This window comes from Streptomyces sp. NPDC014861 (assembly GCF_043081625.1).
Taxonomy (GTDB): Bacteria; Actinomycetota; Actinomycetes; order Streptomycetales; family Streptomycetaceae; genus Streptomyces.
This window is the reverse complement of the sequence record NZ_JBIBWV010000029.1, coordinates 55825-96759: the sequence shown is the minus strand read 5'-3', so window position 1 is coordinate 96759 and position 40935 is coordinate 55825. Positions and strand designations below refer to the sequence as shown.

The 40935-nt window shown below is 72.9% G+C and carries 37 protein-coding genes (1 of these 37 only partly in view); 13 read left to right on the top strand and 24 right to left on the bottom strand.

Features of this window, described 5'->3' with window-relative positions:
• Window positions 1-505 precede the first annotated feature (505 nt).
• Window positions 506-1504 carry a tryptophan--tRNA ligase gene (trpS, locus tag ACF1BN_RS34220; RefSeq protein ID WP_392335478.1) on the top strand — a complete coding sequence of 333 codons (999 nt, stop codon included), beginning with the start codon at window positions 506-508 and terminating at the stop codon, window positions 1502-1504.
• 3 nt (window positions 1505-1507) lie between these two features.
• Here trpS and proC read toward each other — a convergent pair whose 3' ends face one another.
• From proC to ACF1BN_RS34195, 5 genes are all read right to left on the bottom strand, one after another.
• Window positions 1508-2317: a pyrroline-5-carboxylate reductase gene (gene proC, locus ACF1BN_RS34215; RefSeq protein ID WP_392335477.1), complete on the bottom strand. Its 810-nt coding sequence runs from the start codon at window positions 2315-2317 to the stop codon at window positions 1508-1510.
• A gap of 86 nt (window positions 2318-2403) precedes the next feature.
• Window positions 2404-3141, bottom strand: coding sequence for an ABC transporter permease (locus tag ACF1BN_RS34210; RefSeq protein ID WP_392335476.1), 738 nt, complete (start codon window positions 3139-3141; stop codon window positions 2404-2406).
• Complete coding sequence (locus ACF1BN_RS34205; RefSeq protein ID WP_392335475.1) at window positions 3138-4013, bottom strand: ABC transporter ATP-binding protein; 876 nt, start codon at window positions 4011-4013, stop codon at window positions 3138-3140. Before ACF1BN_RS34205 ends, ACF1BN_RS34210 begins: the two co-directional genes overlap by 4 nt.
• A 91-nt stretch (window positions 4014-4104) precedes the next feature.
• Window positions 4105-4611: a hypothetical protein gene (locus ACF1BN_RS34200; protein WP_392335474.1), complete on the bottom strand. Its 507-nt coding sequence runs from the start codon at window positions 4609-4611 to the stop codon at window positions 4105-4107.
• A gap of 49 nt (window positions 4612-4660) precedes the next feature.
• Window positions 4661-4915: an SH3 domain-containing protein gene (locus ACF1BN_RS34195; RefSeq protein WP_392335473.1), complete on the bottom strand. Its 255-nt coding sequence runs from the start codon at window positions 4913-4915 to the stop codon at window positions 4661-4663.
• Window positions 4916-5055: 140 nt separating this feature from the next.
• On the opposite strand from ACF1BN_RS34195, the gene ACF1BN_RS34190 reads away from it, so the two are divergent.
• Window positions 5056-7287, top strand: coding sequence for a protein kinase (locus ACF1BN_RS34190; protein ID WP_392335472.1), 2232 nt, complete (start codon window positions 5056-5058; stop codon window positions 7285-7287).
• A gap of 177 nt (window positions 7288-7464) precedes the next feature.
• Here ACF1BN_RS34190 and ilvD read toward each other — a convergent pair whose 3' ends face one another.
• From ilvD to ACF1BN_RS34170, 4 genes are all read right to left on the bottom strand, one after another.
• Entirely contained in the window at window positions 7465-9318 is a 1854-nt protein-coding gene (gene ilvD, locus ACF1BN_RS34185; RefSeq protein ID WP_392335471.1) for a dihydroxy-acid dehydratase, read from the bottom strand.
• A gap of 264 nt (window positions 9319-9582) precedes the next feature.
• Window positions 9583-10197 (bottom strand): TetR family transcriptional regulator, encoded by a 615-nt coding sequence (locus tag ACF1BN_RS34180; protein WP_392335470.1) that lies wholly within the window; start codon window positions 10195-10197, stop codon window positions 9583-9585.
• Window positions 10194-11018 (bottom strand): sugar phosphate isomerase/epimerase family protein, encoded by an 825-nt coding sequence (locus ACF1BN_RS34175; protein ID WP_392335469.1) that lies wholly within the window; start codon window positions 11016-11018, stop codon window positions 10194-10196. The genes ACF1BN_RS34180 and ACF1BN_RS34175 overlap by 4 nt, the downstream gene beginning before the upstream one ends.
• Before the next feature lie 328 nt (window positions 11019-11346).
• Window positions 11347-12291: a Ppx/GppA family phosphatase gene (locus ACF1BN_RS34170; RefSeq protein WP_392335468.1), complete on the bottom strand. Its 945-nt coding sequence runs from the start codon at window positions 12289-12291 to the stop codon at window positions 11347-11349.
• A 41-nt stretch (window positions 12292-12332) separates the two neighbouring features.
• On the opposite strand from ACF1BN_RS34170, the gene ACF1BN_RS34165 reads away from it, so the two are divergent.
• Window positions 12333-13259 carry a hypothetical protein gene (locus ACF1BN_RS34165; RefSeq protein ID WP_392335467.1) on the top strand — a complete coding sequence of 309 codons (927 nt, stop codon included), beginning with the start codon at window positions 12333-12335 and terminating at the stop codon, window positions 13257-13259.
• Window positions 13260-13375: 116 nt separating this feature from the next.
• Here the strand turns inward: ACF1BN_RS34165 and ACF1BN_RS34160 are convergent, their stop codons facing one another.
• Window positions 13376-15217: a hypothetical protein gene (locus tag ACF1BN_RS34160; RefSeq protein WP_392335466.1), complete on the bottom strand. Its 1842-nt coding sequence runs from the start codon at window positions 15215-15217 to the stop codon at window positions 13376-13378.
• 216 nt (window positions 15218-15433) lie between these two features.
• Here ACF1BN_RS34160 and radA point away from each other — a divergent pair, with 216 nt between their 5' ends.
• A complete protein-coding gene (gene radA / locus ACF1BN_RS34155) occupies window positions 15434-16840 on the top strand; it encodes a DNA repair protein RadA (RefSeq protein WP_392335465.1) in 1407 nt (468 codons plus the stop codon).
• A 466-nt stretch (window positions 16841-17306) separates the two neighbouring features.
• The gene (disA, locus tag ACF1BN_RS34150; protein ID WP_376598680.1) at window positions 17307-18431 is read left to right on the top strand and encodes a DNA integrity scanning diadenylate cyclase DisA; all 1125 of its coding nucleotides are present in this window, start codon (window positions 17307-17309) and stop codon (window positions 18429-18431) included.
• 205 nt (window positions 18432-18636) lie between these two features.
• Here disA and ACF1BN_RS34145 read toward each other — a convergent pair whose 3' ends face one another.
• On the bottom strand, window positions 18637-19545 hold the full coding sequence (locus ACF1BN_RS34145) for a hypothetical protein (RefSeq protein WP_392335464.1): 909 nt from the start codon (window positions 19543-19545) through the stop codon (window positions 18637-18639).
• A gap of 215 nt (window positions 19546-19760) precedes the next feature.
• Here ACF1BN_RS34145 and ACF1BN_RS34140 point away from each other — a divergent pair, with 215 nt between their 5' ends.
• The 6 genes from ACF1BN_RS34140 to cseC all read left to right on the top strand — a co-directional run bounded on the left by ACF1BN_RS34140 (window position 19761) and on the right by cseC (window position 25420).
• Window positions 19761-20438: a phosphatase PAP2 family protein gene (locus tag ACF1BN_RS34140; protein WP_392335463.1), complete on the top strand. Its 678-nt coding sequence runs from the start codon at window positions 19761-19763 to the stop codon at window positions 20436-20438.
• Window positions 20439-20471: 33 nt separating this feature from the next.
• Entirely contained in the window at window positions 20472-21446 is a 975-nt protein-coding gene (locus tag ACF1BN_RS34135; protein ID WP_392335462.1) for an A/G-specific adenine glycosylase, read from the top strand.
• A gap of 293 nt (window positions 21447-21739) precedes the next feature.
• Window positions 21740-22336: a SigE family RNA polymerase sigma factor gene (locus ACF1BN_RS34130; protein WP_392335461.1), complete on the top strand. Its 597-nt coding sequence runs from the start codon at window positions 21740-21742 to the stop codon at window positions 22334-22336.
• 134 nt (window positions 22337-22470) lie between these two features.
• Window positions 22471-23256, top strand: coding sequence for a hypothetical protein (locus ACF1BN_RS34125; protein ID WP_392335481.1), 786 nt, complete (start codon window positions 22471-22473; stop codon window positions 23254-23256).
• Window positions 23257-23392: 136 nt separating this feature from the next.
• Window positions 23393-24100, top strand: a complete 708-nt coding sequence (cseB, locus tag ACF1BN_RS34120; protein ID WP_392335460.1) for a two-component system response regulator CseB — start codon at window positions 23393-23395, stop codon at window positions 24098-24100.
• A 3-nt stretch (window positions 24101-24103) separates the two neighbouring features.
• Window positions 24104-25420, top strand: a complete 1317-nt coding sequence (gene cseC / locus ACF1BN_RS34115) for a two-component system sensor histidine kinase CseC (protein WP_392335459.1) — start codon at window positions 24104-24106, stop codon at window positions 25418-25420.
• Between the two features lie 70 nt (window positions 25421-25490).
• Here cseC and ACF1BN_RS34110 read toward each other — a convergent pair whose 3' ends face one another.
• Complete coding sequence (locus ACF1BN_RS34110) at window positions 25491-27149, bottom strand: MDR family MFS transporter (protein WP_392335458.1); 1659 nt, start codon at window positions 27147-27149, stop codon at window positions 25491-25493.
• A gap of 104 nt (window positions 27150-27253) precedes the next feature.
• On the opposite strand from ACF1BN_RS34110, the gene ACF1BN_RS34105 reads away from it, so the two are divergent.
• Entirely contained in the window at window positions 27254-27811 is a 558-nt protein-coding gene (locus tag ACF1BN_RS34105) for a TetR/AcrR family transcriptional regulator (RefSeq protein ID WP_392335457.1), read from the top strand.
• An 8-nt stretch (window positions 27812-27819) separates the two neighbouring features.
• Here ACF1BN_RS34105 and ACF1BN_RS34100 read toward each other — a convergent pair whose 3' ends face one another.
• Both ACF1BN_RS34100 and ACF1BN_RS34095 read right to left on the bottom strand, forming a co-directional pair.
• Window positions 27820-28539, bottom strand: a complete 720-nt coding sequence (locus ACF1BN_RS34100; RefSeq protein WP_392335456.1) for a M23 family metallopeptidase — start codon at window positions 28537-28539, stop codon at window positions 27820-27822.
• Between the two features lie 763 nt (window positions 28540-29302).
• On the bottom strand, window positions 29303-31822 hold the full coding sequence (locus ACF1BN_RS34095) for an ATP-dependent Clp protease ATP-binding subunit (RefSeq protein ID WP_392335455.1): 2520 nt from the start codon (window positions 31820-31822) through the stop codon (window positions 29303-29305).
• 473 nt (window positions 31823-32295) lie between these two features.
• Here ACF1BN_RS34095 and ACF1BN_RS34090 point away from each other — a divergent pair, with 473 nt between their 5' ends.
• Window positions 32296-32892, top strand: a complete 597-nt coding sequence (locus ACF1BN_RS34090; protein WP_392335454.1) for an SCO3374 family protein — start codon at window positions 32296-32298, stop codon at window positions 32890-32892.
• Here the strand turns inward: ACF1BN_RS34090 and ACF1BN_RS34085 are convergent.
• The 10 genes from ACF1BN_RS34085 to ACF1BN_RS34040 all read right to left on the bottom strand — a co-directional run.
• Window positions 32871-33206: an Lsr2 family protein gene (locus tag ACF1BN_RS34085; protein WP_392335453.1), complete on the bottom strand. Its 336-nt coding sequence runs from the start codon at window positions 33204-33206 to the stop codon at window positions 32871-32873. The genes ACF1BN_RS34090 and ACF1BN_RS34085 overlap by 22 nt on opposite strands.
• A 222-nt stretch (window positions 33207-33428) precedes the next feature.
• Complete coding sequence (locus ACF1BN_RS34080) at window positions 33429-33938, bottom strand: amino-acid N-acetyltransferase (protein ID WP_392335452.1); 510 nt, start codon at window positions 33936-33938, stop codon at window positions 33429-33431.
• A gap of 15 nt (window positions 33939-33953) precedes the next feature.
• Complete coding sequence (locus tag ACF1BN_RS34075) at window positions 33954-34364, bottom strand: BlaI/MecI/CopY family transcriptional regulator (protein ID WP_392335451.1); 411 nt, start codon at window positions 34362-34364, stop codon at window positions 33954-33956.
• A gap of 123 nt (window positions 34365-34487) precedes the next feature.
• Window positions 34488-34664, bottom strand: coding sequence for a hypothetical protein (locus ACF1BN_RS34070; protein ID WP_392335450.1), 177 nt, complete (start codon window positions 34662-34664; stop codon window positions 34488-34490).
• 13 nt (window positions 34665-34677) lie between these two features.
• Window positions 34678-35250: a hypothetical protein gene (locus tag ACF1BN_RS34065; RefSeq protein WP_392335480.1), complete on the bottom strand. Its 573-nt coding sequence runs from the start codon at window positions 35248-35250 to the stop codon at window positions 34678-34680.
• Window positions 35251-35413: 163 nt separating this feature from the next.
• Entirely contained in the window at window positions 35414-36220 is an 807-nt protein-coding gene (locus ACF1BN_RS34060; protein ID WP_360602356.1) for a type III pantothenate kinase, read from the bottom strand.
• The gene (gene nadC / locus ACF1BN_RS34055; RefSeq protein ID WP_392335449.1) at window positions 36220-37233 is read right to left on the bottom strand and encodes a carboxylating nicotinate-nucleotide diphosphorylase; all 1014 of its coding nucleotides are present in this window, start codon (window positions 37231-37233) and stop codon (window positions 36220-36222) included. Before nadC ends, ACF1BN_RS34060 begins: the two co-directional genes overlap by 1 nt.
• Window positions 37230-38921, bottom strand: a complete 1692-nt coding sequence (locus ACF1BN_RS34050; protein WP_392335448.1) for an L-aspartate oxidase — start codon at window positions 38919-38921, stop codon at window positions 37230-37232. Before ACF1BN_RS34050 ends, nadC begins: the two co-directional genes overlap by 4 nt.
• Window positions 38918-39988 carry a pantoate--beta-alanine ligase gene (panC, locus tag ACF1BN_RS34045; RefSeq protein WP_392335447.1) on the bottom strand — a complete coding sequence of 357 codons (1071 nt, stop codon included), beginning with the start codon at window positions 39986-39988 and terminating at the stop codon, window positions 38918-38920. Before panC ends, ACF1BN_RS34050 begins: the two co-directional genes overlap by 4 nt.
• Window positions 39985-40935, bottom strand: partial view of a Rossmann-like and DUF2520 domain-containing protein gene (locus tag ACF1BN_RS34040; protein WP_392335446.1) — the 3' portion only. 9 nt of this gene lie beyond the right edge of the window; the window shows 951 of its 960 coding nt (coding positions 10-960); its start codon lies off the right edge, out of view; the stop codon is at window positions 39985-39987. Before ACF1BN_RS34040 ends, panC begins: the two co-directional genes overlap by 4 nt.

Below are 40935 nucleotides of genomic sequence, written 5' to 3'. Positions count from 1 at the left end.
GGGCCCTTCCGGCGTTTCCGACTCTATCAGATCCTTTCGGCGTCTGATTCCCGGTCAGCGGGAGTTGTCTTTCCGGCTGTTGGGCCGTTCCGACGAGTGAGACTTTAGCGGATTCCCCGGCCCCGAAGCGAATCGGGGCCCTCGTCCGAACTTCGAACGTGGATTCCTCATTCCGCAAATACGAACGTAAAGCAGAACGGCGCGACGAATCGCAGCCGTCAGGCTCAGTGGTTCTTGCGGAATCGCTGTCCGGGGCCGACCGGAGTCGGTGCTCACGTCGGACAACTCGGAGAACACTACGGACCGGTCAATCCCGTGTCAACCCTCGGCCTGAGGCGTACGCTCTCCCTATGACTACGCGTGCGCACACCACCCAGTGGTGGGCCGCCTGACGGCGGCCCGTACTGACGCATGCACACGGCCGCCGCCTCGGCGGCCGTTCGCGTATCCCCCTCCGGGAGCCGGGCCGTCGGGCCGGCGCAGGACGGAGAGGAAGCGGAACGCGATGACGAGGATCTTCAGCGGGGTCAAGCCGACCGGGCATCTGACGCTGGGCAACTACCTCGGGGCCGTACGACGGTGGGCCGAGGTGGACCAGCACCGGGGCGAGGCGCTGTTCAGCGTGGTGGATCTGCACGCGCTGACCGTGGAGCACGATCCCGCGCGGGTACGCAGGCTGAGCCGGCAGGCGGCGACGCTGCTGCTGGCGTCGGGGCTGGATCCGGAACTCTGCGTGTTGTTCGTGCAGAGCCACGTGGACGAGCACGCCCGGCTGTCGTACCTCCTGGAGTGCACGGCCACCGACGGCGAGCTGCGGCGGATGATCCAGTACAAGGAGAAGAGCGTGCGGGCGCGGGAGTCCGGGCAGAGCGTGCGGCTGTCGCTCCTCACCTATCCCGTGCTGATGGCCGCGGACATCCTGGCCTACGGGGCCGACGAGGTGCCGGTGGGCGAGGACCAGACACAGCACGTGGAGCTGACGCGGGATCTCGCGGTGCGCTTCAACCAGCGGTACGGGCACACGTTCACCGTGCCGAGGGCGACCCGGCCGGCGGTGGCCGCCCGGGTGATGGACCTCCAGGACCCCGGTTCGAAGATGGGGAAGTCGCACGAGAACGGGGCCGGGATCGTCTATCTGCTGGACGACGCGGACACCGTGCGGCGGAAGGTCGTGCGGGCCGTGACGGACAGCGGGCGGGAGGTCGTCTACGACCGGGACGTCAAGCCGGGTCTCGCAAATCTGCTCGATCTGATGGCGGCGGCGACGGGTGGGAACCCGGAGGAGCTGGCCGGTGTATACGAGTCGTACGGAGCATTGAAGAAGGACACGGCGGACGCCGTCGTCGAACTGCTCCGGCCGGTGCGGGAGCGGCATGCCGAGCTCGCGGCGGATCCGGGGTACGTGGACGCGGTCCTGCGGAAGGGGGCGGAGCGGGCCCGGGGGATGGCCCGGCCACTGGTGGACCGGGCCTACCGGGCGATCGGGCTGCTGCCCGCCGCGTGACGGTCAGCCGTTGCCGGAGGCGAGCTCGCGGCTGCGGTCGCGGGCCGCCTCCAGGGCGGCGATGAGGGCGGCGCGGACCCCGTGGTTCTCCAGCTCCCGGATGGCGCTGATGGTGGTGCCGGCGGGAGAGGTCACGGCCTCGCGGAGCTTCACGGGGTGCTCGCCGCTGTCGCGGAGCATCACGGCGGCACCGATGGCGGCCTGGACGATGAGGTCGTGGGCCTGGGCGCGGGGCAGGCCGAGGAGGATGCCGGCGTCCGTCATGGCCTCGACGAGGAAGTAGAAGTACGCGGGGCCGGAGCCGGAGAGGGCGGTGGCCGCGTCCTGCTGGGACTCGGGGACGCGGAGGGTCTTGCCGACGCCGCCGAAGATCTCCTCGGTGTGGGCGAGGTGCTCGGAGGTGGCGTGGCCGCCGCCGGAGATCACGGACATGCCCTCGTCGACGAGGACGGGGGTGTTGGGCATGACGCGGACGACGGGGGTGCCCGGGGTGAGGCGCTCCTCGATGAAGGAGGTGGGGATGCCGGCCGCCGCGCTGATCACCAGGCGGTCGGGGGCGACGTGGGGGGCGAGCTCGTCGAGGAGGCGGCCCATGTCCTGGGGCTTGACCGCCAGGATCAGGGTGTCGGCGCGCTTGGCGGCCTCGGCGTTGGTGACGGTCTCGACGCCGTAGCGGTCGCGGAGCTCGGTGGCGCGTTCGGCGCGGCGGGTGGTGACGAGGAGGTGCGCGGGGCGCCAGCCGGCTCGGATCATGCCGCTGAGGAGGGCTTCACCGATCTTGCCTGTGCCGAGGACTGCGACGGTCTGGGTCATGGCTCTGTTCACCTCGCCGGAGGGGGGTACGTGCCGTCATCCTCGCACCGGCGGGCCGGCGGGTGCGCGGGGTGTCCGAGGGCCGGTCACGCGGTGCGACGGCGGAGGGTGGCCGCGCCCAGGGCGAGGACGAGGACGGCGCAGCCCGCCACGACGAGGACGTCGCGGACGAAGGCGCTGGTGACGTCGGGGTTGTGGAGGACCTCGTTCATGCCGTCGACGGCGTAGGACATGGGGAGGACGTTCGAGATCGCTTCGAGGGCGGGGGCCATCTTGTCGCGCGGAGTGAAGAGGCCGCAGAGGAGGAGCTGGGGGAAGATCACGGCCGGCATGAACTGGACGGCCTGGAACTCGGAGGCGGCGAAGGCGGAGACGAAGAGGCCGAGGGCAGTGCCCAGGAGGGCGTCGAGGAGGGCGACCAGGAGGAGGAGCCAGGGCGAGCCGACGACGTCGAGGCCGAGAAGTCCGACGGCGAGGCCGGTGGCGAGGACGGACTGGACGACGGCGACGAGGCCGAAGGCGAGGGCGTAACCGGCGATGAGGTCGGCCTTGCCGAGGGGCATGGCGAGGAGGCGTTCGAGGGTGCCGGAGGTGCGTTCGCGCAGGGTGGCGATGGAGGTCACCAGGAACATGGTGATGAGGGGGAAGATGCCGAGCAGCGAGGCGCCGATGGTGTCGAAGGTGCCGGGGCTGCCGTCGAAGACGTAGCGGAGCAGGAAGAGCATCGCGCAGGGGACGAGGAGCATCAGCGCGATGGAGCGGGGGTCGTGGCGGAGCTGGCGCAGGACGCGGGCGGCGGTGGCGAGGGTGCGTGCGGTGGTCATGGGCGATTCTCCTCGTGGACGGCGCGGGTCGCGGCGGCGGCGACCAGGTGGAGGAAGGCCGCTTCGACGGTGGGGGTGCCGCTCTGCCGGCGGAGGGTGTCGGGGGTGCCTTCGGCGAGGATCCGGCCTTCGCGCATGAGCAGGAGCCGGTGGCAGCGCTCGGCCTCGTCCATGACGTGGGAGGAGACGAGGAGGGTGGTGCCCCGGTCGGCGGCGAGACGGTGGAAGAGGTCCCACAGGTCGCGGCGGAGGACGGGGTCGAGGCCGACGGTGGGTTCGTCGAGGACGAGCAGGTCGGGGGTGCCGAGGAGGGCGACGGCGAGGGAGACGCGGCTGCGCTGGCCGCCGGAGAGGCGTCCGGCGAGGGCGTCGGCGTGGTCGGTGAGGTCGACGTCGGTGAGGGCCCGGTCGACGGCGGTGCGGCGGGCGGGGCGGTGGGCGCGGCCGGGGAGGAGGACCGCGGCGAAGTGGTCGAGGTTCTGCCGGACTGTGAGGTCGTCGTAGACGGAGGGGGCCTGGGTGACGTAGCCGATCCGGGGGCGGAGGTGGGGGTGGCCCGCGGGGCTGCCGAGGACGGTGAGGGTGCCGGTGACCTTGGCCTGGGTGCCGACGACGGCGCGCATAAGGGTGGTCTTGCCGCAGCCGGAGGGGCCGAGGAGGCCGGTGACGCGGCCTGCGGGAACGGTGAAGCCGAGCTCGCGCAGGACGGTGCGGTCGCCGCGCACGGCGGTGAGGGCGCGGGCGGTGATCGCGGGGGCCGGGTCGGGGGGTTCCGGTTCGACGGGTCGGGCGGGTTCGGCGGGTTCGACAGGTTCGGCAGGTCGGGCGGGTTCGGTGGGTTCGGCGGGCTGCTCGGAGTCGTAATTCATCATGTGATGAATAGTGGGGAGGGAGGAGCCCCCGCGTCAAGGACCGCGGGGGCTTCGGGGCGAGGTGGGCCGGTGCCGGGCTCCGGGCCCGGGCTCAGGACCGCTTGGGCTTCTTGCGGGCGGCCGGGTTGCCGGTGCGGGCGCCGCGCCGCTTCTCGTGGCGGGTGCGGGCGGTCTCGTACTCGGCGCGACGGAGCTTCTCCCCGGGGGCCTCCATGAGACAGCGAAGGGCGTAGGCGAGGAGGACGCCGATGAAGCCGATGGCCTTGAGGCTCTTGAGGGAGTCCTCGCGGGCCTGGTCGGCGGGGCGGCGGCCGAAGCCCTCCCAGGTCTTGGTGAAGGCGATGGCCGAGCAGATCGCGAACATCAGGATGACCAGGGTGTTCACGATGCCGCCGACGTCCGCGACCTGGAGCCCCTGGTACGCGAAGCGCAGGACGAAGGCGCCGGCGACCGCCGCGGCGAGCGCGCCGACGGCGAGGCCGGCGCGCCGCGGTCCGTAGTGCGCGCTGTGATCGACCCAGGTCGTCCCGAAGAAACGGATCTCCTCGGGCTGGGGTCCGCTCGTGCCGGTTCCGGGGGTCTGCTTGTCCTCGCTCACGAGGTCGATTATCCCCGGTGCGGCGCTCCGGGCGTCGAGGCGAAGGTCCTCAGGCGCAGCGCGGCGCGACGTAGCTGTCGCTGCCGGTCCTGACGTACGCGTCGGAGACGTACTGCCCCGGTGCGATGCTGTCCCAGATGCGGGTGGTGCCGTACGGTCCGGAGACCCACTCGCCCGGCTTCTGGCAGTGGATCGGGACGGTCACGCCCTCGGAGAGCACCCGGACCACCGGGTACTGCGTGCTCGGACCGGAGCGGACGTTGACCCGGTAGCCCGGTGCGACCGGGTAGTACTTCACCGCCATGATGTTCTCCCCCTGGCTTCACTCTCTGTGCGACGCGCGCAGGCTAGCAAGCTCCTCCGACATCACGGGGCGCATCGACTAGGCTCCGTCGCGTCGCGCACGCGCGCGTGGACGGACGCGGAACCACACGGGGGTGGGAGATGCCGCCGTTGAGCAGCACCGACGCCGACAGGGGCGCCGAGGGGCCCGAGTACGCGGGGGAGTACCGGCTCCAGGCGGTGCTCGGCGCGGGCGGCATGGGCGTCGTCCACCTGGCCTCCTCGCCCTCGGGGCTGCGGCTCGCCGTCAAGGTGGTCCACGCGCGCTACGCGGAGGACCCCGACTTCCGGGCCCGGTTCCGGCAGGAGGTGGCCGCCGCCCGCCGGGTCAGTGGCGCCTTCACCGCCCCCGTCGTGGACGCCGACCCGGACGCCGAGCGCCCCTGGATGGCCACCCTCTACGTGCCCGGTCCCACCCTCGCCGACCAGGTCCGCCAGCGCGGCCCCCTCTCCCCCGCCGAGCTGCGCCGGCTGACCGCGGGGCTCGCCGAGGCGCTGCGCGACATCCACCGCGCCGGGGTGGTGCACCGGGACCTCAAGCCGAGCAACGTGCTCCTCACCGACTCCGGCCCCAAGGTCATCGACTTCGGGATCTCCCGGCCCGTCGACAGCGATCTGCGCACCGAGACCGGGAAGCTGATCGGCTCGCCGCCCTTCATGGCTCCCGAGCAGTTCCAGCGGCCGCGCGAGGTCGGGCCGTCCGCCGACGTCTTCGCGCTCGGTTCGGTCCTGGTGCACGCGGCCACCGGGCACGGCCCCTTCGACTCGGACAGTCCGTACGTCGTGGCCTATCAGGTCGTCCACGACGAGCCGGACCTCGCCGGGGTGCCCGCCGAGCTCGCGCCGCTGGTGGCGCGCTGCCTCGCGAAGGAGCCGGCCGACCGGCCCACTCCCGCCGAGATCATGGCGGCGCTGCTGCCGCCCTCGTACGAGGCCGAGGCGTTCATACCGTCCCAGCGGCGGCGGCCTGTGCTGCCCGCGGACCCGTTCTCTCCGGACGGGCGTACCGGCGACTCCGCCGGAGCACGTACCGACGGCCTCGGCACCGGTGACACCACCACCCGGGCCGCCGTGGCCGCGCCGCCCGCGCGCCGCCGGCGCCACCGGCTCGCGCCGCGCCTGACGGTGTCCGCCGCGGTCGTGCTCGTCCTCGCCGGCGCCGGGGTGTACGCGGCGCTGCGCCCGCCGACCCGGCCCGTGGCCGAGGAGCCCGCCCACCCCGCCGAGGTGGCGACCGCGTTCGACGGCTGGCACACCCCGCTCCAGGAGTACGGCGCCTCCGCCGCGCCCGCCTGCGTCCACGAGGCGGGCTCCCTCTACTGCGCGGCCCGTGGCGTGGCACTCGCCCGCCTCGACCCGCGGACCGGCGAGGTCCTGTGGAAGCGGACCGGCCCGGTCGCCCCGGAGCCGCCGGATCCGCCGGTGCCGCTCGCCGGCGGAACCGCCGCGCTGGTCGGCGCCGCCCCGAAGACCGGCCCCCTGCGCGCGTACGGCACCGCGGACGGCACCCCCGGTTGGGCCGCGGACCCGGACGTCCCCGAGACGTACCGTCCGGCGGGCCCGGTGGTCGTGCTCTCCGACGGGCGCGGCGCGCTGCGGGCCGTCGACGCGCGGACGGGCGCCGAGCGGTGGGCGCACCGCCTGGCCGGGTTCGACGCGCCGGTCCTCGGGACGTACGACGCCCCGACCGGGCTGCTCACGGTCTCTGAGACGGCGGCGGACGGGCGGAGCAGCCGGATCGCGGCCGTGCTGCCGGCGACGGGCGAGATCGTGTGGAGCCGGGAGGTGACCGGGGACGCCGCCCCGGTGGGGCGCACCGGCGACGGGACGCTGGTCCTGGCCTCGCGCTATGAGGGCTCCCTGGTCGACGCGCTGGTGCTGCTCGCGCCGGGCGACCCGGACGATCCGGGGAGCGGGCCGGACACCGGGTCGGAGCGCCGGGTCGGGACGCAGGAGCGGATCCAGCTCAGCGGTGTCGCCGTGCGGGGCTCGGTCGTGTACCTGCTCTCCCTGGACGGGCGGCTGCTGGCCCTGGACACGGCGGTCGAGAAGGGCAGCCGGCTGTGGGAGCTGGAGACGGGGGCCTCGAACGTCTCCGAGCCGATCCTGGGACCGGACGACCGGCTCTACCTCTCCGCGGCGGACGGGCGGCTGTTCGCCGTGGACACCGCGCGCGGGGCGGTCGTCGGGCAGACCCGGCCCCGGCTGCGGAACGGGCGACTCGGGTACGCGACGCAGGTGCCGGCGCCGCTGGTCGCCGGGGACCGGGTGTTCGGCACGGCCCCGGACGGCTCGGTCTTCGCGGTGGACGCGCGCGTGGCGGAGAGCTGGTGACCGGCCGCCGGTAGGCCGCCGGTGGTTCCGCCGGTGCTTCGGATCCGTGGATCCGTGGAGGGCGTGGATCCGTGGAGGGCGTGGATCCGTGGAGGGCGTGGATCCGTGGAGGGCGTGTGCGCGCGTGGGGAGCGGATCCTTCGATCCGCTCCCCACGCGCGCGTGTACGGCCCGGTGTCAGCCGAGCTTCGACACGTCGCGGACCGCGCCCTTGTCGGCGCTGGTCGCCATCGCCGCGTAGGCCCGCAGGGCGGCCGACACCTTGCGGACGCGGTTCTTCGGCGCGTAGACACCGCCGAGCGCCTCGCGGCGGGCTGCGAGGGTCTCGTCGTCGACGAGGAGATCGATCGAACGGCCCGGGATGTCGATACGGATCCGGTCGCCGTCCTCGACGAGGGCGATGGTGCCGCCCGAGGCCGCCTCCGGGGAGGCGTGGCCGATGGAGAGGCCGGAGGTGCCGCCGGAGAAGCGGCCGTCGGTCACCAGGGCGCAGGTCTTGCCCAGGCCCCGCCCCTTCAGGAAGGAGGTGGGGTAGAGCATCTCCTGCATGCCCGGGCCGCCCTTGGGGCCCTCGTACCGGATGACGACCACGTCGCCGTCCTTGACCTGCTTGTTCAGGATCTTCTCGACGGCCTCCTCCTGCGACTCGCAGACGACGGCCGGGCCCTCGAAGGTCCAGATCGACTCGTCGACGCCGGCGGTCTTCACGACGCAGCCGTCGACGGCGATGTTGCCGCGCAGGACGGCGAGGCCGCCGTCCTTGGAGTAGGCGTGGGCCGCGTCGCGGATGCAGCCGCCGGCCGCGTCCAGGTCGAGGGTCTCCCAGCGCTCGGACTGCGAGAAGGCCTCCGCGGAGCGGACGCAGCCGGGAGCCGCGTGGAACAGCTCGACGGCCTCGTCGGTGGGCGAGCCGCCGCGCACGTCCCAGGCCTCCAGCCACTCCTTGACGGAGCGGGAGTGGACCGCGTGGACGTCCTCGTTGAGCAGCCCGGCGCGGTACAGCTCGCCGAGGATGGCGGGGATGCCGCCGGCCCGGTGCACGTCCTCCATGTAGTAGGTACCGCGCGGAGCGACGTTCGGTGCGACCTTGGCCAGGCAGGGGACGCGGCGGGAGACCTCGTCCATGTCGGACAGGCCGTAGTCGAGCTCGGCCTCCTGGGCGGCGGCGAGCAGGTGCAGGATCGTGTTGGTCGAGCCGCCCATGGCGATGTCCAGCGCCATGGCGTTCTCGAAGGCCGCGCGGGTGGCGATGGAGCGCGGCAGGACGGAGGCGTCGTCCTCGTCGTAGTAGCGGCGGGTGATCTCGACGACCGTGCGGGCCGCGTTCTCGTAGAGGGCGCGGCGGCCGGTGTGGGTGGCGAGCATCGAGCCGTTGCCGGGGAGGGAGAGGCCGATGGCCTCGGTCAGACAGTTCATCGAGTTGGCGGTGAACATGCCGGAACACGAGCCGCAGGTGGGACAGGCGTTCTCCTCGATGCGGAGGATGTCCTCGTCCGAGATGTTGTCGTTCACGGCGTCGGAGATCGCGTCGACCAGGTCGAGGGTGCGGACGGTGCCGTCGACGAGCGTGGCGCGGCCGGACTCCATGGGGCCGCCGGAGACGAAGACCGTCGGGATGTTGAGGCGCAGCGCGGCGTTCAGCATGCCGGGGGTGATCTTGTCGCAGTTGGAGATGCAGATCAGGGCGTCGGCGCAGTGGGCCTCGACCATGTACTCCACGCTGTCCGCGATCAGGTCCCGGGAGGGCAGGCTGTAGAGCATGCCGCCGTGGCCCATGGCGATGCCGTCGTCGACGGCGATCGTGTTGAACTCGCGGGCGATGCCGCCGGCGGCGGTGATGGCCTCGGAGACGATCCGGCCGACCGGCTGGAGGTGGGTGTGGCCGGGGACGAACTCGGTGAACGAGTTCGCCACGGCAATGATCGGCTTCCGCCCGATGTCCGCGCCCGGTACACCGGAGGCGCGCATAAGGGCGCGGGCGCCCGCCATGTTGCGGCCGTGGGTGACTGTGCGGGACCTCAGCTCGGGCATCGTCGCTCGCTCCTCGTGATGGGTGTGCTTGCTTCGAGCGTACGCCGACGCTCCAAGATCTGGACAGCCCGTCCGGAATGCGGGACCGATGTTCAGGGATCGGTCAGGGATCGGGCTCGGGGCGGGTCGGGGATCGGTCAGGGATCGGGCTCGGAGCGGGTCGGGGATCCGTCCGGGGCCGGTGGGACGGGTGGGGCGGTGAGAGGGGTGGGGCGGTGGGGGCGATCGGATACGGCGCTCGGGGGTACGGGATACGGGGACGCGTCAGGCTTCGGTCAGGTAGCGCTGGAGGGTCGGGGCCACCTCGGCCACGATCCGCTCCGGGTCCGCCGAGGCCAGCGGCTCGACCTGGATGACGTACCGCAGGATCACGATCCCGATCATCTGCGAGGCCGCCAGCTCGGCCCGGAACTTGGGGTCCGGTACGGCCAGGTCGGCGGCGACCCGCTCCAGGAGCCGGCGCAGCACGAAACTCCGCAGGACCTTCGCCGCCGCCTCGTGGGTGACGGCCGAGCGGATCACGGCGAGCAGCGGGGCGCGGGTCGCCGGGTTCTCCCAGATCCCGATGAAGAAGCGGGCCAGCCGCTCGCCGACCTCCTCCCGAGGGCCGTCGATGATGGCCGGGACGACGAGCGCGGGCTCGAAGGAGACCTCGATCGCCGCGGCGAAGACCTCGTCCTTGGTACCGAAGTAGTGGTGCACCAGCGCCGGGTCGACCCCGGCCGCCTTGGCGATGCCGCGGACCGAGGTCTTGTCGTAGCCGCGCTCGGCGAACTGCGCCCGGGCCGCCGCCAGGATGCGCTCGCGGGCGCCGGGGCCGCTGTCGTCGGCGGACGCGCGCGCGGGCCGGCCGCGGCGCCGGGGGGACGGCTCGCTCACGCGCGCGTGCCCCGGGTCGCCGAGGCGAGGTGGAGCCGGGTGAAGGCGAGCGCCTCGGCAAGATCGGCCTCCCGTTCGGCGGCGGACATCGCACGCCGGGTGTTGACCTCGATGACGACGTGCCCGTCGAAGCCGGTCACGGCCAGCCTCTCCAGGATCTCGGCGCAGGGCTGGGTGCCGCGGCCCGGCACCAGGTGCTCGTCCTTGGCGGAGCCGCGCCCGTCGGCGAGGTGGAGATGGCCGAGCCGGTCGCCCATGCGGTCGATCATCGCGAGGGTGTCGGTGCGGGCGGTCGCCGTGTGCGAGAGGTCGAGGGTGAAGTGCCGGTAGTCGTCCTTGGTGACGTCCCACTCGGGCGCGTACGCGAGCATCTCGCGGTCCTTGTACCGCCACGGGTACATGTTCTCGACAGCGAAGCGGACGTCGGTCTCGTCGGCCATCCGCCAGATGCCGGTCACGAAGTCGCGGGCGTACTGGCGCTGCCAGCGGAACGGCGGGTGGACCACGACCGTGGACGCGCCGAGCTTCTCCGCGGCCGCCTGGGCGCGCTGGAGCTTGACCCAGGGGTCGGTGGACCAGACGCGCTGGGTGATGAGGAGGCAGGGGGCGTGGACGGCGAGGATCGGCACCTGGTGGTGGTCGGAGAGCCTGCGCAGGGCCTCGATGTCCTGGCTGACCGGGTCGGTCCACACCATGACCTCGACGCCGTCGTACCCGAGGCGCGCGGCGACCTCGAAGGCCGTCGCCGTCGACTCCGGATAGACCGAGGCCGTCGACAGGGCGACCTTCGCATCCGGGATGCGCACCGCTGGTTCTGCCACGAAAGACAGGGTACGGGGCGCACCTGGGCGCGGGAGCGTGGTTCCGGTCACCCTCCGCACGCCTCCGGCGCGGGGCTCGTGCGCGTCCCGCGCCGGACTCCGCCGGCCGCGCGGCGGGACTCGTACGCCTCCGGCACAGCTGTCACGGCGGTGCTCGTACGCCTCCGGCACGGGGGTTCTCCGGCCGGGGGCGGAGCTCGTACGGCTCCTGCCCATGGCTCGTACGGCTCTGGCGCTTGGCTCGTACGGCCCCGGCTCGGGGCTCGCTGCGGGGCTCGTACGCGCCCAGGTTCGGCGTTCTCGGCCGCCACGCGGGCGCGTGGGGCGGTCACAGGCCCGCCAGCACCTCGGGGAGGTGGTCGAGGCGGCGCAGGATGACGCCCTCGCGCAGAGCCCAGGGGCAGATCTCCAGCTCCTCCACGCCGAGCAGGTCCATCGCGCCCTCCGCGACCAGGGCGCCGGCCAGCAGCTGGGCGGCGCGGCCCTCGGAGACGCCGGGCAGGGCCGCGCGCTCGCCGCCGGTCATCGCGGACAGCCTCGGCACCCACTCCTCCAGCGCGGCGCGGGTCAGCAGCCGCTCCACATACAGGCCCTCGCCGGAGCCGGGCGCGCCGGCGATCCGGGCGAGCTGCTTGAAGGTCTTGGAGGTGGCGACGACGTGATCGGGCTTGCCGAAGCGGCTGAACTCGCCGACCGTCCGGGCGATCTGGGCACGCACGTGGCGGCGCAGCGCCTTGACGTCCTCGGTGTCGGGCGGGTCGCCGGGCAGCCAGCCGGCGGTGAGCCGGCCCGCACCGAGCGGGAGGGAGACGGCCGTGTCGGGGTCCTCGTCGATGCCGTAGGCGACCTCCAGGGAGCCGCCGCCGATGTCGAGGAGGAGGAGCTTGCCGGCGGACCAGCCGAACCAGCGGCGGGCGGCGAGGAAGGTGAGGCGGGCCTCCTCCTCGCCGGTGAGGACCTGGAGGTCCACCCCGGTCTCGCCCTTGACCCGGGCGAGGACCTCGTCGGCGTTGGTGGCCTCGCGGACGGCGGAGGTCGCGAACGGCAGGACCTCCTCGCACCCCTTGTCCTCCGCCGCGTGGAGCGCGTCCCGGACGGTCCCGATGAGCCGCTCGACGCCACTGGGCGCGATGGCGCCGCGCGGATCGAGGAGTTCGGCGAGCCGCAGCTCCGCCTTGTGGGAATGGGCCGGCAGCGGGCGGGCGCCCGGGTGGGCGTCCACCACGAGCAGGTGCACAGTGTTCGAACCGACGTCGAGGACTCCGAGTCTCATGGCGGAAACGCTACTGCGCCCGCCCGCATACGCTTGGCGTTGTGCCAAAGACGAAAAAGGCGAAGCCGGGCAAAGACAGTGCCGCCGCCGGCGAGGGTGCCGTGCGCGAGGAGGCCGCGATCGACGCGCGGGACGTTCGCGACGTGAAGTACGCCCACCACGTGGAGGGCGCGAAGCCGCCCGTCAAGGGTGTGACGAGGCAGCGCAAGGGCGCGGAGCCGGACGAGCAGGGACTCGACTTCCCGCGCGCGTGGGTGGAGTTCGCGGATCCGTCCGACGAGGAGCAGGTCTTCCGCTGCGACCTGACCTGGCTGACCTCGCGCTGGACCTGTGTCTTCGGCAGCGGCTGCCAGGGCATCCAGGCGGGTCGGGCGGCGGACGGCTGCTGCACGCTGGGCGCCCACTTCTCCGACGAGGACGACGAGAAGCGGGTCGCGGAGCACGTGGCGAAGCTGACGCCGGAGCTGTGGCAGTTCCACGACGTGGGCAGCGAGACGGGGTGGACGCAGGCCGACGAGGACGGCGACCGGCAGACCCGCCGCTGGAAGGGCTCGTGCATCTTCCAGAATCGGCCCGGCTTCGCGGGCGGCGCCGGCTGCTCGCTGCACATCCTGGCCCTCAAGGAGGGCCGGGAGCCGCTGGAGACCAAGCCGGACGTGTGCTGGCAGCTGCCGGTGCGCCGGACGTACGACTGGATCGACCGGCCCGACGACACGCGTGTGCTCCAGGTCTCCATCGGCGAGTACGACCGACGGGGCTGGGGCCCGGGCGGTCACGACCTGCACTGGTGGTGCACCTCGGCGACCTCGGCGCACGGCGGCGGGGAGCCGGTCTACGTCTCGTACCGGCCGGAGCTGATCGAGATGATGGGCAAGGACGCGTACGACGTACTGGTCGGCCTCTGTGAGGCGCGGCTCGCCTCGACGCTGCCGATGGTGGCTCCGCACCCGGCGGACCCGAAGCCGTAGCTCCTCCTTTCAGGAGAAGTCTCCCGAGTATTCGGGATCCGAAATCTTGGATCCGAAATCTTGGATCCGAAATCTTGGATCCAGGATCCGAAATCTTGGATCCGGGATCCGGGATTTCAGGAGGTCGGTTCCGGGGTCGGTTCGTCCGTGGTCGGCGGGGGTGTCGTCGGCTCGGTCGTCGGGGGCGGGGTCGTGGGCTCCGTGGTCGGCGGCGGCGTGGTCGGCGGATCCGTCGTCGGAGGCGGCGTCGTCGGCTCCGTGGTCGGCGGCGGCGTGGTCGGCGGATCCGTCGTCGGAGGCGGCGTCGTCGGCTCCGTGGGCTCGGTGGGCTCCGGGGGCAGGGTGGGCGGGTCGACCGGTCCGCCGGTGGGCGGCGGCGAGGTCGGCGGGGTGGTGGGGTCGATGGTGACCGGCGGGGGCGGGATCACCCGGTCGTCGATGGGGGCGACGGGCCCCTGGCCATTGATCCGCAGCTCCGCTCCGGTGGGGTCGACGCCGATCCGGGCGCTCCAGGGACCGCGCGGTTCGCGGGCGCGGTCGACGCGGACGGCGACGGTCAGGGTCTCGCCCGGGCCCAGGGTGCCGGAGGCCTGGTTCACGTACAGCCAGGGCGCGTCCGTCCACAGCGACCAGTCGACCGAGGTGCCACCCTCCCCGGTGAGGGTGATCAGGGTGACGTCGCCGAGGCAGCGCGCGGTGACGCCGATCCAGCCCGGCACCGGGTCCCCGGGCCGCGCGGGGGCGGTGGGGCCCGCGGGGCGGGCGGGGGTGACGACCTCGACGGAGACGTCGGGGGTACGGGTCCCCTGGGTGGAGCGCGAGTCGGGGGTCGTACGGGCATTGCCGGCGTTCTCGTACCGGTCGTACGCCCCGTCGTCGGATTCCGTGCCGTCACCGCGCTCTCCCGCGCTGACCCGGGAGCCGTCCCGGCCGGCCTCGGCGGCGACGGGAACGCCCCGGTAGGAGGTCCACAGGGCGAGGACCGGTGCGGCGACGACGGCCGCGACGACGGTGGTGGTGACCGCGCGGGCCCGCATCCGGTCCCGGCGGGCGACGAGGTCCTTCGGGTCGATGGGGAAGCCGGTCGGAGCGAACCGGGGGGCGCCCGCACGCGCGCGTGGGACGTGCCGCATCGCCATGTAGGCGGCGGCCCGGGGCGCCTCGACGAGCGGCAGCCGGTCCTGGACGGCACGCGGCCCGCCGCCCGGCCAGGGGGCGGTGGCGCCGACCCGCTCGGCGGTGCGCCGGCAGTCCGGGCAGTCGTCGACGTGCCGGACGAGTTCGGCGCGCAGGGCCGCCGAGAGGATCAGCTGCTGGTCACCGGTGAGGAGCCGGGCGACCGTGGGGCAGCTGCCGGTGGAGACGACGGCGAGCGCGGCCCGGGTGCGCTCGACCTCGCAGCCGGCGGTGGCGAGCAGCTCGCGGGCGGCCTGCGGGTCGAGGGCGAGGATGGCGGCGACCTGGCTCGGGCTCAGACCGTGCCGGACGGCCAGTTCGAGGGCCTCGCGCTGCTCGGGGGTGGTGCCGGCGGCCTCGGGCCAGGCGAGGGTGGCCAGCTCGGCCCTGCGGCGCTCGGCCGTCTCCTCGGAGACCGGCGGCGGCCCGGGCGGGGTGACGGCGGGGCGGCCGGTGTGCGCGCCCTGGCGTCGGCGGCGCTGCTCGCCGAGGCTGCGCAGGCAGGCCCAGCGGGCGAGCGCGTACAGCCAGGCCGTGCGGCCCTCCTCGTCGGAGGGGCAGCGGCCGTGGTGGCGCTCGGCGGCGGCGAGGACGTCGCCGAGGACGGCGGTCGCCGTGTCGTGGTCGCACAGGACCGAGAGGCAGTACGTGAACAGCCCGTCGAGGGCGGTCTCGTAGCGGGCGGGGGGACGCTGGCCGAGCGTGCGCGGTCCCTGCTGCGGGCCGCGGCGCGCCCGGTGGGCGCCCGGGGTGCGGGAGGAGTCCAGCCTGCTGCTCGTCACTGGGCGACCGTAGGCGCGCAAGGGGGCACTCTTCATACCGGATCCGCTCTTCTCAGCCTTACGGGTGAACCCATCACTCGAAAGGGGACAGGAGCGAGGTGTTCCGCTGCCGTGGCGGCGGGCTGGGGGCGGACTGTCCACAGGTCATGGGGGTCCGTCCACAGGCCGGGAGCGGTCGGCGGTCCGCTGTCGGTGGCGGCGGCTACGGTGTGGGGCATGGCTGCCCGTACGAAATCCGCCAAGGACCGTCCGTCCTACCGCTGCACCGAGTGCGGCTGGCAGACGGCCAAATGGCTCGGCCGCTGCCCCGAGTGCCAGGCGTGGGGGACGGTCGAGGAGTACGGCGCGCCCGCCGTCCGGACCACCGCCGCCGGCCGGGTCTCCACGGCCGCGCTCCCCATCGGCCAGGTCGACGTCCGGCAGGCGACCGCCCGCTCGACCGGTGTCGACGAGCTGGACCGGGTCCTCGGCGGCGGCCTGGTGCCCGGCGCGGTGGTGCTGCTCGCGGGCGAGCCCGGCGTCGGCAAGTCGACGCTGCTGCTGGACGTGGCGGCGAAGGCGGCGAGCGACGCGCACCGCACGCTGTACGTGACGGGCGAGGAGTCCGCCAGTCAGGTCCGGCTCCGCGCGGACCGGATCAACGCGCTCAGCGACCATCTGTACCTGGCCGCCGAGACCGACCTGTCGGCGGTCCTCGGCCACCTGGACGAGGTGAAGCCGTCCCTGCTGATCATGGACTCGGTGCAGACGGTCGCCTCGCCGGAGATCGACGGCGCCCCCGGCGGCATGGCGCAGGTCCGCGAGGTCGCGGGCGCGCTGATCCGGGCCTCCAAGGAGCGCGGGATGTCGACGCTCCTCGTCGGCCACGTGACGAAGGACGGGGCGATCGCCGGTCCCCGGCTCCTGGAGCATCTGGTCGACGTCGTGCTGCACTTCGAGGGCGACCGGCACGCGCGCCTGCGTCTGGTCCGGGGCGTGAAGAACCGGTACGGGGCGACGGACGAGGTGGGCTGCTTCGAGCTGCACGACGAGGGGATCACCGGGCTCGCCGACCCCTCGGGACTGTTCCTGACCCGTCGTGACGTGGCCGTGCCCGGCACGTGCCTGACGGTCACCCTGGAGGGCCGCAGGCCGCTGGTCGCCGAGGTGCAGGCGCTGACCGTGGACTCCCAGATCCCGTCCCCGCGCCGGACCACCTCCGGTCTGGAGACCTCCCGGGTCTCGATGATGCTGGCCGTCCTGGAGCAGCGGGGCCGGATCACGGCCCTGGGCAAGCGGGACATCTACAGCGCCACCGTGGGCGGCGTGAAGCTCTCCGAGCCGGCCGCCGACCTGGCCATCGCGCTGGCGCTGGCCTCCGCCGCGAGCGACACCCCGCTGCCGAAGAACCTCGTGGCGATCGGCGAGGTCGGCCTCGCGGGCGAGGTGCGGCGGGTCACCGGCGTACAGCGCCGCCTCGCGGAGGCGCACCGGCTGGGCTTCACCCACGCCCTCGTCCCCGGGGACCCGGGGAAGGTGCCGCCGGGCATGAAGGTGACGGAGGTCGCGGACATGGGGGACGCGCTGCGGGTGCTGCCGCAGAGCCGGCGCGCGGCCCGGAAGACGGAGGAGACGGCGGGCTGACGGAGGGCGGCGGACGGCCGACGGCGGGGAAGCGGAGAGCCGGGCTACGGGCGGGTGGAGAGCCGGGCGACGGGAGCCGCGGAGGGCCGACGTCGGGGACCGGACCTGCCGCACCCTGCCCGGCCGCCTGCCCGACGCCGCTCGACCACTGCCCGGGAGCTGCCCGGCGGTCTGGCCGGAGGGCCGCTCGACGGTCTGCCCGGCGGTCTGGCCGGAGGCCCGCTCGACGGTCTGCTCGACCTGCCCGGGCCGGGCGACGCGGGCCGGGCCCGATGCCCTGTCGGGGTGGTCCGGCGGGGCGCGGAGGGGTAGGCGCGCGGCCGAACGGGTAGGGCGGATCGCGACCGGGCCGCCCCGGCGGGCGCCCGTCCGGAGCGCCCCGGACCGGCGTGCGGCCCAGGGCGGCGGGGTGGTGTCGCTAGACTTTGCCCTGGTCTCGCCCATCCGTACGAGCCGGAGGAGTGCAGTGGCAGCCAAGGACGGGGCAGCAGCTCCCGGAAAGTCCGGCGCGGGCTCCGGCAACGAAGCGCTCATGCGCGCGGCCCTGAGCGCCGTCGCGCCCGGCACCGCCCTGCGCGACGGCCTGGAGCGGATCCTCCGCGGGAACACCGGTGGCCTGATCGTCCTCGGCATGGACAAGACGGTCGACTCGATGTGCACCGGCGGCTTCGTGATCGACGTCGAGTTCGCCGCGACCCGTCTGCGCGAGCTGTGCAAGCTCGACGGGGCGATCGTCCTCGACAAGGACATCACCAAGATCCACCGGGCCGGTGTGCAGCTGGTCCCGGACGCCTCCATCCCGACCGAGGAGACCGGCACCCGCCACCGCACCGCGGACCGCGTCTCCAAGCAGTGCAACTTCCCCGTCGTCTCCGTCTCGCAGTCGATGCGGCTGATCGCGCTGTACGTGAACGGCGAGCGACGGGTCCTGGAGGAGTCGGCGGCGATCCTGTCCCGGGCCAACCAGGCGCTCGCGACCCTGGAGCGGTACAAGCTCCGCCTCGACGAGGTGGCCGGCACGCTCTCGGCCCTGGAGATCGAGGACCTGGTGACCGTCCGGGACGTCACGGCGGTCGCCCAGCGCCTGGAGATGGTCCGCCGGATCGCCACCGAGATCGCGGAGTACGTGGTCGAGCTCGGCACCGACGGCCGGCTGCTCTCGCTCCAGCTCGACGAGCTGATCGCGGGCGTGGAGCCGGAGCGCGAGCTGGTGATCCGGGACTACGTGCCGGAGCCGACGGCGAAGCGTTCCCGCACGGTCGCGGAGGCGCTGACCGAGCTGGACGCGCTCACCCACACCGAGCTCCTGGAACTGCCCGTCGTCGCACGGGCCCTCGGCTACAGCGGCTCCCCCGAGACCCTCGACTCGGCGGTCTCGCCGCGCGGCTACCGGCTCCTCGCCAAGGTGCCGCGACTGCCCGGCGCGATCATCGAGCGTCTGGTGGAGCACTTCGGCGGGCTGCAGAAGCTGCTCGCGGCGAGTGTCGACGACCTCCAGACCGTGGACGGCGTCGGCGAGGCGAGGGCGCGCAGCGTCCGCGAGGGGCTGTCGCGACTGGCGGAGTCCTCGATCCTGGAGCGGTACGTCTGAGCCGGTAACGGCATCCCCGGTGCGGCCGAGGCAGCGCGCCCGAGCCGGTCAGGTCGAGGCAGCGCCTCCTGAACCGGCAGCGCCGAGGCAGTGCACCCCGAGCCGGCAGCGCCGGGGCAGAGCCTCCAGAACCGGCAGCGCGCCCCCGAGTCGGCAGGGCCGGGGCGGGGCGCCCCGAGGCCCCGAGACCCGGCCCTGGGGGCCGTCAGTCCTTGGCGAGGGCGAACGGTGCCGCGACGGCCTTCTCGCCGGGCACGGTCGCCTCGACCAGGTAGTTGCCCGGACCGGCCTCGCCCGCGGGGGCGGTGGCGCAGCGCGGGGCGCTGCGGCGCAGGTCCCACTCCACGGTGTGGGTGATCGTGGCGCGCGCGGGGACCTTCAGCAGTACCGGGTCGCCGGGGCTCGGGCAGTCGTCGGAGGCCCACAGCCGGTCGTTCTGCGCGTCGCTGATCTTCAGCACCGCGGTACGGGGGCCGAGGTCGGCCTTGCAGTCGGTGTCCGAGGTGTTCTTGGCAGCCAGGTGGAAGCGGGGCTTCTCGCCGGGCTCGTACGTGAGCTTGACGCTGCGCAGCGTCAACTCCAGCGCGCTGGAGGGGCAGTTCGGGAGCTGGGAGCCGGCCGGGAGCTGCTGGCCCGCGCCGGTGCCGGCGCCGCTGTCCCCGCCCGCGCCGTCGGTGTCGCCGTTCTTGCCCGGCGTATCGGAACCGGCCGTATCGGAGCCGTCGCCGGAGCCCGCTCCCGCGTCCGTACCGGAACCGGTGTCCGATCCCCCGCCCGATCCGGAACCGGAGCCCGGGCCGGAACCAGAACCGGAACCAGAGCCGGATCCGCCGCCCGAGCCGGACTCGCCCGCGTCGCCGGAGTCTCCCGACTCGTCGCGTCCGCCGGGCTGTTGGCTGATGGCCGGTCCGGTCCCGCCAGGTCCCGGAGTGATGGAGGGCGCGGGGGCGGAACCGTTGGCGGCGTCGTTCGCCTTCTTCCCGCCACCGTCACCGGAGGTGACGGCCCATACGGTCAGCACGGCGAGAAGTGCGATCAGACACAGCGCGATCGCCCTCCGTCGCCAGTAGATGCTGGAGGGAAGCGGCCCGACCGGATTGCGCAAAGATCCCACGCCCCGAACCTTACGAGAGATCCGGCCCAACTCCCGCCCCACCCGCCGCCCTAGAGGCCAAGTTTTGCCGATGATCACATCCTCCGGCAACGGGAACTCTCGCCGCGATGGCCGGAAAACCCCCCTCCCTCTCCCCATCCCCCACTTTCGTCAGGGGTCGGATCGTTCCTTGGCCCGGGGCACGACACCCAAAATTCCGGTTAGCGTCATGCACCATGGACAACCTCCTCGACCTCTCCGACCGTCTCTACCTCGACGTCCTCGACTTCGCGCACTCCACACCGCATTGGTTCCAGTGGCTCGCCGAGGTCTGGACCGAGCTCGGACTGCTGCTCTTCGGCGCACTGTTCCTGGCCGGGTGGTGGCGCTCGCGGACCGGATCGAGCCAGGCGATGACGCTCGCGCTCCTCGCCCCGCTCGCCACCGCCTTCGGGTACGTGGTGAGCGAGGGCCTGAAGTCGCTGATCGACGAGGAACGCCCGTGCCGAGCCGTCGCCGGGGCACCCGCCGCGCTCATCGACTGCCCCGCCTACGGCGACTGGTCCTTCCCCAGCAACCACTCCGCCATCGCCGGCGCCGCCGCCATCGCGCTCGCCCTCTCCTGGCGCGGGATCGTCTGGCTGACCGTGCCCATGGCGATCCTCATGGCCTTCTCCCGTGTCTTCGTCGGCGTCCACTACCCGCACGACGTCACCGCGGGCCTGCTTCTCGGCGGCCTCGTCGCCTTCCTCTTCATGTACGCCGCCCGCCGGCCGATGACGGCACTGGTCGAAACGGCCCGCTCCAGCAGGAGCGCGGCGGTCGTGTGGTGCGCGGGGCGGGGGCCCGCGACCCCGGCGCACGCCTCCGCGCGCCCCGAGCGCCGTTCGCGGGCACGCCACGGCGCGCGCTGATCGCTCCCCGGACGTGCCAGGATCGGGGGTGCCATGACTTCCATCGATGCCCCCGCCTCCCTGCCCGTCCCCTCCCGGTCCGTCCCCGCCGGTACGGCGTCCGTCCCCGCCGATGCGGATCCGACCGCCGTCGCACCGGCGGAACTGCACGGGCCGGTCCTCGCCTGGTTCGACCGGCACGCCCGCGACCTGCCCTGGCGCCGCCCCGAGGCAGGTGCCTGGGGCGTCATGGTCAGCGAGTTCATGCTCCAGCAGACCCCCGTCGTCCGGGTGCTCCCCGTGTACGAGCAGTGGCTGGCGCGCTGGCCGCGCCCGGCCGACCTCGCCGCCGAGCCGCCCGGTGAGGCCGTCCGCGCCTGGGGCCGGCTCGGCTACCCGCGCCGGGCCCTGCGGCTGCACGCGGCGGCCGTGGCGATAAGGGACCGGCACCGGGGCGACGTACCGAGCGACCACGGACAGCTCCTCGCCCTCCCCGGCATCGGCGAGTACACCGCGGCGGCCGTCGCCTCCTTCGCTTACGGGCAGCGGCACGCCGTCCTCGACACCAACGTGCGCCGGGTCTTCGCCCGCGCCGCCGGCGGCGTCCAGTACCCGCCGAACGCCACCACCGCCGCCGAGCGACGCCTCGCCCGCGCCCTGCTCCCCGAGGACGAGGGCACCGCGGCCCGCTGGGCCGCCGCCTCGATGGAACTCGGGGCCCTCGTCTGCACGGCGAAGAACGAGGACTGCGGGCGCTGCCCCATCTCCGACCGCTGCGCCTGGCTGAACTCCGGCAAGCCCGCCCACGACGGCCCGCCCCGCCGCGGCCAGACCTACGCCGGCACCGACCGCCAGGTCCGCGGCCGGCTCCTCGCCGTCCTCCGCGACTCCCCCGGCCCCGTACCCCAGTCCGCCCTCGACGCCGTCTGGGACGAGCCCATCCAGCGCGGCCGCGCCCTGGACGGTCTGGTCTCGGACGGGCTGGTGGAGCCGCTGGACGGCGGTCTGTACAGGCTGCCGCTGACCTGAGACCGCCGGGATCCTGGATCCAATGTCCTGGATCCAATGTCCGGGATCCAATGTCCGGGATCCAACGTCCGGGATCCGAGGTCCTGGATCCGAGGTCCTGGATCTTGGACATTGGATCCCGGACATTGGATCCCGGATCCCGAGCGGTGGATCCGATCTCCCGGCTGTTACACAACCGATGGGTAGCCGTGCGTCCACCGACGGCTGCCCCGCACACCCCCGTGACAACCGCTCCGTAGCGTCGTCATCGACACGGAGAACAAGCAGGTCACGGGGATGTGGAGGCGGCTGGGATGAGCCAGGGCGAGGTGCTCGACTTCGAGGAGTACGTCCGCACGCGGCAGGACGCGCTGCTGCGCAGCGCTCGCCGCCTCGTCCCGGACCCGGTCGACGCGCAGGACCTGCTGCAGACCGCCCTGGTCCGTACGTACGGCCGCTGGGACGGGATCGCGGACAAGTCGCTGGCGGACGCGTACCTGCGGCGGGTCATGATCAACACGCGGACGGAGTGGTGGCGGGCGCGCCGTCTCGAGGAGGTGCCCACCGAGCAGCTTCCGGACGCGAGCGTGGAGGACCTGACCGAGCAGCACGCCGACCGGGCCCTGCTCATGGACATCCTGAGGGTGCTGGCTCCCAAGCAGCGCAGCGTCGTGGTGCTGCGGCACTGGGAGCAGATGAGCACGGAGGAGACGGCGGCGGCGCTGGGCATGTCGACCGGTACCGTGAAGTCGACGCTCCATCGCGCTCTCGCCCGGCTCCGCCAGGAGCTGGAGAGCCGGGATCTGAACGCCCTCGCCCTGGGGCGGCCCGTGGAGCGGACCGGAGGACAGCGGTCGGCTGCGGCGGCCGTGCGAGGTGACGAGGGAGGGCACCAGCGGTGCGCGGCCTAGACGAAGGCGAAGTCGGCGACGGAAGAACCGACGGCAGAGCCTGGTCCGGGTTCACGTCCGGCTCCTCGGGAGCCAGGAGCGGAGCCAGGGACGGTGCCGGAAGCGGACCCCGGACCGGAACCCTGAACGGAACCCTGAACGGAACCCTGAACGGAGCCCGGAACGGGGCCGGGAACGAAGGCGAAGGCGCGGGCTCGGGTGCGCGGGGCGGGACGCCCCGGGCGGTCGGTACCAAGGCGGCGGGTGTCACGGCGGTGGCCGGACTCGCCGCCCTCGGCCTGTTCGTGGCCGCGTGCTCCACGGGCGGGACGGGTTCGCGCGACGAGGGCGCGGCCCGGGCCGACGCGACGGCCGCCGCGGCCCCCACGCCGCCCTCCACGGCCTCGGGCTCCGGCTCGGCGAAGGCGGAGGAGCGGGTGGACCCGATCGCCCTGCTCAAGGCCGACCCGAAGATCGGCGCCCGGGTGAAGGACGACCTGAAGCCGTGCGTGGCCGACGCGTACCCGGTGGACACCTCGTACGGCAACCTCACCAACGGCACCGCGCCCGACGTCGTCGTCAATGTGATGACCTGCGGGGACGCGGTCGGCATCGGCACCTACGTCTACCGCAAGCAGTCCGGGGGGACCGCCACGGCGGACACGGCCACCGCGGACGGCTACGAGAACGTCTTCATGGCCGAGGACGCTGCGGTGTACGGCACCATCGACCGAGGCGACCTGATCGTGACGAAGCAGGTGTACGCGGAGGACGACCCGGTCGCGTACCCGTCGGGCGAGGACGTGATCACGTACCGCTGGTCGGGGAACCGGTTCACCCAGCACGACTGGGTGCACAACGACTACAGCCGGGCCGTCGGCGAGGGTGACGGCGCCACCGAGCCGACCCAGCCCGCGCCGGAGCCCTCGGCCGCCGGCTGAGCGCCCCGGCGGAGCGCCCCACCCGGGGGGCGCGCCCCGGCCGCACCCGGCGCCGTCCCTGTCCCGTCTCCGCCCCGTCCCGTCCCCCGCCTCCGTCCCGCCCCGACACGCACACCGATCGAAGGACCCCCGCACGATGGCCGAGACCCATGTCCTGTTCGTCGAGGACGACGACGTCATCCGTGAGGCCACCCAGCTCGCCCTGGAGCGGGACGGCTTCCGTGTCACCGCGATGCCCGACGGCCTCTCCGGCCTCGACGCCTTCCGCGCCCACCGCCCGGACATCGCGCTGCTCGACGTGATGCTGCCCGGCATGGACGGGGTCAGCCTCTGCCGCCGCATCCGCGACGAGTCGACCGTGCCGGTGATCATGCTGTCGGCACGCGCCGACTCGATCGACGTCGTCCTCGGTCTGGAGGCCGGGGCGGACGACTACGTGACCAAGCCCTTCGACGGCGCCGTGCTGATGGCCCGGATCCGGGCGGTGCTGCGCCGTTTCGGCCACGCGGCCGGGAACGGGGCGGGCGGCGACGCGGAGGAGGGGGCCGCGGACGGGCCGCTCGTCTTCGGCGACGGGGACCTGGAGGTCGACACCGAGGGCATGGAGGTGCGCCGAAGCGGCGAGCCGGTGGCGCTGACGCCGACCGAGATGCGGCTGCTGCTGGAGTTCTCGTCCGCGCCCAACACGGTGCTGTCCCGCGACAAGCTCCTGGAGCGGGTCTGGGACTACGGCTGGGGCGGCGACACCCGCGTCGTCGACGTGCACGTGCAGCGGCTGCGGGCCAAGATCGGCCAGGACCGGATCGAGACGGTCCGCGGCTTCGGCTACAAGCTCAGGGGCTGATCGGTGAGAGCGCTCCCGCTCCGCACCGGCGTCCGCTGGAAGATCGCCCTGGCCATCGCGGCGGTCGGCGCGCTGATCGCGGTCACGCTCAGCGTGGTCGTGCACAACGCCGCACGCATCTCGATGCTGGACAACGCGCGCGAGGTCCAGATGGAACGGCTGCTCTTCGCCCAGCGCCTGTACGAGACCTCCAAGCCGAAGGAGCCCCGCTTCGGCGCCAAGGTCAACGACCCGGCGCTGCCGGACCAGCTCGACCAGCTGATGCGGGACCAGCGGCGCGGCACGTACGTGCAGGAGCACCGGCACGGCGGGCCGCCGGACGTGTGGGCCGCGGTGCCGCTGGCCAACGGCGACGTGCTCTCGCTGCACATCCCCTTCGCCGACCGCAGCGCCACGATCATGAAGGACCTCGACCGGGCGCTGGTCATCGGCTCGGTCTCGGTGGTGTTCGGCGGGTGCGCGCTCGGCATCCTCGTCGGCGGGCAGCTCTCCCGGCGGCTGCGGAAGGCCGCGGCGGCCGCCGGGCGGGTGGCCCAGGGCAACGGCGACGTGCGGGTCAGGGACGCCGTCGGCGGGGTCGTACGGGACGAGACCGACGACCTGGCGCGGGCGATCGACACGCTGACCGACGCCCTGCACGAGCGGATCGAGGCCGAACGGCGGGTCACCGCGGACATCGCGCACGAGCTGCGCACCCCGGTGACCGGGCTGCTCACGGCGGCCGAGCTGCTGCCGCCCGGCCGCCCCACCGAGCTGGTGCGGGACCGGGCGCAGGCGATGCGGACGCTGGTCGAGGACGTGCTGGAGGTGGCCAGGCTCGACGGGGCCTCGGAGCGGGCGGAGCTCCAGGAGATCGCGCTCGGCGAGTTCGTCGAGCGCCGGGTGCGGTCGATGTTCCCGGACGCGGAGGTCCGGGTGGTGCACGAGTCCTGGGTGTCGACCGATCCGCGCCGGCTGGAGCGGATCCTCGGCAACCTGCTGGCCAACGCGGCCAAGCACGGCAAGGGCCCGGTGGAGGTCACCGTCGAGGGCCGGGTGGTACGGGTACGGGACCACGGCCCCGGCTTCCCCGAGGCGCTGCTCCACGAGGGCCCGAGCCGCTTCCGTACCGGCACGAGCGACCGCGCGGGTCAGGGTCACGGCCTGGGACTGACGATCGCGGCCGGTCAGGCGCGGGTCCTCGGCGCCCGGCTGACCTTCCGGAACGTGGCCTCAGAGGCGGCCCCGGAGGGTGTCGGCGGCGCGGTCGCGGTGCTGTGGCTGCCGGACCACGCGCCCACGAACACGGGAAGCTTCCCGATCCTGCGGCTGCCGGAGTAGCGCCGGAGGCACGTACGCGCGTGGGGCCCGGTTTCGGTGAAACCGGGCACCACGCGCGCGTGCCGGAGGCTCAGACCGTCTCGGCGACCTTCGCCGGGCCGCTCCCCGCGGCCGGCTTCCCGCCGTGGCCGTCCAGGGTGCTCTCGGTGCTCCGCCCGTCCTGGGTGCCCGGGGTGTCCTGCTCGTCCTGCCGGCCCGTCGGCTCGGGGCCGGCGCCGCGGAGCGCCACCTCCTTGACGAAGAAGGCGAGGACGAAGCCGAGCACCGCGACCGCCGAGCCGACGAGGAAGGCGGAGTGGGTGCCGACGGCGACCGCCTGCTGGTACGCCTCGCGCAGCGCCTCCGGCAGCTTGGCGAGGCTCGCGGCGTCGAGCTGGGCGGTCCGCTCGGTGAGGGCGGAGCCGCCGTTCGCGGCCATCTCGTCCTGGACGCGGCTGGTGAAGAGGGCACCCATGATGGCGACGCCGAAGGAGGAGCCGAGGGTGCGGAAGAGGGTGGTGGAGCTGGAGGCCACCCCCATGTCCTTCATGTCGACGCTGTTCTGTGCGACGAGCATGGTGATCTGCATGAGGAAGCCCATGCCGGCGCCGAGCAGGGCCATGTAGACGCCGGAGACCAGACGGGTCGTGCCGGTGTCCATCGTGGAGAGCAGGAACAGGCCGGCGATCATCAGGGCGCCACCCGCGATGGGGAAGACCTTGTACTTGCCGGTGCTGGTGGTGAAGCGGCCGACGACGAGCGAGACGACCATCATCGACAGCAGCATCGGAAGGAGCAGCAGGCCGGAGTTGGTGGCCGAGGCGCCCTGCACGGACTGCTGGAAGATCGGCAGGTAGAGGACCGCGCCGAACATGACGAATCCGGTGATGAAGCCGATCAGCGACATGAGCGTGAAGTTGCGGCTGCGGAAGATGTGCAGCGGCATGATCGGGTCGCTCGCGCGGGTCTCCACGTACAGGAAGGCGGCGAGGGCGGCGGCTCCGCCGACCGCGAGGCCGACGACGGTGGCCGAGCCCCAGGCGTACTCGGTCCCGCCCCAGGTGGTGACGAGGACGATCGCGGTGATGCCGACGGTCAGCAGCGCGGCGCCGAGGAAGTCGATCCGGGTGCCGGCCGCGCGCTGCTTCCTGGGCAGGTGGAGGACGGCGGTGACCATGGCGAGGGCGACGGCGCCCAGCGGCAGGTTGATGTAGAAGGACCAGCGCCAGCCCCAGTGGTCGGTGATGGTGCCGCCGACCAGCGGGCCGCCGATCATGGCGAGCGCCATCACGCCGGCCATCATGCCCTGGTACTTGCCCCGCTCCCGGGGCGGGATCAGGTCGCCGATGATCGCCATCACGCCGACCATGAGTCCGCCGGCGCCGAGCCCCTGGACCGTGCGGAAGCCGATGAGCTGGCCCATGTCCTGGGCCATGCCGCTGAGCGCGGAGCCGATCAGGAAGATGACGATCGAGATGAGGAAGACGCCCTTGCGGCCGTACATGTCGCCGAGCTTGCCCCAGATGGGGGTGGAGGCGGCGGTGGCCAGGGTGTAGGCGGTGACGACCCAGGAGAGGTGCTCCAGACCGCCCAGCTCGCCGACGATCGTCGGCATCGCGGTGCCGATGATCATGTTGTCCAGCATCGCGAGGAGCATCGCGATCATGAGGGCGAGGAGGACGACGCGCACGCTGCGCGGAGACTCCGGTCCCCCCTCCGCCTGCTTCGATGGTGTCGCGGTGTCCGTCATGACCGTCCCTTACTTGCCGCCCGGCTAGTTACTACACTGGGGACGGTAGGCCCGTCACTTGCCGGTCGTCAAGTAAGTTTTGTGGAAAGTGGGAGTGAACAGCCGTGGCCCGAGGCAACACCCGCCAGCGCATCCAGGACGTGGCTCTCGAACTCTTCGCCGAGCAGGGGTACGAGAAGACCTCGCTCCGGGAGATCGCGGAACGCCTCGACGTCACCAAGGCCGCGCTCTACTACCACTTCAAGACCAAGGAGGACATCCTCGTCGGGATCTTCGAGGACCTCACGCGGCCGATGGACGAGCTGATCGAGTGGGCCCAGACCCAGCCGCGGACCCTGGAGACCCGGCAGGAGGTGCTGCGCCGCTACCAGGTGGCGCTGCGCGCCGCCGCACCGCTCTTCCGCTTCATGCAGGAGAACCAGGCGGCGGTCCGCGAGCTGAGCGTCGGCCTCACCTTCAAGGAGCGCATGATCACGCTCACCGGCCTCATCCAGGAGCCGGACTTCGCGACGGTGGACCAGGTCCGCTGCGTGAGCGCGATCTTCACCCTGCACGCGGGCACGTTCTTCATGCAGAACGTCGAGGGCGACCCCGAGGAGAAGCATGAAGCCGTCCTCGAGGTCGCCCTCGATCTGCTGAACCGGGCCCACGGGGCCGGCTAGCGGGTGGATCAGATGGACACGCCGTGGGTCCGCAGGAAGGCGGCCGGGTTGACGGCGGAGCCGTAGTTCGGGGTCGTGCGGATCTCGAAGTGCAGGTGCGGGCCGGAGGAGTTTCCGGTGTTGCCCGACAGCGCGATCTTCTGGCCGGCGCCGACCTTCTGGCCGACGTGGACCTTGATCTTCGACAGGTGGGCGTACTGCGAGTACGTGCCGTTGGCGTGCTTCACGACGATGGCGTTGCCGTACGCGGGGCCGTCGCCGCCGCCGTTCGGGCCGGCCTTCACGACGGTGCCGGCGCCGGCGGCCTTGACCGGGGTGCCGACCGGGACGGCGAAGTCCTGACCGGAGTGCTTGTGGGCCCACATGGCGCCGCCCTGGTTGTAGCTGGCGGAGAGGGTGTACGAGGTGACCGGCTTGACCCACGCCTTGGCCTTCTTCGCGGCGACCGGCTTGGCGGCGGCCTTCTTGGCCGCGGCCTTCACCTGGGCGGCCTTCACGGCCTTCGCCTGGGCGGCCTTGGCCTGAGCGGCCTTCACCTGGGCGGCGACCTTGGCCTGGGTCTCGGCCTGCGCCTCGATGGCGGCGGCCGCGGTACCGGCGAGCGGGGCGGCCTTGCTCTCGGCGGCGAAGGCGGACCCGGCGCCGGCCACCAGCGACGCTCCCAGACCGGCGGTGGCGAGGGCGACGGCGGTGACTCGGACGGTGGGGTTCATGACGCGCTTCGACATACGGGGAAAGACCTCCGGGCAGAACGGGACCCGACGCGATCGGTGCGTTGCGCCGGGCTGGCTGTTCCTTGGTAACCCGCCACCCAGGTCATCCCAAAACACCCCATCTACGACACGAGGTCGTAGCGATCTCCGCAGGAATACGACTCTTGACAGCCCTGGCGACCACCCACGAAATCGGACATAACAGCCAAAGTTTCCTGGTTTAACCGCATGTCGGTGGGGCCACGAAGGGCCGGAAGGGCCGCCTGGCGCCCGATTCGACCCGCTCGGGACCATGGTCCCGGCGGTTGACGGCCGAACGTACCGCTTTGTCCGTTATAAGAACTACGACCCTGTCTAGTACCCCTTGATCCCCCTGTGCCGCTTGTCACCGCGCGGCCCCTGCCATTGGGACCTGGGTCACGCAACCCGAGCCCTCTCAGGGGCGCCCGAAGCCGGCCGAAGCACCACCCGCGCCACCAGCCACGCCACCCACCCGAGGGCCGCCCGGCGGGCCCACGGAGGCGCCTCGGGAGGGATCAGGGAGGGGCCCGGGGACCGGGGACCGGGGCCCCAGGGCAGGAGCCCAGGAGGGGGAGCCCGGAAGGGGAAGCCCAGGGTGGGGGAAGCCCAGGGTGGTGGAAGCCCGGGAAGGGATCCGGGGGCCAGGAGGCCGTCTGAGGGGCCGAGGGCCCGGTACGCGTCGGGTTCTGCGGACGCCGAAAAGGGGCGGCCCCGGAACCGTGTGGTTCCGGGGCCGCCCCTTGAGGCGCTGTCGCCCTTACGCGTCCTTGGACAGGTTCGGGCCCGTCTCGCCCGCCGCGACCGGCGGAGCGTCCGGCAGAGCCGCCTTCTCCTCGCCGCGGAAGGTGAACTTGCGCTCCTCGCCCTCGCCCTCCGTGTCCACGACCACGATGTGGCCGGGGCGGAGGTCGCCGAAGAGGATCTTCTCGGACAGGGTGTCCTCGATCTCGCGCTGGATCGTCCGGCGGAGCGGGCGGGCACCCAGGACCGGGTCGTAGCCCTTCTTCGCCAGGAGCTCCTTGGCGGACTGGGAGAGCTCGAGGCCCATGTCCCGGTCCTTCAGGCGCTCGTCCACGCGGCCGATCATCAGGTCGACGATCTGGAGGATGTCGTCCTGGGTCAGCTGCGGGAAGACGATGACGTCGTCGACACGGTTGAGGAACTCGGGGCGGAAGTGCTGCTTCAGCTCCTCGCTGACCTTCGCCTTCATCCGCTCGTAGTTCGACTTCGTGTCGCCCTGGGCGGCGAAGCCCAGGTTGAAGCCCTTCGAGATGTCCCTGGTCCCGAGGTTGGTCGTCATGATGATGACCGTGTTCTTGAAGTCCACGACCCGGCCCTGGGAGTCGGTCAGGCGACCGTCCTCCAGGATCTGGAGCAGGGAATTGAAGATATCGGGGTGGGCCTTCTCGACCTCGTCGAAGAGGACGACGGAGAACGGCTTGCGGCGCACCTTCTCGGTGAGCTGGCCGCCCTCTTCGTAGCCGACGTATCCGGGCGGCGAACCGAAGAGGCGGGAAACCGTGTGCTTCTCGCTGAACTCCGACATGTCGAGGGAGATCATCGCGTCCTCGTCGCCGAAGAGGAATTCGGCGAGCGCCTTGGAAAGCTCGGTCTTACCGACACCGGACGGGCCGGCGAAGATGAACGAGCCACCGGGACGCTTCGGGTCCTTCAGGCCGGCACGCGTACGCCGGATGGCGCGCGAGAGGCCGATGACGGCGTCCTTCTGGCCGATGACGCGCTTGTGGAGCTCGTCCTCCATGCGGAGCAGACGCGAGGACTCCTCCTCGGTCAGCTTGAAGACCGGGATGCCGGTGGCGGTCGCGAGGACCTCGGCGATCAGCTCGCCGTCGACCTCGGCGACGACGTCCATGTCGCCGGCCTTCCACTCCTTCTCCCGCTTGGCCTTCGCGGCGAGGAGCTGCTTCTCCTTGTCGCGCAGGGAGGCGGCCTTCTCGAAGTCCTGCGAGTCGATCGCGGACTCCTTGTCGCGGCGGACGCCGGCGATCTTCTCGTCGAACTCGCGGAGGTCCGGCGGCGCGGTCATCCGGCGGATGCGCATCCGGGAGCCGGCCTCGTCGATCAGGTCGATCGCCTTGTCCGGGAGGAAGCGGTCCGAGATGTACCGGTCGGCCAGCGTCGCGGCCTGGACGAGGGCCTCGTCGGTGATGGAGACGCGGTGGTGCGCCTCGTACCGGTCGCGGAGACCCTTGAGGATCTCGATGGTGTGCGGCAGCGACGGCTCGGCGACCTGGATGGGCTGGAAGCGGCGCTCGAGCGCGGCGTCCTTCTCCAGGTACTTGCGGTACTCGTCGAGCGTGGTGGCACCGATGGTCTGGAGCTCACCGCGGGCCAGCATCGGCTTGAGGATGCTGGCGGCGTCGATCGCGCCCTCGGCGGCGCCCGCACCCACGAGGGTGTGGAGCTCGTCGATGAACAGGATGATGTCGCCGCGGGTGCGGATCTCCTTGAGGACCTTCTTCAGGCGCTCCTCGAAGTCACCGCGGTAGCGGGAGCCGGCGACCAGCGCGCCGAGGTCCAGGGTGTAGAGGTGCTTGTCCTTGAGGGTCTCGGGCACCTCGCCCTTGACGATGGCCTGCGCCAGGCCCTCGACGACGGCGGTCTTGCCGACGCCGGGCTCGCCGATGAGGACCGGGTTGTTCTTGGTGCGGCGGGACAGCACCTGCATGACCCGCTCGATCTCCTTCTCGCGCCCGATGACCGGGTCGAGCTTGGACTCGCGGGCCGCCTGGGTGAGGTTGCGGCCGAACTGGTCGAGGACCAGGGACGTCGAGGGGGTGCCCTCGGCAGGACCGCCCGCGGTGGCGGCTTCCTTGCCCTGGTAGCCGGAGAGCAGCTGGATGACCTGCTGCCGCACCCGGTTGAGGTCGGCGCCCAGCTTCACGAGGACCTGGGCGGCGACGCCCTCGCCCTCGCGGATCAGGCCGAGCAGGATGTGCTCGGTGCCGATGTAGTTGTGGCCGAGCTGGAGGGCCTCGCGGAGCGAGAGCTCCAGGACCTTCTTGGCACGAGGGGTGAAGGGGATGTGACCGGACGGGGCCTGCTGGCCCTGGCCGATGATCTCCTCCACCTGCTGGCGGACCGCCTCGAGCGAAATCCCGAGGCTCTCCAGGGCCTTAGCGGCGACACCCTCACCCTCGTGGATAAGGCCCAGAAGGATGTGCTCGGTGCCGATGTAGTTGTGGTTGAGCATCCGGGCTTCTTCCTGAGCCAGGACGACAACCCGCCGCGCGCGGTCGGTGAACCTCTCGAACATCGTTAATCGCTCCTCAGAGCGGTCAGTCAGTTAGGGGTCGATCCCCTCCCTGTCCTTCCGCAGCTTAGTCCCGCAAGCGGGGACCGCTCATTCCAACTGCCGACATCCGTCCGGATCACCCCCTTGTCCTTGGGGTAGCCCACTGCCGAACAGCCGACAAATGCTCCAACTCGATGGTGCGAGACGATGTTCCCGCAGGCCAAGTAGTTACCCCCGCCTTGAGTACGCCGATGGCGAACGTGAGACGGCCCGACCCGCGGAGTCACCCCTCTCCACTGGGAATGTCTTACCCGTAGGGTCCGACACTCCATGCGGCGCACCCGGGGTCCCTCCGCTACCAGCGAACAAGGTTGCGCCGTCGAATGCACGCGTACGTCTCATTACCGGACACCTCGGGTCTCCGGACCGGAACGTTACGTCACCTGTGGCGCCCGGGGCCGTAACCTCCCCGGCCCCCCGGGAGTTCCCCGGGCATGGCCCCCACCGTCCCGTTTCCCCGCTCGCCGCTCGACGGCGGACGGGCGCTCTCGCTCTGGTACGAGCGGGAGCTCGGCTGGGCGACGGTGCCGGGCCCGCCGGTGCAGCTGGTGACGGGGATCCGCTTCGACGTGCTGGAGCTGCCGGCGGCGGCCGGCCGTGCCGTGCTGCGCCGGGTGGGCGCCGCGACGGGGCCGGTGGCGCTGATGGGACGCCGCATGCGGCTCCTGGTGGCCGCGGGAAGCGCGGAGGAGCTTCCCGGCCTGCTGGAGTGGCTGGAGTGGGGCGGGATCTCACTGGATCTCGTGGCGCTGGGCGCCGACGGCCGGATGACCGCTCCCCCGCCTCCGGGGCGGGGGGGCTCCGGCGCGCCGGGTGCCGCCGTGTGGCTGCGGGCTCCCGGGCCGGGCCGCGAGGTGGAGTCCTCGCTGCCGGCGCCGAGGTCCGGGCCGTGGGGCCGTGCGGAGGCCCCGTGTCTGACGCGCCTGGTCGCCGCGGCCGCGGTGGAGTGCCACCGACTGCGGCTGCTGAGCTCCCGGGCCGGTGGACCGGCGGCCCTGCGGGGGGCGCCTCAGCGGTTCGCGTCCTCGTAGGCCGTCTTGACGTGGGCGGGGACGCGGCCGCGGTCGTTGACCTCGTAGCCGTTCTCCTTGGCCCAGGCGCGGATCTTCGCCGTGTCCTGGCTGCCGGAGGCGGCGGGGCGGCCCTTGCCGCGGCCCGTGGTGGTGCGACCGCCGGTGCGACGCCCGTTCGCGGTGTACGGCTCGAGCAGGCCGCGGAGCTTTTCCGCGTTGGCGGTGGTGAGGTCGATCTCGTAGGTCTTGCCGTCCAGCGCGAACGTCACGGTCTCGTCCGCCTCGACGCCGTCGAGGTCGTCGACAAGAAGGACCTGAACCTTCTGTGCCACCGGATTTCCTTTCATCGAAAATGCAGTACGCGGAAAGGAAACCGCTTTTCACGGAAAAACACAAACCCCTGGCAGAGGTTCAGAACCCCGGCAACGCGGGAAACGTGCGCGATTCGGACATAGGGTTCCGTCCGACGTTCAGTCCGGCCTTCAGTCCGGCGTTCAGTCCGGCGTTCAGTCCGGGTTCCCGTCGGGTTCCACCGGGTTCCGCCGGGCTTCCGGTCACAGGTGCAGAAGCATCCGGCTGTTGCCCAAGGTGTTCGGCTTCACCCGTTCGAGACCGAGGAACTCGGCGACACCCTCGTCATAGGAACGGAGGAGCTCGCTGTAGACATCTCCGTCGACCGGGGTCTCACCGATCTCGACGAAGCCGTGCTTCGCGAAGAAGGCGACTTCGAAGGTGAGACAGAAAACCCTGCGCACACCGAGCCAGCGTGCGGTCTGCAACAACTGGTTGAGGAGCAGATGCCCGACGCCGGCGCCCGTGAACTCGGGATCGACGGCGAGTGTCCGGACTTCCGCGAGGTCTTCCCACATGACGTGCAGAGCGCCCACTCCGACGACCTCTGCGTCCTCGTCGCGTTCCGCGACCCAGAACTCCTGGATGTCCTCGTAAAGCGTCACCGTGGCCTTGTCGAGGAGGATGCCGCGGCGCGCGTAGGGATCGACCAGGCGTCGCACGGCGGCTACGTCGGAGGTACGGGCACGGCGAACGGTGACGGCTTTCGGCATGGGGGGACGGTACCGCTAGGAGGCCGCCGGTTCTCCCCCGCCCTCCTCGGGCGAAGGCAGCGGGTTGTCGCGCTGGACGATGCGGATGGCGTCGTTCAGGGACTCCCGCTGTTCCGCGGACATCATCCCGAAGAAGGCGACCAGGGCGGCCGCGGGGTTGTCGCTCTGCGCCCAGGCTTCGTTCATCAGTGCGGCCGAGTAGGCGGCGCGGGTGGAGACCGCCGTATATCGATAGGCGCGGCCCTCGACTTCCCTGCGCACCCAGCCCTTCTGGTGGAGATTGTCCATGACGGTCATGACGGTGGTGTAGGCGATGGAGCGTTCCTGCTGGAGGTCTTCCAGTACTTCCCGGACGGTCACCGGCCGGTTCCATTGCCAGACGCGCGTCATGACGGCGTCTTCGAGTTCTCCCAAGGGGCGGGGCACAGCCTCACAGTAGTGGGAGATAACGGGAATAACGGTTATTGGGCCGCGGAGCGCGTCCAGAGCAAGACAAAAGGGGCGCTCGACCGTGTTTCGGCCGGACGCCCCTGAGGGGTTCCGCGGGTGCTAGGCGTCGGGGCCGTCCGGCTGGCGGGCGGCCTCCGCGCGGGCGAGCGCGGCATCGACCGCCGCGTCCTCCTTGGCCTTGTTCGGGCCGCCCTGGGACTTGACGATCACGACGATGAGGGCGATGAAGAACGCAGCCATCACGACGGGGGGCAGAAGCGCGGATACGTAGTCCATGGGACCAGGGTAGCTAGCCCGCGACCCGCTCCTCGGGCGGGGGCGGCGGCACGGGCCTGCGGCGCGGCGGGAAGACCTCGGAGGGCTTGGGCACCGGGCGCTCGGCGGGGGCCGGGGTGGGCGGCTTGGGCCGGGGCTCCTCGGCCGCGCGGCCGCCGGGGAGGGCGAGCAGCCGGGCCCGGGAGGCGGCGGGGGCGCTCGCGGTGGCCTGCGAGACGCGGGCGAGGCGCGCCCGTACGGAACGTTCGGCGAGGACCTGGCAGCGGGTGAGCAGGCGGGCGGCGGGCGGGCTGCCGCGGAGCGCGCGCAGGGCGGCGAGGTCGTCGGCGCCGGGGTCGTACCCGGCGGCCAGGGCGTCCTCCAGGAGGTCCAGGTAGCCGGCGAGGGAGCCGGGGAGGGCCTCGCGGTAGCGGGCGAGGTCGTCGAGGAGGAAGGCGCGCAGCCGCCCGGCCTCGCGCACGGCCTCGTCCACGGAATGTGCCAGGCGGAGGGCGTCGCGGACGTCCTCGTCCGGGAGGGGGGCGGGGTGGAGGGCGTTGGCGAGGGCGCGTCGGAGCACACGCAGCTCGTCCGCGCTGAACGCCATGCCGCCGCGGGATCCGTAGGGCGTGGGCATGGGCCGACGATACGCGCTAATCGGACAATTTTCTCTTAGCGATCATCCGGCGCGTCGGCGCCGGACCCCTGCCACCTGCGGATTCCCGCCCCACGCGCGCGTGGGGCGGCTCACGGGGCGTGCGCCCGCGCGGTCACATGCGGGAGACGTTCCGCTCGTAGACCAGGCGCAGGCCGATCAGCGTCAGCCACGGCTCGTGCCGGTCGATCTCCGCCGAGTCCCGCAGGACCATCGGCGCCAGACCGCCGGTGGCGATCACCGTGACGGCCGAGGGGTCGCCCTTCGGGCCGACCAGCTCGCGCTTCATCCGGGCGACGACGCCGTCCACCTGGCCCGCGTACCCGAAGACGATGCCGGACTGCATCGCCTCGACGGTGTTCTTGCCGATCACCCCGCGCGGCCGGACCAGCTCGATCTTGCGGAGCATCGCGCCCTTCACGCCGAGCGCCTCGACCGAGATCTCGATGCCGGGGGCGATCGCGCCGCCCGCGTACTCCCCGCGCGCGGTGACCGCGTCGTACGTGGTCGCCGTGCCGAAGTCGACCACGATCGCCGGGCCGCCGTAGAGCTCGACGGCGGCGACCGCGTTGATGATGCGGTCCGCGCCGACCTCCTTCGGGTTGTCGGTGAGGATCGGGACGCCCGTCTTCACACCGGGCTCCACGAGCACCGCCGGGACGTCGCCGTAGTAGCGGCGGGTCACCTCGCGCAGCTCGTGCAGGACCGAGGGGACCGTCGCGCAGATCGCGATCCCCTCGATGCCGTCGCTCAGCTCGGCGCCGAGCAGCGGGTGCATCCCCATCAGGCCCTGGAGCAGGACCGCCATCTCGTCGGCGGTCCTGCTGGGATCCGTGGAGATCCGCCAGTGCTCGACGATCTCCTCGCCGTCGAAGAGCCCGAGGACCGTGTGCGTGTTGCCGACGTCGATGGTGAGCAGCATCAGCCGCGCACCTCGCGCAGGTCCAGGCCGATGTCGAGGATCGGGGAGGAGTGCGTGAGGCCGCCGACCGCCAGGTAGTCGACGCCGGTCGACGCGTAGGCCGCGGCGTTGTCCAGGGTCAGCCGGCCGGAGGACTCCAGGACCGCGCGGCCGCCGACCAGGGTCACGGCCTCCTCGGTCTCGTCCGGGGTGAAGTTGTCCAGCAGGATCAGGTCGGCGCCCGCGTCGAGCACCTCGCGGACCTGGTGCATGGTGTCGACCTCGACCTCGATCGGCACCTCGGGGAATGCCTCCCGCACGGCCTTGAACGCCTCGGCGACCCCGCCGGCCGCCACCACGTGGTTGTCCTTCACCAGGGCCGCGTCCGAGAGCGACATCCGGTGGTTGACGCCGCCGCCGCAGCGGACCGCGTACTTCTCCAGGGCGCGCAGGCCCGGCGTCGTCTTGCGGGTGTCGCGGACCTTGGCCTTCGTGCCCTCCAGGGCGTCCGCCCACGCGCGCGTGGCGGTGGCGATGCCGGAGAGGCGGCACAGGATGTTCAGCGCGCTGCGCTCGCCGGTCAGCAGGTCGCGGGTGCGGGCGGTGACGCTGAGCAGCAGGTCGCCGGGCTCGACGCGCTCGCCGTCCTCGCGGTGCCGCTCGACCTCGAACTCCTCGGTGCAGACGATCGACAGGACCGCCTCGGCCACCCGCAGACCGGCGACCACGCCGGCCTCCCGGGCCACGAAGTCGGCGGTCGCGACGGCGTCCTCGGGGACGGTCGCGACGGTCGTCACGTCCACGCCGCCGTCGAGGTCCTCGGCGATCGCCAGGTGGGCGATGTCCTCGACCTGGACGGGGTCGAGACCGGCGTCGGCGAGCAGCTGGGCGAGCGCGGGGTCGAGCCCGCACTCGTACTCCTCCGCGCCGCCGCAGCCGCAGCCGTCGCCGCAGCCGCCGGTCTCCTCGTACGAGCTGATCTGGATGAGAGGGACGTCCACGGGCTCGGGACGGGCTTCCTCGGGCGTGCTCACGGCTGCGGCTCCCTGGGGGCTTCGGGGGTTACGGGCGGAAAGTCCGCGGTCCCGGTGGTGCGCACCACCGGGCGGCGGTCGGGCGTGAGGCGGACGACCAGATGGCGGCGCCACCGCTCGTCGTCCCGGTCCGGGCGGTCCTCGCGCCAGTGGCAGCCGCGGGTCTCCTCGCGCGCCAGGGCGGCGGCGGCGAGGACCCGGGCCACGCAGAGCAGGTTGGTGGTCTCCCAGGAGTCGACGCCCGGCTCGGCGGCCTTGCGCTCCTCCTCGGCGTCCTGCCGGAGCGCTTCCAGGGCGTCGGCGGCGGCGGTCAGGGAGGCGGCCGAGCGCAGTACGCCCGCGTCCCGGGTCATGATCCGCTGGATCTCCCGACGGACCTCGGGGGCGAGCAGCGTCAGCACCGTCGCCGCGGGCTCGGTCCGGACCACGCCCTCGCGGTGCGGGCCGTGCGCGGCTATGTCCTCGGCGATCCGCTCGGCGAAGACCAGGCCCTCCAGGAGCGAGTTCGAGGCGAGCCGGTTGGCGCCGTGCACGCCAGTGCAGGCGACCTCCCCGCACGCGTACAGGCCGGGGACGGTGGTGCGGCCGAGCAGGTCGGTGCGGATGCCGCCGGAGGCGTAGTGGGCGGCCGGGGCGACCGGGATCGGGTCGGTGACCGGGTCGATGCCGTGCGCCCGGCAGGCGGCCAGGATCGTCGGGAAGCGCTGCTCCCACATCTCGGCGCCGAAGTGCCGGGCGTCGAGGTACATGTGCTCGGCGCCCTGCTGCTGCATGCGGCGGGTGATCGCCTTGGCGACGATGTCCCGGGGCGCCAGTTCGGCCAGCTCGTGCTGTCCGAGCATGAAGCGGACGCCGTCGGCGTCGACCAGGTGGGCGCCCTCGCCGCGTACCGCCTCGGAGACCAGCGGCTGCTGGCCCTCGGCGCCGGCGCCGAGGAAGAGCACGGTCGGGTGGAACTGGACGAACTCCAGGTCGGAGACCTCGGCGCCGGCCCGCAGCGCGAGGGCGACGCCGTCGCCGGTGGAGACGGACGGGTTGGTGGTGGCCGAGTAGACCTGTCCCATGCCGCCGGTGGCGAGGACCACGGCGGGGGCGCGGACGGCGCCGACGCCGTCGTGCTGGCCCTCGCCCATGACGTGGAGGGTGACGCCGGCCGTGCGGCCCTCGTCGTCCTTGAGGAGGTCGAGGACGAGCGCGTGCTCGATGGTGCGGACGGCCTGCGCCCGGATGGCCTCGACCAGGGCCCGGGAGATCTCCGCGCCGGTCGCGTCGCCGCCGGCGTGGGCGATCCGGCGGCGGTGGTGGCCGCCCTCGCGGGTGAGGGCGATCTCGCCGTCGTCGGTGCGGTCGAAGTCGGCGCCGGTGGCCATCAGACGGCGGACGGCGTCCGGGCCCTCGGTGACGAGGAGGCGGACGGCCGGCTCGTCGCACAGCCCGGCGCCGGCCACGAGGGTGTCGTCCAGGTGCTGGCCGGGGGTGTCGCCCTCGCCGAGCGCGGCGGCGATGCCGCCCTGGGCCCAGCGGGTGGAGCCGTCGTCCAGATTCGCCTTGGTGACGACGACGGTACGGAGCCCGGCGGCGGTGCAGCGCAGGGCGGCCGTCAGTCCGGCGACGCCGGAGCCGACCACGACGACGTCGGCGTCGATGGCCCAGCCCGGCTCGGGGGCGTGCAGCCGTATTCCGGTCACGTGGCGGCTCCCTGGGTGGCTCCGAAGGTCAGCGGGATGTTGTCGATGAGTCGGGTGGTGCCCACGCGCGCGGCGAGCGCGAGGATCGCCTCGCCCCGGTGGGTGTCCTCGACCTCGGTGAAGTCGGCCGGGTCGATCAGGGCCAGGTAGTCGAGGACCAGCGGCGGCTCGGCCTTCGCGGCCTCGTCCAGGACCGCGCGCGCCGCGGCCCGTACGGCCTCGGCGCCGCCGCCGTCGGCGGCCTGCGCGACGGCGTGCGTGTCGGCGGCGGCCCGGGCCTCGCCCAGCCGGGAGAGCGCCTCGGCGCGGGTCTCGGCCCGCCCCTGGGCGCCGGGCAGGGCGACGGCACGCGCGTGCAGCGCCTCCTGGGCGGCGAGCCGGTCCCGGGCGGCGAACAGGGCCCGGGACAGGGCGAGGGCGGTGTGCCGTTCCCGGGCCGACAGGTAGCGGTTGCGGCTCGACAGGGCGAGGCCGTCGGTCTCGCGGACGGTCGGCACGCCGACGATCTCGACCGGGAAGTTCAGGTCCCGCGCCATGCGGCGGATGACGGCCAGCTGCTGGGCGTCCTTCTGGCCGAAGAAGGCCACGTCGGGGCTGGTGAGGTGGAGCAGCTTGGCGACGACGGTGAGGACGCCGTCGAAGTGTCCGGGCCGGGAGGCGCCCTCCAGGAGGTCGCCCATGGGGCCCGCGGTGATCCGGACCTGGGGCTGTCCGCCCGGGTAGACCTCGTCCGCGGAGGGGGCGAAGACGGCGCTCGCGCCGTTGGCGGAGGCCAGCTCCAGGTCGGCGTCGAGGGTGCGCGGGTAGCGGTCGAGGTCCTCGCCCGCGCCGAACTGGAGCGGGTTGACGAAGACGGTGACGACGACGAAGCCGTTCTTGCCGACGCGCTCGCGGGCGGCCCTGATGAGGGTGGCGTGGCCCTCGTGGAGGGCGCCCATGGTCATGACGACGGCGCTGCGCCCCGGCGCGCCGCCGAAGTGGGCGCGCGCGTACTCCAGGTCGTCGACCGTGGGGACCAGCTCCGCCGGTCCGCGGCGTCCGGGGCCGTTCCGGTCGAACAGGCTCATCGGTCGTCTCCTCGCGGCCCGTCGGCGGGTCCGGTCGTGTCGGCGGCGGCGTCGGCGGCGAGGACGCCCAGGAGGTCCTGGGCCAGCTCCGGCTTGAGCAGGCCGTGCGCCAGCGCCCGGTCGGCGGTCGTACGGGCCATCGCCAGGTAGCCGGCGACGGTGCCGGGCGCGTGCTTGCGGAGCTCGGCCACGTGGGCGGCGACCGTGCCGGCGTCGCCGCGGGCGACGGGGCCGGTCAGGGCGGCGTCGCCGGACCGCAGCGCGTTGTCGAGGGCGGCGCCGAGGAGGGGGCCGAGCATCCGGTCGGGGGCGGCGACGCCGGCCGTGCGGAGCAGCTCCATCGACTGGGCCACCAGGGTGACCAGGTGGTTCGCGCCGAGGGCGAGGGCCGCGTGGTAGAGCGGCCGGGCCTCCTCGGCGATCCACTCGGGCTCCCCGCCCATCTCGATGACCAGCGCCTCCGCGGCGAGCCGCAGCTCCTCGGGCGCGGTCACCCCGAAGGAGCAGCCGGCCAGCCGCTGCACGTCGACGGCGGTGCCGGTGAAGGTCATCGCCGGGTGCAGGGCGAGCGGGAGGGCGCCCGCGCGGCGGGCCGGGTCCAGGACGCGGGCGCCGTACCGCCCGGAGGTGTGGACGATCAGCTGGCCGGGCCGGACGGCGCCGGTCCCGGCGAGTCCGTCGACGAGGCCCGGCAAAGCGTCGTCCGGGACGGTGAGCAGGACGAGGTCGGCGAGGGCGAGCACGCGCGCGGGCTCCACCACCGGCACGTCGGGCAGCAGCTCGGCGGCCCGGCGCCGGGAGGCGTCGGAGACCGCGGAGACGGCGACGGGGCGGTGCCCGGCGAGCCGGAGGGAGGCGGCGAGGGCGGGGCCGACGCGGCCGGCGCCGACGACTCCTACGGTGAGCCGGGCAGGTCGGTCCTCGGCCCTGGGCTCTGGCGCTGCTGG

Excerpts from the sequence above, each read along its gene's own strand:
- ACF1BN_RS34210 (WP_392335476.1), bottom strand. The coding sequence starts at position 3,141 with ATGACCACCGCACGCACCCTCGCCACCGCCGCCCGCGTCCTGCGCCAG.
- ACF1BN_RS34130 (WP_392335461.1), top strand. The coding sequence starts at position 21,740 with ATGAGCCAGGGCGAGGTGCTCGACTTCGAGGAGTACGTCCGCACGCGG.
- trpS (WP_392335478.1), top strand. The coding sequence starts at position 506 with ATGACGAGGATCTTCAGCGGGGTCAAGCCGACCGGGCATCTGACGCTG.
- ACF1BN_RS34080 (WP_392335452.1), bottom strand. The coding sequence starts at position 33,938 with ATGCCGAAAGCCGTCACCGTTCGCCGTGCCCGTACCTCCGACGTAGCC.
- ACF1BN_RS34170 (WP_392335468.1), bottom strand. The coding sequence starts at position 12,291 with ATGAGACTCGGAGTCCTCGACGTCGGTTCGAACACTGTGCACCTGCTC.
- ACF1BN_RS34095 (WP_392335455.1), bottom strand. The coding sequence starts at position 31,822 with ATGTTCGAGAGGTTCACCGACCGCGCGCGGCGGGTTGTCGTCCTGGCT.
- ilvD (WP_392335471.1), bottom strand. The coding sequence starts at position 9,318 with ATGCCCGAGCTGAGGTCCCGCACAGTCACCCACGGCCGCAACATGGCG.
- ACF1BN_RS34090 (WP_392335454.1), top strand. The coding sequence starts at position 32,296 with ATGGCCCCCACCGTCCCGTTTCCCCGCTCGCCGCTCGACGGCGGACGG.
- ACF1BN_RS34065 (WP_392335480.1), bottom strand. The coding sequence starts at position 35,250 with ATGGCGTTCAGCGCGGACGAGCTGCGTGTGCTCCGACGCGCCCTCGCC.
- cseB (WP_392335460.1), top strand. The coding sequence starts at position 23,393 with ATGGCCGAGACCCATGTCCTGTTCGTCGAGGACGACGACGTCATCCGT.
- ACF1BN_RS34070 (WP_392335450.1), bottom strand. The coding sequence starts at position 34,664 with ATGGACTACGTATCCGCGCTTCTGCCCCCCGTCGTGATGGCTGCGTTC.
- ACF1BN_RS34060 (WP_360602356.1), bottom strand. The coding sequence starts at position 36,220 with ATGCTGCTCACCATCGACGTCGGCAACACGCACACGGTCCTCGGGCTC.
- panC (WP_392335447.1), bottom strand. The coding sequence starts at position 39,988 with ATGAGCCTGTTCGACCGGAACGGCCCCGGACGCCGCGGACCGGCGGAG.
- ACF1BN_RS34140 (WP_392335463.1), top strand. The coding sequence starts at position 19,761 with ATGGACAACCTCCTCGACCTCTCCGACCGTCTCTACCTCGACGTCCTC.
- ACF1BN_RS34100 (WP_392335456.1), bottom strand. The coding sequence starts at position 28,539 with ATGTCGAAGCGCGTCATGAACCCCACCGTCCGAGTCACCGCCGTCGCC.
- ACF1BN_RS34205 (WP_392335475.1), bottom strand. The coding sequence starts at position 4,013 with ATGATGAATTACGACTCCGAGCAGCCCGCCGAACCCACCGAACCCGCC.
- ACF1BN_RS34190 (WP_392335472.1), top strand. The coding sequence starts at position 5,056 with ATGCCGCCGTTGAGCAGCACCGACGCCGACAGGGGCGCCGAGGGGCCC.
- radA (WP_392335465.1), top strand. The coding sequence starts at position 15,434 with ATGGCTGCCCGTACGAAATCCGCCAAGGACCGTCCGTCCTACCGCTGC.
- ACF1BN_RS34135 (WP_392335462.1), top strand. The coding sequence starts at position 20,472 with ATGACTTCCATCGATGCCCCCGCCTCCCTGCCCGTCCCCTCCCGGTCC.
- ACF1BN_RS34110 (WP_392335458.1), bottom strand. The coding sequence starts at position 27,149 with ATGACGGACACCGCGACACCATCGAAGCAGGCGGAGGGGGGACCGGAG.
- proC (WP_392335477.1), bottom strand. The coding sequence starts at position 2,317 with ATGACCCAGACCGTCGCAGTCCTCGGCACAGGCAAGATCGGTGAAGCC.
- ACF1BN_RS34195 (WP_392335473.1), bottom strand. The coding sequence starts at position 4,915 with ATGGCGGTGAAGTACTACCCGGTCGCACCGGGCTACCGGGTCAACGTC.